The organism is Delftia sp. K82 (genome assembly GCF_002193035.1).
GTDB lineage: Bacteria > Pseudomonadota > Gammaproteobacteria > Burkholderiales > Burkholderiaceae_C > Comamonas > Comamonas acidovorans.
Genome location: NZ_MYFL01000001.1, coordinates 971,026 through 1,028,696, shown reverse-complemented (window position 1 = coordinate 1,028,696; position 57,671 = coordinate 971,026). Strand labels below are relative to the sequence as shown.

Sequence of the window (57,671 nt, the reverse complement as noted above, 5' to 3'; positions counted from 1 at the left end):
CCTTGATGCCGTCCAGGCCCAGGCGCCCCTTCAGATGGCTGGCCAGGCTGCGCGAGCCGCGCGGATGGCGCACTTCCACCAGCACGCGCTCGGGCGTCAACTGGGGCAGCAGGTCGAGATGGACGGTGGCCTGCCCGTCGCGCGCAATGGCTTCGCGCAGCGCCGCAGAGACGGCATAGATCAGGCTGCCTTCCACGCCCGTGGTCGTGGCAATGAATTCGCCCTTGCGCGAGAAAACATGGCCCTTGCCATCATCAAAGGACAGCGCCACCGACTTGAAGGGCTGGCCCGCAAAGCGCTCGGTGAAATAAGGACTCCAGCCGCGCGCAGGCTGGGGGCTGGCGCCCAGCAGCTCGGCCATGAACTCCCGGCGATCGATCTGTCCGCCCGAGGCCGCGCCATCCAGACCCACATCGAACCCGCAGTTGGAAGGCTTCAACGCAGCGACTTCAACACCGCGCTGCTCCAGCAAGGGCAGCCAGGCGCCATCCGAGCCCAGGCGCGCCCAGCTGCCACCGCCCAATGCCAGCACAACGGCCCTTGCCCGCACCTGCAGCCGCCCTTCGGGTGTATCAAAGCCCAGCGCATCGCCGTCTTGCCAGCCCACCCAGCGGTGGCGCGTGTGCAGCACCACGCCCTGGGTCTGCAGACGCACCAGCCAGGCACGCAGCAAGGGCGCAGCCTTCATGTCCTTGGGGAATACGCGGCCCGAGCTGCCCACAAAGGTTTCCACGCCCAGTTCACCGGCCCAGGCACGCAGTTGATCCGGCGACAGCAGCTCCAGCCAGCGCGACACCTCGGCACTGCGCTCGCCGTAGCGGGAGACAAAGGCGGGCAGGTTTTCGGAATGGGTCAGGTTGAGCCCGCCCTTGCCTGCCATGAGGAACTTGCGCCCAGCGGAGGACTTGGCCTCGAACACATGGACATCCAGCCCCTTGCCGGCCAGCCCTTCGGCCGCCATCAGGCCCGCAGGCCCCGCACCGATCACCGCCACATCGCAGTCCATCGTGCGCGCTGCCGCACCGGGTTCAAAAGCATCCATCACATCAGTTTCCATTCCATGCTCGCATTCAACTTGGCGCTGCCGGCCGGCACATATGCCTGCAGCGCGGGCGCGCAGAATACCCTGCCGCAGGCCGGTCTGCGCGCAGGCGCCACTAATTCCCGGAGTCCCGGCAACCCTGTCGCCACCCCATAAACAGCTATGACAGTCATAGCATTGAGCTACCGCCCATACGGTGCAGCAGGTGATAGGTTTCTGTCACAATCTTTTTGCGGTGCGGATTTTCCTGCGCCTTCCTCATTGCGAAAAATCAAGGACTCCACCCATGGCCAGCGAACTGATCAAACACATCTCCGACGCAAGCTTTGAAGCCGACGTCTTGCAGCCTGGCACCACGGTGCTGGTCGATTACTGGGCCGAATGGTGCGGCCCCTGCAAGATGATCGCCCCCATCCTCGACGAAGCAGCGCAGACCTACAAGGAAAAGCTGTCCATCGCCAAGATGAATGTGGACGAGAACCGCGAGATTCCTGCCAAGTTCGGCATCCGCGGCATTCCCACGCTGATGCTGTTCAAGGATGGCCAGCTTGCCGCCACCAAGGTGGGCGCCCTCAACAAGGCACAGCTGTCCGCTTTCCTGGAACAGCACCTGGCCTGATTCCCCCGACGGCCCCGCACACGGGGCCGTCACAGATGCGGGCCGGCGTTGGCCGCAGCACCGCATCGCACTGGCGCATAAACGAGGCGCCAGCGCAAATTTCCCTGTGACCTTCGGATTTTTTCCTGTCATAATGCCCTTCATCACCGGCCTTATGCATTGAAGGCCGCGCTGAGACCCTCAGGCAAGCCAGCCCACTTCCACAGTGTTTCGCTTGGCTCAACGCCTTCCCCTGGTTTCTTTCCACTCCGTTCTGGAGTCACTCCATGCACCTTAATGAACTCAAGGCACTGCACGTGTCTGAAGTCCTGAAGCAGGCCGAAGCGCTTGAGATCGAAAACGTCGGTCGCATGCGCAAGCAAGAGTTGATGTTCGCCATCATCAAAAAGCGAGCCAAGGCAGGCGAACAAGTGTTCGCCGACGGCGTGCTGGAAATCCTGCCGGACGGTTTCGGCTTTCTGCGCAGCCCCGACACCAGCTATACGGCCAGCACCGACGACATCTACATCTCGCCCAGCCAGGTCCGCCGCTTCAACCTGCACACCGGCGACATGATCGAAGGTGAAGTGCGCACGCCCAAGGATGGCGAGCGCTACTTCGCACTGACCAAGCTCGACTCCGTCAACGGCGGCTCGCCCGAGCAGAACAAGCACAAGGTGCTGTTCGAGAATCTGACCCCCCTGTTCCCCACCCAGCAGCTGCGCCTGGAGCGCGAGATCAAGGGTGAGGAGAACATCACCGGCCGCATCATCGACATCATCGCCCCCATCGGCCGCGGCCAGCGCGCGCTGATCGTCGCACCGCCCAAGAGCGGCAAGACCATGATGATGCAGAGCATCGCCCATTCCATCACGGCCAACCATCCCGACGTGCACCTGATGGTGCTGCTGGTCGATGAGCGCCCCGAAGAAGTGACCGAGATGCAGCGCTCGGTCAAGGGCGAAATCATCGCCTCCACCTTCGACGAGCCCGCCACGCGCCACGTGCACGTGGCCGAGATGGTGATCGAGCGCGCCAAGCGCCTGGTCGAGCTCAAGAAGGACGTGGTCATCCTGCTGGACTCCATCACCCGCCTGGCCCGCGCCTACAACAACGTCGTGCCCTCGTCGGGCAAGGTGCTGTCGGGCGGCGTGGACTCCAACGCCCTGCAGCGTCCCAAGCGCTTCTTCGGCGCGGCACGCAATGTGGAAGAAGGCGGCTCGCTGACCATCATCGCCACGGCCCTGGTCGATACCGGCAGCCGCATGGACGAAGTGATCTTCGAAGAGTTCAAGGGCACGGGCAACAGCGAACTGGCCCTGAACCGCCGCCTCTACGAGAAGCGCGTGTTCCCCGCCATCGAACTCAACAAGAGCGGCACACGCCGCGAAGAACTGCTGCTGGCTCCCGAGATCCTGCAAAAGACCCGCATCCTGCGCCAGTTCATGTACAACATGGACGAGATCGAGGCCATGGAGCTGATGATCAAGAACATGCGGGCCACGAAGACCAACGTGGACTTCTTCGACATGATGCGCCGCGGCGGCTGATCGCAGAGATCCAGCCCACGGCCCCCACAGACGCCTCGCTCACGCGGGGCGTTTTGCGTTCCAGCCGCCCGTCTCACCACGCTGCGGCAGACGTGCCCAGCGCACAGGCCGCGCGCTCCCAATGCATGGGCGCACCCGCCACCTCCACCGGCGTCCGCAGGCGCCGCGCCGCGCCCCAGGAGGTCGCCTCGATCGCCGCGCTGAAATCCTCGGCACCGTTCACCGGCGCCAGCGGGCAGGCATCCGGGTCGCCTACGCCATGTCCCGCCAGAAGATGGGCCGTGCGCGCCAACGAGGCGCGCACCGTGCTGCCGCCCTGCCCCTGCATGCGCCGTACCAGTGCCATCACCACAGCGGCAGCCATCAGATAGCCGGTGGCGTGGTCCAGCGCCTGCAGCGGCAGCGGCGTGGGCCGGTCACGGCCCAGCCGGTGCATGCCTGCATCGGCAATGCCGGCGCTCATCTGCACCAGGCTGTCGAATCCGCGCCGCTGCTGCCAGGGCCCGCTCCATCCATAGGCGTTGAGCGATACATCGATGAGCGAGGGATTCAGCCGACGGCGCCACGCGGCCCCGAATCCCAGCCCCTCCAGCGCACCGTCCCGGTAACCATGGACCAGCACGTCGGCGCCGGCCAGCAGTTGCTCGAACACGGCACGATCCTGGGGCGCCCGCAGGTCCAGCCGGGCACAGCGCTTGCCCAGCGTGACTTCAGGCACCGTACCCGGCTCCTCCCAACCGGGCGGATCGATGCGCAGCACCTCGGCACCATGGCCCGCCAGCCAGCGCGTGGCGGCGGGACCGGCCAGGATGCGCGTCAGATCCAGCACGCGCAGCCCCTGCAGCGGCCGCTGCGCCGATGGCTGCCACGCATCAGCACTGAAACTGAAGGCCCGGCCCGGCTGCGGATGCACCTGCCACGCCAGCAAAGGCTCCTGCTGCACGGCCTGCCCCTGCGGATGCGCAGCCCAGGCAGCCAGCCCACGCATGGCGGCGGCACAGCCACCCTGCGCGACAACGGCCGACTCCAATTCATGCGCCGTCCAGCGGCTGACCGCCGTCGCTACAGCCTCCCGATCAGCCGGCGTGTCGAGCACGGCCAGTGCTGCTGCGCGGTGGTGGGGCGCATTGGTATGCAGGCGGATCCAGCCATCGGCCGTCCGGTAGTCACCGGCCACGGCGTCCCACAGCGCGGGCATCTCCCAGCCCAGTGGATGCAGGCTGCTGCCAAACCACAGGGACGCGAGCCTGCGGTCCACCACCACCTGCGGCGCGGCAGCGCCGCATTCGGCCACCAGCTCGGAGATGGCAAGGCCTGCCACACCCAGGCTGGCCGCCGCCAGATCGGAGACCGGGAACACAGAGGCCAAGGCACCTTGCCCGCGCATCTCCAGACGGTGCAGCGCGCCTTGGGCACCTTCCAGTGCCGCCCAGATCTGGGCGGCGCAGTGATCAAAAGCGCAAGGGGACGGAAGACTGGACATGGAGCACTCCTGGCAACGGAAACAAGGGTTGGAACCCGCACCATAGATTTCCAGAAAATATTGTCAATATTGATTAAATAAATCAACATATCATCACATCCATGCCCGACTACCTGAACTCGACCGAAGCCACCGCACTGCTGGGCGTGAGCCGCGCCACGCTGTATGCCTATGTCAGCCGGGGTCTGCTCCATGCCCATGCGGCAGACACGCCGCGCGAAAGCCGCTACCTGCGCGAAGAGGTCGAGCAGCTCGCGCGCCAGCGCGGCCAGGGCCGCAAACCCCGCGAAGTCGCCCAGGCCGCGCTCAACTGGGGCCTGCCGGTGCTGGAGTCATCGATCACGCTGATAGAACAGGGCCGCCTTTACTACCGTGGCGAGGACGCCGTGGACTGGGCACGCTCGCACACGCTGGAAGAGACCGCCGCCCTGCTCTGGCAATACCCGGCCAATGCCGCCTTCGCCGCACACGCCGTGGAGGCCGCCCCTGTGTTGCCCGACCTGCAGCAGCGCATGGCCGGCCAGCCTTGCGAAAACACGCTGCTGCCGCTGTTCACCGTCGCCAGCGATGACGCGGCCACTGCCGCATGGCAGCAATCGCCAGAACGGCTGGCAGCAGGCTGCGGAGCGCTCCTGCGCCTGCTGGCAGCCTGCCTGCTGGGCACGGCGCCGGACAAGACCCCCATCCACCTGCAATGCGCCCAGGCCTGGGCGCTGGACGCACAAGGCGCCGACCTGGTGCGCATGGCCCTGGTGCTGTGCGCCGACCATGAACTCAACGCCTCCGGCTTCACGGCGCGCTGCGTGGCATCCACGGGCGCCAGCCTGCGGGCGGCCGTGGTGGGAGGCCTTGCCGCCCTGACGGGCGGGCGCCACGGCGGCACGACCGCGCGCGTCGAGGCGCTCTGGGACGAGCTGGGCGAGGCGCAGGCCCCGGCACGCCTGCGCCAGCGCCTGGCGCGCGGCGAGACCCTGCCCGGCTTCGGCCACCACCTCTACCCCGAAGGCGATGTGCGCGCCGCCCTGTTGCTGGAAATGCTGCCCAGGCAGGGACCGGCGGCGGCCTTGGCGGCCGAAGTGATGGCACTCACTGGCCTGGCCCCTTCGGTCGATTTCGCATTGGTGGCCCTGCGGCGGCACCTGCAGTTGCCGGCGGGCAGCGCCTTCGGGCTGTTCGCGCTGGGCCGCTGCGCAGGCTGGCTGGCACAGGCGCTGGAGCAGCGCGCCACACGGCAGATCATTCGGCCACGCGCTGCGTACACGGGGCCCAGGCCCGCCTAGCTTGGCACGCAACTGAGCACTATGCGATAATGCAGGGCTTTTTCTTGCGGAAAGTACGCTTGATTTGAACCGCTACAAAGGTTGCAGCGGGTCAGGCACGGCTACCGCACTTGCATCAGAAGGAAAGATCATGAAAGAAGGCATCCACCCCAACTACCGCGAAGTTCTGTTCGTGGACCTGTCCAACGGCTTCAAGTTCGTGACCCGCTCCTGCGTGAACACGAAGGAAACCGACACCTTCGAAGGCAAGGACTACCCCCTGTTCAAGCTGGACACCTCGTCCGAGTCGCACCCGTTCTACACCGGCACGCAAAAGTCGGTGGACAACATGGGCGGCCGTGTGGAGCGCTTCCGCAACCGTTTCGGCAAGAAGTAAATTCTGCTTCTCCGGCCAGAAGGGCAGCACGGGCAACCGCGCTGCCCTTTTGTTTTTCGCAGTCCGGCCAATCCCTGCCGGCCAGCCATGTTCCACGCTTTTCGAGGCCCTTGCTTCGCGTATTCTTGCGCCCTCCGTTGCAGAAAGTCCTGTGAGTGAACCAGCCCACCCCTGCCATCGTTGCCCAAAGCGCCGTGCGCCGCCTGCCCCGCTGGTCGCTGCTGCTGCTGTGTCTGGCCTATGTCGTGCCCGGATATGTGGGGCGCAGCCCCTGGCGCATGGCCGACATGGAGGCCTTCGGCTACATGCGGGAGCTGGCCCTGGGCCATACCTCGTGGCTGGCACCGCGCATGGCGGGCCTGCTGCCCGAATCCGAGGGCCTGCTGTCGTACTGGCTTGGCGCGCTGGCCATGCAGGGAGCGCCTTCCTGGCTGAATCTGGAGATGGCGGCACGCCTGCCCTTCATCGCCATGCTGGTGCTCACGCTGACGGCCACCTGGTGGGGCGTGTACTACCTGGCGCGCACGCCGGGCGCGCGCCCCGTGGCCTTTGCCTTTGGCGGCGAGGCACAGCCCACCGACTATGCGCGCGCCATGGCCGATGGCGGCCTGCTGGCCCTGGTGGCCTGCCTGGGCCTGGCCCAGCTTTCCCATGAAACCACCAGCTACATGACCCAGCTCGGCTGCGCGGCCCTGCTGTTCTTTGCCGCCGCAGCCATGCCCTACCACGGCCGCACCGCCATGCTGGCGCTGCTGCTGGGCCTGCCAGGCTTGGCGCTGAGCGGCGCGCCCACCGTGGCCACGCTGTTCGGCCTGGGCGGTGCGACCATGGCGTTTTTCTCGCGCACCTGGGGTGACGAGCCCTCGCCCGCGCCGCGCGAGGCGCGCATCTGGACCGCGCTGTGGCTGGGCGTCACGCTGCTGGCGGCTGCACTGTCCTGGTGGCTGGACCAATGGGCCTGGCGCCTGGTGGACAGCGGCACCGCCAAGGAATGGCAAAGCCTGGTCAGGCTGCTGCTGTGGTTCAGCTGGCCGGCCTGGCCGCTGGCCATGTGGACCTTGTGGGTCTGGCGCCGCCAGATCGCCGCGCCTCGCCGCTATCCCCATCTGGCGCTGCCGCTGTGGTTCGCCATCATTCCGGTGATCGCTTCGCTGAGCACGCTGCCTGCGGACCGTGCCCTGCTGCTGGGCCTGCCCGCCATCGCCACGCTGGCAGCCTTTGCCCTGCCGACGCTGCGCCGCAGCATCAGCGCCTTGATCGACTGGTTCACCCTGCTGTTCTTCAGCGCCGCCGCCATTGCCATCTGGGTGATTTGGCTCTCGCTGCAGACCGGCATTCCCGCCAAGCCGGCCGCCAATGTGGCCAGGCTGGCTCCGCAGTTCACGCCGGAATTCTCGGTGTTCTCCTTCGCCGTGGCGGTTGCCGCCACCTTGGCCTGGTGCGTGCTCGTCGCCTGGCGCACATCGCGCAACCGCGCCGCCATCTGGAAGAGCCTGGTGCTGCCGGCCAGCGGCGCCACGCTGGGCTGGCTGCTGCTGATGACGCTGTGGCTGCCGCTGCTGGACCACGCGCGCAGCTTCGAGCCGCAGATGCGCCAGGTGCTGGCCGAACTGCCCAAGGACGGCAGCTGCGTGCAAACCTATGGCCTGCCCCGCGCGCACATTGCGGCGCTGCGCTTTTACGGCGACATCGACACCCAACGCCTGAGCATGGCCGGCGCCGCACGCTGCGACTGGATGGTGGCCGAGGAAGAAACCTGGCTGGACCCGCACAGCGCGCGCCTGCAGGGCACCTGGGAAACCGTGGCCCGCGTGGTGCGCCCCACCGATCGCAAGGACTTCCTGCTGGTCTTGAAGCGCAGGCCCGAGGCGAGCCGCGCCCAGGCCAGGCCATGAGCCAGCCCGCGCGCGCGCCACTGGGCACCGAACGGCGCACCATCGCCCAGCACGCGCTGACCGTGCTGGCCGGGCAACTGGCGGTGATGGCCTTCGGCGTGACCGACACCATCGTGGCGGGCCGCTACGCTGAAGAAGCGCTGGCAGCGCTGTCCGTGGGCTCGGCCATCTTCGTGAGTGTCTATGTCTCGCTGATGGGCATCTTCCAGGCCCTGCTGCCGCTGTGGGCCGAGCATCGCGGCGCCGGACAGCCCGAGGCCATAGGCCGCACGCTGCGCCAGGCCATGTACATGCTGCTGGCCGCCTGCGCCCTGGGCATGGGCGTGCTGCTGTTTCCCGATGCGCTGCTGCGCTGGGCCGATGTGCCGCCACCGCTGCAGGTGGAGGTGCGGGCCTATCTTTCGGTGCTGGCCTGGAGCCTTCCGGCCGCGCTGCTGTTTCGCCTCTACAGCACACTGAACCAGGCGCTGGGCCACCCCCTGCTGGTGACCTGGCTGCAGCTGCTGTCGCTGCTGCTGAAAATTCCCCTGTCGATCTGGCTGGCCTTTGGCGGCGCCGGCCTGCCTGCGCTGGGCGCCGAGGGCTGTGCCTGGGCCACGCTGGTGGTGAACTACGCCATGGTTGCCCTCGCATTCGTGCTGATGCGCAGCCAGCGCCTGTATGCGCCCCTGGCGCTGTGGCAGCGCATGGAGCCCCCGGACTGGCCGCAACTGGCACAGTTCGCTCGGCTGGGCGTTCCTGCAGGGCTGGCAATTTTGGTGGAGGTGACCTCGTTCACGCTGATGGCCTTGTTCGTGGCGCGCCAGGGCACGCTGTCCTCGGCCAGCCACCAGATTGCTGCCAATCTTGCGGCGCTGTGCTACATGGTGCCCCTGTCGCTGGCGATTGCCACCAGCGCGCGGATCAGCTACTGGCGCGGCGCGGGGGACGAGGCCATGGCGCGCCGCCTTGTCACCATGGGATGGCGGCTTGCGGCAACGGGTGGACTGGTGCTGGCCTCGGCACTGTTCCTGTCCCGCGAGGGGCTGGCCCGCATCTACAGCAGCAACCCCGAGGTGGTGGCCACTACCGCCAGCCTGCTGGCCTGGGTGGCTGCCTACCATGTGGCCGACGCCGTGCAGACCTTCTGCCTCTTCGTGCTGCGCTGCTACCGCATCACCGTGGCGCCGCTGGTCATCTACTGCCTGCTGCTGTGGGGTGGCGGACTGGCCGGCGGATACTGGCTGGCCTACGGCACGGACAGCGCCCTGCCCGCCTGGCTGCACCATGGCACACCCGCCCCGTTCTGGGCCAGCAGTGCCTGTGCGCTGCTGGTGACGGCCCTGGTGTTCAGCGCCATCGTGCGCAAAGCCACAAGCCGCTGAACGGCAACGGCCGTTCACACGGGGCCACGCCTATGCGGCGCGGCTTTCGCGGGCCTCGCCGACTTCGCGTGTGCCGGGGGCCGCGATGCGGACACGGCTGGCCGGAAAGGTCACGGAAAACTCCGACCCCTGGCCCGGCGCGCTGGTGATGCCCAGCTTGGCGCCATGGCGCTGCAGCACGTGCTTGACGATGGCCAGGCCCAGGCCCGTGCCGCCGGTGTCGCGTGAACGGCTGCGGTCCACACGGTAAAAGCGTTCTGTCAGACGCGCCAGATGCTTGGGTTCGATGCCTGGCCCGGAGTCCTGCACAGCAAAGCGTGCCGATCCATCAGGCAGGCTCTCCCAGGTCACCTCGATGCGCCCGCCTGCCGGCGTGTAGCGCATGGCGTTGGCCAGCAGGTTGGAGAAAGCGCTTTGCAGCTCGGCGCTGGCGCCGGCCACCTCACCGGCCTGCGCCAGCATCTCGGCCGACGGAAAGCTCAGCGCATGCGGCAGGGATTGCTTGCGCGTGAGCATGGAAGACAGGCCGCGCGCCTCGTTCTCGCAGCGCTGCATCAGCTGGGCCACGGGCACCCATTCGTTGCTGCTGGGCAAGGGGCTGCCCTCCAGGCGCGACAGCGCCAGCAGGTCTTCCACCAGATGCTGCATGCGCTCGGCCTGCTGGGCCATCAGTCCCAGGTAGCGGTTGCGCTCCTCGGGCTCCAGCGGCAGGTTCTGCAGCGTCTCCACAAAGCCCACGAGCACGGTCAGCGGCGTGCGGATTTCATGCGAGACATTGGCCACGAAGTCGCGGCGCATGGCCTCTGCCTGCTCCACCGCGGTGACATCGCGCGCCAGCAGCAGCTTGCGCCCTTCGCCATAGCCATACAGCTGAACCGACAGTTTGACGGGCCGCGAGGCCGTGCTTTCGCGGCCCTGCATGACCAGGTCGCGTGAGAAATCCTGGGTGGCGAAATAGGCGCTGAACTCGGGGTCGCGCACCAGGTTGCCAATGCTTTGCAGCAGGTCGCGTTCGGCATCGAAGCCGAACTGCCGCGCCGCGATCTGGTTGCACCATTCGATGCGCCCATCGGCGTCCAGCAGGACCACGCCATTGGGGCTGGCCTGCAGGGCGGAAAGAATGTCGTTGAGGCGCTGATCGCCCTGCTGCACCTGCTGCACGCTCTGGCGCAGCCACCGGCGCATGCGCACGCTGGCCTCACCCCAGATGCCGCTGAGCTCGGGCGCCTCCCGCAGCTCCGACTGGCACAGCCAGGACAGCAGGCGCATGGCGTTCCAGCTGTCCACCAGCCACCAGATCCAGCCCGCGCACAGCGCCCCCGTCAGGGCCGCCACGGCCTGGGCGGCCATGCCGGGGCTGGAGGCGGACATGACGCCCCAGAGCCACCAGCCCAGCAATGCGCCCGCGATCTGGGACACCAACAAGCGGAAACCTCGCCAACCCATACTTGCGCCTTCTTTGCGTTGTATTCGCTGCCCGGGGCAGCGGCGCCCTGGCATGACCCGTGAAGGCCATGCGTGGATTCATGCGGAAAAAACGGCCTCAGGCCAGCGCCTGCGCGCTGAGCCGGTAGCCGGCGCCGCGTACCGTCTCGATCAATGCACCAGCCATGCCCAGCGCCTCGCGCAGCCGCTTGACGTGCACGTCCACCGTGCGCTCCTCGATGAAGACGTGATCGCCCCAGACCTTGTCCAGCAACTGGGCACGGCTGTGCACGCGCTCGGGGTGCTTCATCAGGTAGTGCAGCAGCTTGAACTCGGTGGGGCCCACCTTGATCATGTCGCCCTGCCAGCTCACGCGGTGCGCGGCGGCATCAAGCACCAGCTCGCCGATATTGACCTTGTCCTGAATCTGCTCGGGTGCACGGCGCCGCAGCACGGCACGGATGCGCGCGAGCAGCTCCTGGGTCGAGAAGGGCTTGGTGATGTAGTCATCGGCGCCCGCATCGAGCCCCGCCACCTTGTCGGGTTCATCGCCGCGCGCCGTGAGCATCAGAATGGGCACGGCCTTGGTGCGGCTGTCCGCGCGCCATTTGCGCGCCAGGGACAGGCCGCTGGCGCCGGGCAGCATCCAGTCAAGCAGGATCACGTCGGGCAGCACGGCATCCAGCTCGCGCTGAGCCGTCACGCCATCCTCGGCCCAGACCGGCTGGAAGCCGTTGTGCCGCAGGTTGACAGCGATCAGCTCCGCGATGGCGGGCTCGTCCTCGACGATGAGGACCATGGGCATCTTCTTCATCCGTTGTTCGCCTCCGGCACTTACAGCACTGCCGACTCAATGGCATCCATGGTCTGGTGACGGACATCCTTGCCTTCCACCAGATAGATGATCAGCTCGGCCACATTCTTGGAATGGTCGCCGATGCGCTCGATGGCCTTGGCCAGGAACAGCAGGTCCAGGCTGGCCGAGATGGTGCGCGGGTCTTCCATCATGTAGGTGATGAGCTTGCGCACGAAGCCGTCGAACTCCTGGTCGATCAGATCATCTTCCTTGAGGATGGCCACGGCAGCCTTGGTATCCAGGCGTGCAAAGGCGTCCAGCGTCTTGCGCAGCAGGCCCGAGGCCATCTCGGCCGCCGTGCGCAGGTCGCCCGTGGGCAGGGAGCGCGCAGCACCGCTTTCGATGATGGACTTGACCATGCGCGCCATCTTGTGCGCTTCATCACCCATGCGCTCCAGATTGGCCGTGGCCTTGGAGAAGGCGATCAGCAGGCGCAGGTCGCGCGCCGTGGGCTGGCGCCGGGCGATGATGGACGAGAGCTCGTGGTCGATCTCCACTTCCATGGCGTTGACGCGCTTTTCCGCGGCATCGACCTGCTCCACGGCCTCGATGCTGAAGCGCGACAGCGCATAGACCGCCTGGCGGATCTGGGACTCGACCAGGCCGCCGAGCTCCATGACGCGCGCAGAGACGCGGTTGAGTTCGCTGTCGAACTGGCTGGAAAGGTGTTTTTCGTTCATCGATTGCTCCTGCTCAGCCGAAGCGGCCTGTGATGTAGTCTTCCGTTTCCTTGCGCTGGGGCTTGAAGAACATCTGCTCGGTGTCTCCGAATTCCACCAGATCGCCCAGGTACATGTAGGCCGTGTAGTCGCTGCAGCGCGCTGCCTGCTGCATGTTGTGCGTCACGATGACGACGGTGTAGTCGTTCTTCAGCTCGGCAATCAGCTCCTCGATCTTGGCCGTGGAGATCGGGTCCAGGGCCGAGCAGGGCTCGTCGAGCAGCAGCACTTCGGGCTTGATGGCAATGCCGCGCGCGATGCACAGGCGCTGCTGCTGGCCGCCGGACAGGCCCGAGCCGCTTTGCTGCAGCTTGTCCTTGACCTCGCCCCACAGGGCCGCCTTGCGCAGTGCCCATTCCACACGGTCGTCCATGTCGGAGGAGCTGAGGTTTTCAAATAGCTTCACGCCGAAGGCGATGTTGTCGTAGATGGACATGGGAAACGGCGTGGGCTTCTGGAAGACCATGCCCACCTTGGCGCGGATCAGCGCCACGTCCTGCTTGCTGGTCAGCAGGTTCTCGCCGTCCAGCATGATCTGGCCTTCGGCGCGCTGCTCGGGGTACAGCTCGAACATGCGGTTGAAGGTGCGCAGCAGCGTGGACTTGCCGCAGCCCGACGGGCCGATGAAGGCCGTGACCTTCTTTTCGGGGATGTCCAGGTTGATGCCCTTGAGGGCGTGGAACTTGCCGTAGTAGAAGTTCAGGTCGCGAACCGTCAGCTTGGAGGAGTTCAGCGCGGTGGAAGAGGTCGCAGTCATTGCGTGATCCTTGTCCTTGTTGATTGCTTATTGCTGCATTACTTCTGGCGGGTCAGGAACCGCGCCAGGATATTGAGACCGAGCACCGCCACGGTGATCAGGAACACGCCGGCCCAGGCCAGTTGCTGCCAATTCTCGTAGGGGCTCATCGCGAACTTGAAGATCGTCACCGGCAGGCTGGCCATGGGCTTGGACAGGTCGGCATTCCAGAACTGGTTGTTCAGCGCCGTGAACAGCAGCGGAGCGGTTTCCCCGGCAATGCGGGCCACCGCCAGCAACACGCCGGTGATCACGCCGGCACGCGCTGCACGCAGCGTCACCATGATGATGACCTTCCACTTGGGCGTGCCCAGTGCATAGGCCGCTTCGCGCAGACTGGCAGGCACCAGCACCAGCATGTTCTCGGTGGTGCGGATGACCACGGGAATCACGATCAGCGCCAGCGCCACCACGCCCGCATAGCCGGAAAAGCTCTTGAAGCGCGCCACGACCACGGTGTAGACGAACAGGCCGATCACGATGGAAGGTGCCGACAGCAGGATGTCGTTGACGAAGCGCGTGGTATTGGCCAGCCAGCCGCGCGCATCGTATTCGGCCAGGTAGACACCGGCCATCACGCCGATGGGCGTGCCGACGAAGGTGGCCAGCGCCACCATGATCAGCGAGCCGAAGATGGCGTTGGCAATGCCGCCCGCCTCATTGGGCGGAGGCGTCATTTCGCTGAACAGCGCCAGGCTCAGGCCGCCGATACCCAGCGTGATGGTTTCCCACAGGATCCAGACCAGCCAGAACACGCCGAAGGCCATGGCAGCCAGCGACAGGGTCAGCGCCACCTGGTTCACGCGCTTGCGCTTGGCGTACTTGGCCTGGCGCACGCGCGTCAGTTCGGCGGCATTGATCATCTTGGTGGAGGTGCTGCTCACGAGCGGGCTCCTTCATTCTTCTGCAGACGGTTGAGCAGCACCTTGGAGCAGGCCAGCACCACGAAGGTGATGAAGAACAGCACCAGGCCCAGATAGATCAGCGAAGCCTGGTGCAGGCCTTCGCCCGCTTCGGCAAACTCGTTGGCCAGTGCCGAGGTGATGCTGTTGGCAGCCTCGAAGACAGACAGCGAGTTGAGCTGGTTCATGTTGCCGATCACGAAGGTGACGGCCATGGTCTCGCCCAGCGCACGGCCCAGACCCAGCATCACGCCACCGAGCACGCCGGTCTTGGTGTAGGGCAGCACGACCTTCCAGACCACTTCCCAGGTCGTGGAGCCCAGGCCGTAGGCCGACTCCTTGAGCAGGGCCGGCGTGACTTCGAACACATCGCGCATCACCGAGGCGATGAAGGGGATGATCATGATGGCCAGGATGATGCCGGCCGACAGGATGCCGATGCCCACGGGCGGGCCGGACACGAAGGCCTCCAGATAAGGAACGCCCTGAAACAGCTTTTGCAGCGGCTGCTGCACATAGGTGGAGAGCACGGGGCCGAAGACCATCAGGCCCCACATGCCGTAGACGATGGAGGGTACGGCAGCCAGCAGCTCGACGGCGGTGCCCAGCGGGCGCTTGAGCCAGGCGGGCGACAGCTCGGTGAGGAACAGGGCGATGCCAAAGCTCACGGGCACCGCAATCAGCAACGCGATGGCCGAAGTGGCCAGCGTGCCGTAAATCATGACCAGGCCGCCATATTCGTTGCGAACGGGGTCCCAGACGCTGCGACCCAGAAAGCTCAGGCCGTATTCATAGATGGCGGGCCAGGCGCCTACCAGCAGCGAAGCCAGGATGGCCAGCAGCAGGCCCAGCGTCAGCAGCGCGGCCAGACGCGCGAGAGCGCCAAACAAGCGATCCGCCACGCGCCCCGACAGCATCGGGGGGCGTAGCGGAGAAGGTGTGCGTCGCTGGGAAGCCTGTGCAGAGGCGGCCAGCGAGTTCGAGGGCGACGTTGTGGACACGTGAGGCGCCTTTATTCGCGGTTTGTGGGGAGATCAGGGGGGCCATGATGCACCTGCCGGCGGTGCGCCACGGCCCCTTTTCAGGGTTTACTTCAGGGAAATCGCGGTACCCGAGGCGTCCTTGACTTGACCCCAGGATTGGAAGATCACGTTCTTGACGGCGTCAGGCATGGGCACGTAGTCCAGGTCGGTGGCGGTCTTGTCGCCGGACTTGTAGGCCCACTCGAAGAACTTCAGCGAGGCAGCGGCCTGTGCGGGCTTGTCCTGGGCCTTGTGCATGATGATGAACGTGGCCGAGGTGATGGGCCATGCATCCTTGCCGGGCTGGTTGGTCAGGATCTGGTAGAAGCTCTTGGCCCAGTCGGCACCGGCGGCAGCGGCCTTGAAGGTGGCGTCGTCGGGCGACACGAAGGCGCCGCCAGCGGTCTGCAGCTGCGTGTAGGTCAGCTTGTTTTGCTTGACATAGGCGTACTCGACGTAGCCGATGGAGTTGGGCAGGCGGCCCACGAAGGCGGCCACGCCTTCATTGCCCTTGCCGCCGGCACCCGTGGGCCAGTTCACGGCCTTGCCTTCGCCAACCTTTTCCTTCCACTCGGCATTGACCTTGGACAGGTAGTTCGTGAAGCCGAAGGTGGTGCCCGAGCCGTCAGCACGGCGCACGGGAGCGATGGTGGCGTCAGGCAGGGTCACGCCGGGGTTCAGGGCCTTGATGGCCTCGTCGTTCCACTTGGTGATCTTGCCCAGGTAGATGTCGCCCAGCACCTGGCCGGTCAGCTTGAGCTGGCCGGGCTGGATGCCCTTGATATTGACCACGGGCACGATGCCGCCGATCACGGTGGGGAATTGCACCAGGCCCTTCTTGGCCAGTTCGTCGTCCTTGAGCGGCTCGTCCGAAGCACCGAAGTCCACGGTCTTGGCTTCGATCTGCTTGATGCCGGCGCTGGAGCCCACGGACTGGTAGTTGATCTTCACGCCGGTGGCCTTGTGGTAATCGGCGGCCCACTTCGAGTACAGCGGCGCAGGGAAGCTGGCGCCGGCGCCGGTGGCTTCCTGCTGCGCCAGGGCCTGGCCCATACCGCCCGCAGACAGAGCACCAGCCACCAGAATGTGAATCACAGACAACTTCATGTACAGACCTCTTAGGGGTTGAAAGATGCGATGGCTGGACTGTAAGAAGGCTTTGTGACATTGATATGACACGGAGAAAAGGCGTCACAAATGCTGGGCCATAGTCTGTAAGACCCAGGTCATCGCGGTGTCACAATTCCGTCTTAGTCTTGTGCCTCGCACGAGCTGGCACCAGACAAGCGCAGCCCTGCCACCCGGCACCGCTGTGCACTCCTGCTCGACGAATCTTGATTGGCGTTTCTTTCATGGCACCAGAATCCCTGCTCGCCGCCGTTGACCTCGGATCCAACAGCTTTCGCCTGGAAATAGGCCGCGTCGGCAGCCACCAGCGCATAGAGCGCGTGGAATATCTCAAGGAGACCGTGCGCCAGGGCAATGGGCTCAACGAGCACCATGAGCTGACCGACGAGGCCATGCAACGCGGCTGGGACTGCCTGGCACGCTTTGGCGAGCGCCTGGCCGGCTTTCCTGCCGACCAGGTCCGCGCCGTGGCCACACAAACCCTGCGGGAGGCCCGCAACCGCGATGTCTTCATCGCACGCGGCAGCGCCCTGCTGGGCTTTCCCATCGAGGTCATCTCGGGCGAGGAAGAGGCCCGGCTGATCTATCGCGGCGTCTCCAGCCTGTTGCCACCCTCGCAGCAGCGGCGCCTGGTGGTGGACATTGGCGGCCGCTCGACCGAAGTCATCATCGGCCAGCATGGCGAGGCGCGCCAGGTGGCCTCCTACCCCATAGGCAGCGTCGCCTGGAGCACGCAGTTCTTTGGCGAAGGCACGCTGTCGCGCGCACATTTCTCGGCCGCCATCAAGGCCGCGCAGGCGGCCCTCACCCAGACCGTCTCGGCCTACCCGGCCACTGCATGGGACTGCGCCTATGCCTCGTCAGGCACGGCCAACGCCGTGGGCGACATCCTGGCTGCCAACGGATATTCCGGCGGGCTGATCACGCCCGACAGCCTGCGCTGGCTGCATGAGCAGTTGATGGAGGCCGGCCATGTGGACCGCATCCGGCTGGCCGGACTCAAGGAAGACCGCCGCGCCGTCATCGCCGGAGGCCTGAGCATCCTGATTGCGGCCCTGGGCATGCTGGGCATCAATGAACTGGAAGTCGCCCAGGGCGCGCTGCGCCAGGGCGTTTTGCACGACCTGCTGGAGCACGAGCCCCCCGCCGACCGCGAGGCAGCCGAAATTGCCGCGCTGCAGCAGGACTTCGGCATTGACGCCCCGCATGCGCTGCGCGTGCGCAAGGTCGCACGCTGGGCCTGGCAATCGCTGCACGCGCAACAACCGCCCGATGCCCTGTCCACGCATGCACTGGACACGGCCGCCAGCCTGCACGAGATCGGCATGCGCATCTCCCTGAGCGCCTACCACCGGCACGGCGCCTACATCACCGAGCACTGCGGTGCCGCGACATGGCCCGTGGAGCTGCGCGCGCGCATCACCCAGCTCGTGCTCGGCCACCAGGGCAAGCTGCGCAAGCTGGAAGCCGCCATCGAGGACCAGGCCGTGGCCTGGCCCCTGCTCGCACTGCGGCTGGCCGTGCAGCTGTGCCATGCCCGGCGTGACCCCGATCTGCAGGGCATACGCCTGCATCGCTCGGACAGCATCTTTCACCTGACCGTGCCGGAAGGCTGGGCCAAAAGCTATCCCCAGTCCGCCCAGTTGCTGCGCACCGAGGCCGTGGCCTGGCAGAAGACGCCCTGGACCTTGCAGCTGCATCTGCACTGAGCACGGCCACCCGCTTCGGCTTGCGCCGGGATGGCGCGGGGCGGCCGGCCCGCCGGCCGTGACGCAGCTCAGACCTGGGGCCCGTAGCGCTCCATCAAGGCGCGCTGCGCACCCAGGCCCGTGGTCGGATAGGGTGCACGCTGGTAGGCACCATTGGCCTCCAGGGTCCAGGCATCGCGGTTGTCATACAGGCCAGCGACCAGGCATTCGTCTATCACCTGCTGGCGCAGCACGGGGTCGCGCACGGGCCAGGCCAGTTCCACCCGGCGCATCATGTTGCGGTTCATCCAGTCGGCGCTGGACAGCAGCAGTTCCTGCTGCTTGCCCCAGGCAAAGTAGAAGACGCGCGAGTGCTCCAGGAAACGGCCGATGATGGAGCGCACGCGGATGTTGTCGGTCCAGCCCTTGCGCTGCGGCGGCAGCATGCAGGCACTGCGCACGATGAGATCGATGCGCGCGCCCTGCTGGCCGGCACGCACCAGGGCCTGCATGAGCAGCTCGTCGGTCAGCGCATTCATCTTGAGCACGATGCGCGCTTCTTCGCCGCGCTGCGCCGCCTCGCCCACCTGGTTGATCAGCGCCAGCATGCGGTCGTGCAGCTGGAACGGCGCAATCACCAGCTGGTGCAGCTTGGGCAGGCGGTTGTGGCTGGACAGGTGGCTGAACACGGCATCCATGTCGGCCGTGATCTGCGCATCGCAGGTCAGCTGGCTGATGTCCGTGTACAGGCGCGCCGTGCGCACGTTGTAATTGCCGGTGGACAGGTGTCCATAGCGCTTGAGCTGCCCGCTGCGCTTTTCGCGGCGCGTGATCAGCAGCATCTTGGCGTGCGTCTTCAGGCCCAGCACGCCGTAGACCACCTGGGCGCCCAGGGCCTCCAGCTTCTCGGCGGAGTTGATGTTGGCCTCTTCGTCAAAGCGGGCCTTGAGCTCCAGCACGGCCAGCACCTCCTTGCCGCGGCGCACGGCCTCGGCCAGCAACTGCATGATTTCGGAGTCGGACCCGGTTCGGTAGATGGTCTGCTTGATGGCCAGCACCTCGGGGTCGTTGACGGCCTCGCGCAGCAGCTCCAGCACGCCGTCGAAGCTCTCGAAAGGCTGGTGGATCAGCACATCACGCTTGCGGATCTGGGCCATCACCGAGCGGCCCGGCTGCAGCTGGCGCGGCCATGCCGGCCGCCACGGCGGGAACAGCAGCGCGGGGTCATCGACCAGATCCACCAGCTGCGACTGGCGCACCAGGTTCACGGGCCCCTTGACGCGGAACAGTGCCTCGGTCGGCAGGCCGAACTGGCCCAGCAGCAGGTCTGACAACATGGGCGAGCAGGCAAAGGACACCTCCAGCCGCACGGCCTGGCCGTAGTGGCGGTGGTGCAGACCCTGGCGCAGCGCCATGCGCAGGTCGCTGACATCGTCCTCATCCACCGCCAGGTCCGAATGGCGGGTGACACGGAATTGCGCGAACTCCGCCACCTCACGCCCCGGGAACAGCTCGACCAGATGGGCGCGCACGATGCTGGAGATGCTCACGAACAGGCGCTGCTTGCCCGCGATCTTCTCCGGCAGGCGCACCAGGCGAGGCAAGGCACGCGGGACCTTGACGATGGCCACCTCGTTGGCGCGGCCAAAGGCATCGACACCCTTGAGGCGCACGATGAAGTTCAGCGCCTTGTTGGCCACCTGGGGAAATGGATGGGATGGGTCCAGGCCCACCGGCATGAGCAGGGGCTGGACTTCGCGCAGAAAGTATTCGCGCACCCATTTGCGCTGGGCGCTGCTGCGCTCGCCATGGGAGACCACGCGTATGCCCTGCCCCGCAAAGGCAGGAATCAGCGATTGGTTGTACAGCGTGTACTGGCGCAATACCAGCTCATGCGCCTTGTCCATCAGCGAGCGAAAGCTCTGCAGCGTATACAGGCCCTTGGCGTCGCCGGCCTTGGCCGCCGTCACATGGGGGGCGCAGCGCACCTCGAACCATTCGTCGAGATTGGAAGAGACGATGCACAGGTAGCGCAGCCGCTCCAGCAGCGGCACATCCTCGCGCACAGCCCAGTCCAGCACGCGTTCGTTGAACGCCAGGATGCAATGGTCGCGGTCCAGAAACTGTTGTTGCTGCTGCTGTTGCTGTTGCACTTCACCGCTTTCGGCTGTGGCGTACAGGCCAGTGTATGCCGCGGCGACCAGCCCCGCAGCAGAGACCGGGGCAGACGCTGGCATCGCCTGGCCCTGCAATTCCAGCAGGGCGGTGGAAAGGCTTTTGGCCAGGGGCATCATCGGGACATTCAAGGGTGCAGAGACGGGTATGGGCGCTGTCTCGCGGGCCATGCCCAGCGAGGCCGGCCCTGCGGGCATGGTGCGCAGCCCCTGTTCATGTTCTGGTTCGGCAGGCGCGGAGGCGCTGGCGGGAATCGGCGTGAATGTCTGGGGCATGGATGCAGGGGCCCGGCCTGTGCAGGACCCGGTAGTCACCCCGTGGACCGGGGATTCGGGCAGTCTGCCCCGGGTTTGTGACATGTTCATGACATAAATCCCGCCCACGCATGACACCTGTCATACAAGCGACTTCCGGCAATGAAGGGCTGCGCTGTCGCTGTCATGCAAAGGTCATGACCAGGTCACGCAGCCACGAGGGCCACGCTGTATCGCCAGGGTGCTAAGCTCACTGCCATCCCCCTGGATGGCGTTGGCTGCTGCAAACCTGCCGCAGCCGTGTCGTCGTCCGCCTTTCGCGCATGCCCTCTTCCAATCCCCCCGAAAGCCGCCTGGCCGCCATCGACATTGGCTCCAACAGCTGCCTGCTGGCCATGGCCCGCAGCGACGGCGCAAAGGTACAGCTGTTCAGCCACCGCAAGGAAGCCATACGCCTGGGCAGCGCCCTGGACGAACAGGGAGCCCTGAGCCTGGAGGCCATGCAGCGTGGCTGGGCCTGCCTGGAGCGCTATGCGCAGGTGCTGGGCGACCTGCCCCGCCACCGCGTTCGTGCCGTGGCCACGCAGACGCTGAGAGAGGCATCGAACCGCCAGGTCTTCCTGGACGAGGGCCAGCGCATCCTGGGCTGCGCCATCGAAGTCATCGACGGCGAGGAAGAAGCACGCCTGATCTATCGCGGCGTCGCCCAGTTGCTGCCGCCCGGTCCCCAGCGGCGGCTGGTGGTGGACATCGGTGGCCGATCGACCGAGCTGTGCCTTGGCCAGCAGCGGCAGGTGCTGCAGGCACGCTCCTTCGCCTTCGGCAGCGTGACCTGGGCATTGCGCCACTTTCCCGATGGAGAGCTGTCGGCCCAGGCACTGTCCCAGGCCGAAGCGGCGGTGGCCGACATCATTGCGCCCGAAGCCGCGCGGTTTGCCGCCGGGCAGTGGAGCCATGCCTATGGGTCCTCGGGCACGGCCGGTGCCATCGTCAAGGTGCTGGCCCATGCACCCGATGGCACGGCCGGCTGGATCACGCGGCAGGGACTGGACTGGCTGCAGGCGCAGTTGCTGCGTGCAGGGCATGTCAGCCGCGTGAACATGGACGGGCTCAAGGAAGAACTGCGCCCCATGATCGGCGGCGGCATGAGCGTGATGCGGGCGATCTTCTCCAGCCTGGGCATCGAGCGCATGCGCGTGACGCATGGCGCCCTGCGGCATGGCGTGCTGTATGAGCTGGCCGACCGGCTGGATGCCGAAGCCTCCGGAAAACACAGGCGCAGGCAAGTTGCACCCGGCCCGTGACGGCCCATGATGGCCCAGGCCCTGCTTGCGTCAGGGAAGGCCGATAGAGTGTTTTTCGCACAAGTGCTACACTTTGTAAGCTTCCCACCCTCCCTCCATTACCGCCCCACCGCTTCGCCATGTCCGCGCCGACGATTGCGTACGACCCTGTACTCGAACGTCCGTCTTCGATGATGGCGGCGTCCCTGCAACGCAGCCTGCGCGAGCAGCAGGCCCTGCTCGACAATGCCGGCGTCGGCATCGTCTTCATTCGCCAACGCGTCATCGTCCGCTGCAACCAGTGCTACGCAGACATCTTCGGCTACGCGGGCGAGCATGCGCTGGTGGGCATCAACAGCGAACATCTGCATCCCAGCCGTGATGAGCTGCGCAGCCTGGGACGCGAGGCCTACCGCACGCTGAGCGCCGGCCTGTCCTTTCGCACGCAGCGCCGCCTGCGCCGCAAGGACGGCAGCCTGTTCTGGGGAGAGCTCACGGGGCGGCTCATCAATCCGGGCGATGCGCGCGAGGGATCGATCTGGATCGTGAGCGATATCGACGACCGCCTGCGCGCCCAGCAGGCCCTGAGCCAGGCCCACGAGCTGCTGGAGCAACAGGTGCGCGACCGCACACGCGAACTCAGCGCCACGGTGGAGAACCTGCACCGGGAGATTGCCGACCGCAAGCTGGACCAGGAACGCATCTACTGGATGGCGCACTACGACGCGCTCACCGGCCTGCCCAACCGCACGCTGCTGGCCGAGCGCAGTGCCCGCGCCATCGAGCTGGCCAAGGCCAACGACACGCCGCTGGCCGTGATGTTCCTGGACCTGGACCACTTCAAGCATGTCAATGATTCACTGGGCCATCGCGTGGGCGATGCCCTGCTGGTGGAGATTGCCCGCCGCCTGCGTGCCGTCGTGCGCGACCGCGATACGGTGGCCCGCATCGGCGGCGACGAATTCGTGCTGCTGCTGCCCGGCGCCAATGCCCAGGGCGCGGCCCGCGTGGCCGGCAAGCTGCAGGAGGCGTCGCGCCAGGCCTACCAGATCGACCGCCATGAGCTGACCATTGCGCCGTCCATGGGCATTGCGCTGTACCCGCGCGACGGCCACGACATCGACTCGCTGACCCAGGCCGCCGACGCGGCCATGTACCACGCCAAGCAGGCCGGTCGCAACACCTACCGCTTCTTCACGCCGCAGATGCAGGCCCAGTCCCTGCGCGCCCTGCAACTGGAGAACGCGCTGCGCCGGGCGCTGGAGCGCAATCAGCTGTATCTGCACTATCAGCCGCAGATCACGCTGAGCACGGGCCGCGTGCGCAGCGTGGAGGCGCTGCTGCGCTGGGAGCACCCGGAACTGGGCTCGGTCTCACCGGCCGAGTTCATTCCCGTGGCCGAGGACAGCGGCCAGATCCTGCAGATCGGCGAATGGGTGCTGCGCAGCGCCATGCAGCAGTTGCAGGTCTGGCGCAATGCAGGCCTGTGCGACCTGAAGGTGGCCGTGAATCTTTCGGCCATCCAGTTCCATCAGCAGCAACTGCCCGAGATCATCAACCGCATCCTGCTCGACAGCGACCTGCCGGCCGATTCTCTGGAGCTGGAGCTGACCGAGGGCGTGGCCATCCATGATCCGCGCCAGGCGACGGCCACCATGGACCGGCTGCGCGAGCACGGCGTGCGCCTGGCCATGGATGACTTCGGCACCGGCTATTCATCCCTGAGCCAGCTCAAGCGCTTTCAGATCTACAAGCTCAAGATCGACCAGTCCTTCATCCAGGACCTGGACCACGACAGCAACGACCGCGCCATTGTCAGCGCCATCATCCGCATGGCCCAGGCCCTGGGCATGCAGACCACGGCCGAGGGCGTGGAGACCGAGGCACAGCTGGAGTTCCTGCGCGAGCAGGGCTGCGATGAGGCCCAGGGCTACCATTTCAGCCGCCCGCTGGCACCAGAGGCGCTGGAGTCCTTCTTGCGCAGCCAGGGCTGACCGGGCCGCATCACCGCGCGCATCGCATCACCTCGCGCACCGGAATCCAGACGAAAAAAAGCCGAGGAATGAAGCCTCGGCCTTCCATGCACAGGAGCGCGCAACCGCTCAGGCAACCGGCGAATTCTTGGCCACGCTGGCCAGGCGCTCGGCACAGCGGCTGGCCTGATCGCCATCGCGCGCCTCCACCATCACGCGCAGCAAAGGCTCGGTGCCGCTGGCGCGGATGAGCACACGCCCGGTATCGCCCAGCTCGGCCTTGACGGCCTCGGTGGCCTCTTCCAATTGGGTGTTGCGCTTCCAGTCCTGGCCCGGCTGCAGCCGCACGTTGAGCAGCACTTGGGGAAACAGCTGCACGGACGACAACCACTGCGACAGGCTCTTGCCCGAGCGCACGCAGGCCTGCAGCACCTGCAGCGCGCTGACCAGACCGTCGCCCGTGGTGTGCTTGTCCAGCGCCAGCAAATGGCCCGAGCCCTCACCGCCCAGGGTCCAGCCCTGGCGGTGCAGCTCCTCCAGCACATAGCGGTCGCCCACCTTGGCACGCACAAAGCCCACGCCCTGGGACTTCAGCGCCACCTCCACGGCCATATTGGTCATCAGCGTGCCCACGGCGCCCGGCACGGCCTCGCCGCGCGCCAGCCGGTCGGCCGCCATCAGATACAGCAGCTCGTCGCCGTTGTAGAGCCGCCCTGCCGCATCGACCAGCAGCAGCCGGTCGGCATCGCCATCCAGCGCCACGCCGAAATCGGCCTTGTTGGCGCGCACGGCCAGCACCAGAGCCTCGGGGTGCGTGGCACCCACGTCTTCGTTGATGTTCAGTCCATCGGGCGCACAGCCTATGGCCACCACATCGGCCCCCAGTTCATGGAAGACCTTGGGTGCGATCTGATAGGCCGCGCCATGGGCCGCATCGACAACGATCTTCACGCCCTTGAGCGTGAGCGCATGGTCAAAGGTGCTCTTGCAGAACTCGATGTAGCGCCCTGCCGCGTCTTCAAGGCGCCGGGCCTTTCCCAGAGCGGCAGAGTCGGCCCACACGGGATCTTCGGTCAAGGCCTGCTCGACCTCTTCCTCCCAGGCATCGGGCAGCTTGGTGCCCTGGGCGCTGAAGAACTTGATGCCGTTGTCGTAGTAAGGGTTGTGGCTGGCGCTGATGACCACGCCCAGGCTGGCGCGCTGGGCGCGCGTCAGGTAGGCCACGCCCGGGGTGGGCAGGGGACCGAGCAGCATCACGTCCACGCCGGCCGAGTTGAAGCCGGACTCCAGGGCACTTTCCAGCATGTAGCCCGAGATCCGGGTGTCCTTGCCGATCAGCACCATCGGGCGGGCTTCCTTGCGCCGCAGCACACGGCCCACGGCGTGCGCCAGGCGCAGCGCGAAATCGGGGGTGATGGGCGAGCGGCCCACCAGGCCGCGAATTCCATCGGTACCAAAATATGTGCGTGCCATAGTGCTCCTTTGTTGTTCAGTTGTTGTCGTGCATGGTCTGCCAGACCGTCAATGCCGCCACCGTATCGGCCACGTCGTGCACGCGCACCACGCGCGCACCCCGCTCCACTGCCAGCAGCGCCGCCGCCACACTGGGCACCATGCGCTGGCCCTGTGCAAGGCCACTGACCTGCCCGAGCGAGCCCTTGCGCGACCAGCCCGCCAGCAGCGGAAAGTCTAGGCCCAGCAATTCCTGCTGGCGCGCAAGCAGCGAAAAATTCTGTGCCACGCTTTTGCCGAAGCCGATGCCGTAGTCCCAGACAATGCGCTCGCGCGCCACGCCCCGGGCCAGCAGGGCATCGCTGTGCAACTGCAGGAAATCGAGCACGGCGGGCACGGCATCGCCTTGCATGGGCGTGGTCTGCATGTCCTGCGGCGTGCCATGCATGTGCATGAGACAGATGCCGCAGCGCGGGTGCGCGGCCACCACCTGCTGCGCGCCCGGCTGGCGCAGCGCCCAGATGTCGTTGACGATGTCGGCCCCCAGATCCAGCACGGCCTGCATGACCTCGGGCTTGTAGGTATCGACGGAGACAGGCACGCCCAGTTCCACCGCGCCCTGCACCACGGGCAGCACGCGCCGCAATTCCTCGTCCAGCGGAACAGCCGGTGAGCCGGGCCTGGTGGACTCGCCACCGATATCGAGGATGTGCGCGCCCTCACTGACCAGCTGCTCTGCATGTCGCAAGGCCTGCTCCACCGTGTTGTGCCGCCCGCCGTCGGAAAACGAGTCGGGCGTCACATTGACGATGCCCATGACCAGTGGACGCTGAAGGTCTAGAACAAAGCGCGAAGTCTGCCATTGATGCGGCATGGGATTTCCTGAAGGTAGGCGCTTGCCGGACCGGGCCCCTCGCTCGGCCACCGCTGCGGGCGATTGAGCACATCCTGCAAGCAAAGCAAAAGGGCCCCTCAGGGCCCTTTGCATGGGATTGGCAGATTCTGCGGCAAGCAGATCAGGCCGTGGTGGGCGCAGGGTCGGCATCCACTGCCGGCGTGCCGCCGGACGAGTTGCCACCGTCGGAAGACGGCGGGTTGCGCGGCACCCAGTCCTTGGGAGGACGCGGATCGCGGCCGGCCATGATGTCATCGAGTTGCTCGGCGTCGATGGTTTCCCAGTCGAGCATGGCCTTGGCCATGGCATGCATCTTGTCGGAGTTGTCCTCGATCAGCTTGCGCGCCAGTCCGTACTGCTCGTCGATGATGCGGCGAACCTCCTGGTCCACCTTCTGCATCGTCTGCTCGCTCATGCTGTTGGTCTTGCTCATCGAGCGGCCCAGGAAAGGCTCGCCTTCCTGCTCCGCATAGACCATGGGACCCAGCGCGTCGGTCATGCCGTAGCGCGTGACCATGTCGCGTGCGATCTGCGTGGCCCGCTCGAAGTCGTTGCTCGCGCCCGTGGTCATCTGGTTCATGAACACTTCTTCGGCAATGCGTCCACCGAACAGCATGGCGATCTGGTTGAGCATGAACTCCTTGTCGTAGGAGTAGCGGTCCTTCTCGGGCAGGCTCATGGTCACGCCCAGCGCACGGCCGCGCGGGATGATGGTGACCTTGTGCACGGGATCGCACTTGGGCAGCAGCTTGCCGATCAGCGCGTGGCCCGCCTCGTGGTAGGCCGTGTTGCGGCGCTCTTCCTCGGGCATGACCATGCTCTTGCGCTCGGGGCCCATGATGATCTTGTCCTTGGCCTTCTCGAAATCCTGCATCTCGACGGTACGCGCATTGCGGCGCGCGGCCATCAGGGCTGCTTCGTTGCAGAGGTTGGCCAGATCGGCGCCCGACATGCCGGGCGTGCCGCGGGCGATCACGCCCGGATTCACGTCCTGGCCGACAGGGATCTTGCGCATGTGCACATTGAGGATCTGCTCGCGGCCGCGGATATCGGGCAGCGTCACATACACCTGGCGGTCGAAACGGCCGGGACGCAGCAGGGCGGCATCCAGGATGTCGGGACGGTTGGTCGCAGCCACGACGATCACGCCGAGGTTGGTCTCGAAGCCGTCCATCTCGACCAGCATCTGGTTCAGGGTCTGTTCACGCTCATCGTTGCCACCGCCCAGGCCTGCGCCGCGCTGGCGGCCCACGGCGTCGATTTCATCGATGAAGATGATGCAGGGTGCATTCTTCTTGGCGTTCTCGAACATGTCGCGCACACGGGCAGCGCCCACGCCGACGAACATTTCCACGAAGTCGGAGCCCGAGATGCTGAAGAACGGAACCTTGGCCTCGCCCGCAATGGACTTGGCCAGCAGCGTCTTGCCGGTACCCGGAGGCCCGACCAGCAGCAGGCCACGCGGAATGCGGCCGCCGAGCTTCTGGAACTTGTTGGGGTCCTTCAGGAAGTCCACGACTTCCTTGACCTCTTCCTTGGCTTCGTCGCAGCCTGCAACGTCGGCAAAGGTCACGGTGTTGTTGTTCTCGTCCAGCATGCGCGCCTTGCTCTTGCCGAAGCTGAAAGCACCGCCCTTGCCGCCGCCCTGCATCTGGCGCATGAAGTACACCCACACGCCGATCAACAGCAGCATGGGACCCCAGCTGACGAGCAGGGTCATGAGGACCGAGCCTTCTTCGCGGGGCTTGACGTCGAACTTGACGTTGTTGTTGATCAGGTCACCCACGAGCCCGCGATCCAGGTAGGTGGCTGTGGTGCGCACCTTGCGGTCATCGTTGGTCGTGGCCACGATCTCGGTGCCGCCGGGGCTTTCCTGGATGGTGGCGCTCTTGATGCGGTTGCTTCGCACCTCTTCCAGGAACTCGGAGTAACCGACATGGGACGCGCCGGCGCCGCCACGGGTGTCAAATTGTTTGAACACCGTAAACAGCACCATGGCGATGACCAGCCAGACGGCAATTTTTGAAAACCACTGATTGTTCAAGCGGGGCTCCAATGGGGATACAGATAAAACGACTTCCAGCGTGCTCGAAGCGTATTTGCGGTCCATTTTAGGTGTTTCAAGCTGGCTGGTCGCCTATATCCCTCTATAGCAGCCATAGCTTGAATGCGGTCTTGACCCGCGTCAGGGCCGCGCCGGGCGGCTGTGCAGGGCTACTTGAGCCCCATGCCCACCAGAAACGTCTCCGAAGACTTGTCGCGCGAGGACTTGGGCTTGATCGGCTTGACCACCTTGAAGGTCTGCCGGAACAGCGCCACCAGGTCGTCGTAGGCCCCGCCGTGGAAGAGCTTCACAACCAAGGCCCCTTCAGGTTTCATATGGTGGATGGAGAAATCAACCGCCAGCTCCACCAGCAGCGCAATGCGCGCCGCATCCGTCGTACCGTTGCCCGACAGGTTGGGAGCCATGTCGGAGACCACCACATCGGCCTTGCCTCCGCCCAGAGCCTCCTGAAGCTGCGCCAGCACCGGCTCCTCGCGAAAATCGCCCAGAATGAACTGCACGCCCTCGATGGGCTCCATGGGCAGCAGATCCAGCGAGATGATCCGGCCATTGAGCGCGCCCACCGCCGCGCCTTCTGGCGACAGGCAGCGGCGCACATACTGGCTCCACGCCCCTGGCGTAGAGCCCAGATCCACCACCGTGGCACCCGGCCGGATGAGCTTGAGCTGCTCGTCGATCTCCTTGAGTTTGTAGGCCGCGCGAGCGCGGTAGCCGTCCTTCTGGGCGGCTTTGACGTAAGGATCGTTGACGTGGCTGTTGAGCCAAGCCTTGTTGACCTTCTTGCTTTTTGTGTTGACTTTCATGCTGGATTCTTTCAGCCTCGATAATACGGCCATGCCCCAAATTCAATTGACTCCCGCCGAGCGCCGGGAACACCGCGCCAACGCACACCACCTGGACCCCGTGGTCCTCATCGGAGGTGACGGCCTGACGGCTGCCGTGCAAAAGGAGGTCAACGCCGGCCTTAACGCACATGGCCTGATCAAGGTCCGTGTCTTCAACGACGACCGCGCCGCACGCGAGCAGATGTATCTGCAGCTGTGCGACGAACTTGGCGCCGCACCCATTCAACACATCGGCAAGCTGCTGGTGCTCTGGCGCCCCATGCCGGAAAAGGAAAAAGCCATCGACGAGAACCGCATGCCCGGTCCTCGCGATGTCAAGCTGCTCAAGTTCAGCAAGCGCTCCGGCCAAAAGCCCGAGGTCAAGCAGATCCGCGTGCTGGGCAACCAGCGCCTGACGGCAGGTGGCCAGGTCAAGCGCGCCAAGCCCAAGCAGAAGTCGGTCAAGAAGCGCCAGGCAGACTGAGTCCGCCGCATCCATGACCGTAGCATCCCATGCCGCCAGCGTGGCCCAGGCCGCGCAACCGCCCTCCGCCTCCCCCTCTGCGCAGCAGCGCTTCGTGATCTGCATGAAGTGGGGCAAGAAGTACGGTCCGGAGTATGTCAACAGGCTCTACGCCATGGTGCGTCGGCATCTGAAGGGCGATTTTCGCCTTGTCTGCCTGACCGATGACGGCGTGGGGATTCGTGACGAAGTCGAATGCCTGCCCATTCCGCCGCTGAACCTGCCCGCCGGCATTCCCGAGCGCGGCTGGAACAAGCTGGCCACCTTCAGTGCCGACCTGCATGGCCTGCGCGGCACGGCGCTGTTTCTTGACGTGGACGTGGTCATCACCGGGCCGCTGGACGATTTTTTCACCGAGCCCGGCGAATTCCTGATCATCCACGACTACAAGCGTCCCTGGCGCATCACGGGCAATTCCTCGGTGTACCGCTTCGAGCTGGGTGCCCACCCCGAGGTACTGGACTACTTCCGCACGCATTTCGAAGAGATCCGCAGCAGCTTCCGCAACGAACAGGCCTACCTGTCCGACATGCTGCACAAGCAGGGCAAGCTCAAGTACTGGCCACAGGCCTGGTGCCCCAGCTTCAAGTACCACTGCATTCCCGCATGGCCGACGAACTACTGGAAGCCACCCTTCGTGCCGGATGGTGCACGCGTGGTGATCTTCCACGGAGAATGCAATCCGCCCGACGCGTTGGCCGGCCGGCGCAATCGGCGCTTTCGCTATATCCGGCCTGCTACCTGGGTGGCCGAGCACTGGCACGAGTGAGCAGCTCGGCCCACAAAAAAACGCCCGCGCTTGCGGGCGTTTTCGTTTGGCATGGCACCGAACCGGCAGGACCGGGATCAGGCCGTGGCCTCGGCTTTCGCTTGAGACGGAGGACTGCCTATGCGCCACAGCACGACGAGCGCGCATAGCCACTGCAGCGCATACATCACCGTGCCCACGCTGTGCCACAGCTTGAGGTTGTCGCGTGCAACGATGCGCGGCGACACGCCGTACTGGACGACAAACGCCAGCAGCATGCCTGCGATCACAAAGCCCAGACAGGCCTTGGCCCAGGGCTGCAGGACCGGCTCCTTGTTGCGCCGGGACAGGACCAGCAGCAGGGCCGCGCAGGCGATGGACACCCAGGTCTGCGCGGCAAACAGCTTGGCTGCCATGAAGCCCGCGACAGCCGGCGTGGGCAATTGGGCGAACAGCATGGGCACGGCCATGAAGCCGATGGCCGACAGGCTGCCCCACCACAGGGCAGCAGCCAGCAGGGGAATGCGTTCGTACAGGTTGCTCATGGGCTTAGGCCTTCCTCAATGATCGAGGCACAGGCGCTGACGCATCAGAGGTAGCGCACCGACACCACTTCATAGCGGCGCTCGCCGCCCGGTGCCTGCACGACGGCGGTATCGCCCTCTTCCTTGCCGATCAGCGCGCGCGCGATGGGGCTGGAGACGTTGATCAGGCCCAGCTTGAGGTCGGCCTCGTCCTCGCCGACGATCTGGTACTTGACCGTGTCGCCGCTGTCTTCATCCTCGAGCTCCACCGTTGCACCGAAGACCACGCGGCCACCGGCATCCACGGAAGAGGGATCGATGATCTGGGCAGCCGACAGCTTGCTCTCGACCTCGGCAATGCGGCCTTCGATGAAGCCTTGACGGTCCTTGGCAGCTTCGTATTCGGCGTTTTCGCTCAGGTCGCCCTGGGCACGTGCCTCGGCGATGGCCTGGATGATGGAGGGACGCTCCACGGTTTTCAGGCGGTGCAGTTCGTCCTTGAGCTTCTCGGCTCCGCGCTTGGTGATGGGAATGGTGGCCATTGAAAAGTCTCCATGTTCAGCGAACGCCGCGCGCTGCGCGGTTTCTTTGGTACAGGCGGGCCGGCGACTTTGCGGCTGGACCTGCACCCCAAAAGCAAACCGCCGCACGTTGCCGCGCGGCGGTTTCATCGAATGATTCGTTCCATTATGCCGTGTTTACCCACCCGAAATGGTGGGATAACCCGGCGGCACTGTCGGACAGTGCCGCTCGCTGCGCGCCATCAAAAAAACAGGCGCAGCGGCAATGGAAGGATCTCAGGCAGCCTGCAGTTGGGCGTGCAATTCCTGGACCGAGTGCACGTCCATGTTGCCCATGGACTTCATGCCTTCGACGGCAGCTTCTGCACCGAAGATGGTCGTGAAGGTGGTCACTCGCGCCAGCAGGGCGCTGGTACGGATGGCACGCGAGTCGGCGATGGCATTGCGGCGCTCCTCCACCGTGTTGATGACCATGGCGATCTCGCCGTTCTTGATCATGTCCACGATGTGGGGGCGGCCTTCGGTCACCTTGTTGACGAGCTGCACCTCGATGCCGGCCTCGGAGATGGCCGCTGCCGTACCGCGCGTGGCGCACAGCACGAAGCCCATCGCAGCCAGTTCCTTGGCCACGGCCACGGCACGCGGCTTGTCGGCGTTCTTCACGGTCAGGAAGACCTTGCCCTGGGTCGGCAGCGTGACGCCGGCGCCCAGCTGGCTCTTGACGAAGGCTTCGCCAAAGGTCTTGCCCACGCCCATGACTTCGCCGGTGGACTTCATCTCGGGGCCGAGGATGGTGTCCACGCCAGGGAACTTCACGAACGGGAAGACAGCTTCCTTGACGCTGAAGTACGGCGGCGTGACTTCCTTGGTGATGCCCTGCTGGGCCAGCGTGTCGCCGGCCATGCAGCGCGCAGCCACCTTGGCCAGCTGGATGCCGGTGGCCTTGGAGACGAAGGGCACGGTGCGCGAGGCGCGCGGGTTGACTTCCAGCACGTAGATCACGTCGCCTTCGGCCGTTTCCTTGATGGCGAACTGCACGTTCATCAGGCCGACCACGCTCAGCGCGTTGGCCATGGCGGCAGTCTGGCGCTTGATCTCGGCCACGGTCTCGGGCTTGAGGTAGTAAGGCGGAAGCGAGCAGGCGGAATCGCCCGAATGCACGCCAGCCTGCTCGATGTGCTCCATCACGCCGCCGATGAAGACGGCGCCTTCGCGGTCGCGCACGCAGTCCACATCGCACTCGATGGCGTTGGACAGGAAGTGGTCCAGCAGCACGGGCGAGTCGTTGCTGACCTTGACGGCTTCGCGCATGTAGCGCTCCAGGTCGCGCTGCTCGTGCACGATTTCCATGGCACGGCCACCCAGCACATAGCTGGGACGCACGACCAGGGGGTAGCCCAGGCCGGCCGCCTTTTCCAGCGCTTCGGGCTCGGTACGGGCCGTGGCATTGGGCGGCTGGCGCAGGCCCAGCTCATGCAGCAGCTTCTGGAAGCGCTCGCGGTCTTCGGCCGCGTCGATCATGTCGGGCGTGGTGCCGATGATGGGCACGCCTTCCTTTTCAAGACCCAGCGCAAGCTTCAGGGGCGTCTGGCCGCCGTACTGCACGATGACGCCAACAGGCTTCTCGACAGCCACGACTTCGAGCACGTCTTCCAGCGTCAGCGGCTCGAAGTACAGGCGGTCCGACGTGTCGTAGTCGGTGGACACGGTCTCGGGGTTGCAGTTGACCATGATGGTTTCATAGCCGTCCTCGCGCATGGCGAGCGCAGCATGCACGCAGCAGTAGTCGAACTCGATGCCCTGGCCGATGCGGTTCGGGCCACCGCCCAGCACCATGATCTTTTTCTTGTTCGTCGGCTCGGCTTCGCACTCCTCGTCATAGGTGGAGTACATGTAGGCCGTGTCGGTGGCGAACTCGGCAGCGCAGGTGTCCACGCGCTTGAATACGGGGCGCACGCCCAGTGCCTTGCGTGCCTCGCGCACGGCCTTTTCATTGCTGTGCAGCAGCTTGGCCAGGCGGCGGTCGGAGAAGCCCTTTTGCTTGAGCGTGCGCAGCGTGGTGGCATCCAGTGCGGCCAGCGCGGCATCACCCTTTTCTTCGTAGACCTGGTCCAGTTCGAGTTCGATCTTCACGATCTCTTCGATCTGCACGAGGAACCACTTGTCGATCTTGGTGATGTTGTGCACCTCGTCCAGCGTCCAGCCGGCAGCGAAGGCATCGCCCACATACCAGATGCGGTCCGGACCTGGCTCGCCGAGTTCCTTTTCGAGGATTTCGCGGTCCTGGGTCTTTTCGTTCATGCCGTCCACGCCGACTTCCAGGCCGCGCAGCGCCTTCTGGAAGGACTCCTGGAAGGTACGGCCAATGGCCATGACCTCGCCCACGGACTTCATCTGCGTGGTCAGGCGGTTGTCGGCAGCGGGGAACTTCTCGAACGCGAAACGCGGGATCTTGGTGACCACGTAGTCGATCGAGGGCTCGAACGAGGCGGGCGTCTTGCCGCCCGTGATGTCGTTCTTGAGTTCGTCCAGCGTGTAGCCCACGGCCAGCTTGGCAGCGACCTTGGCGATGGGGAAGCCCGTGGCCTTGGAGGCCAGCGCCGAGGAACGCGACACGCGCGGGTTCATCTCGATGACGATCATGCGGCCGTCCTTCGGATTCACCGAGAACTGCACGTTGGAGCCGCCCGTGTCCACACCGATCTCGCGCAGCACCGCCAGCGAGGCGTTGCGCATGATCTGGTATTCCTTGTCGGTCAGCGTCTGCGCGGGTGCCGCGGTGATCGAGTCGCCGGTGTGCACGCCCATGGGGTCCAGGTTCTCGATGGAGCAGATGATGATGCAGTTGTCCGCCTTGTCGCGGACGACTTCCATCTCGTACTCCTTCCAGCCGAGCAGCGATTCCTCGATCAGCAGCTCATTGGTCGGCGACGCTTCCAGCCCGCGCTTGCAGATGGTCTCGAACTCTTCGGGGTTGTAGGCAATGCCGCCGCCCGTGCCGCCCAGCGTGAAGCTGGGGCGGATGACGGTGGGAAAGCCCATTTCCTTTTGCACGGCCCAGGCTTCGTCCATCGAATGGGCGATGCCCGAGCGTGCCGAACCCAGGCCGATGCGCGTCATCGCATCCTTGAACTTGAGGCGGTCCTCGGCCTTGTCGATGGCCTCGGGCGTGGCGCCGATCAGCTCGACCTTGTACTTGTGCAGCACTCCGTTGCGCCACAGGTCCAGCGCGCAGTTCAGCGCGGTCTGGCCGCCCATGGTCGGCAGGATGGCGTCGGGACGCTCCTTGGCGATGATCTTCTCGACCGTCTGCCAGGTGATGGGCTCGATGTAGGTGACGTCGGCAGTGGCCGGGTCGGTCATGATCGTGGCAGGGTTGCTGTTGATCAGGATGACCTTGTAGCCCTCTTCGCGCAACGCCTTGCAGGCCTGCACGCCGGAGTAGTCAAACTCGCAGGCCTGGCCGATGACGATGGGACCGGCGCCAATGATCAGAATGCTTTTGAGGTCGGTGCGCTTAGGCATTTTTGTGTTTCTCCATCAGCGCCGTGAAGCGGTCAAACAGGTAGGCGATATCGTGCGGGCCGGGCGAAGCCTCGGGGTGGCCCTGGAAGCAGAACGCAGGCTTGTCCTTGTGCTCAAGGCCTTGCAGCGTGCCGTCGAACAGGCTGATGTGCGTGGCGCGCAGCGTGTCGGGCAGGGACTCCATCTCCACGGCAAAACCGTGGTTCTGGCTGGTGATGCTGACCCGGCCGTTGTCCAGGTCCTTGACGGGATGGTTGGCGCCGTGGTGGCTGTTGGCCATCTTGAAGGTCTTGGCGCCGGCGGCCAGGGCCATGATCTGGTGACCCAGGCAGATGCCGAAGACGGGCTTGCCGGACTCCACCAGCTCCTTGGTGGCGGCAATGGCGTAGTCGCAGGGCTCCGGATCGCCAGGGCCGTTGGACAGGAAAACGCCGTCGGGGTTGAGTGCCAGCACATCCTTGGCGGGCGTCTTGGCCGGCACCACGGTCAGCTTGCAGCCGCGCTCTGCCAGCATGCGCAGGATGTTGAACTTCACGCCGAAGTCATAGGCCACCACATGGAAACGCGGGGCCTGCTGCTGGCCGTAGCCTTCGCCCAGCTTCCACTCGGTTTCCGTCCATTCATACTGCTGGGCTGCGCTCACCACCTGGGCCAGATCCAGGCCCTTCATGCTGGGGGCCGCCTTGGCCGCAGCCAGTGCCTCGTCGATGCGCGCCTGGGTCACTTCTTCGCCAGCGGCCAAACCGACGATGGCGCCGTTTTGTGCGCCCTTGTCGCGCAGCAGCCGTGTGAGCTTGCGCGTGTCGATGTTGGCAATCGCCACCGTGCCGCTGCGCGTGAGGTAGTCGGGCAGGGTCTCGGACTTGCGGAAGTTGCTGGCCAGCAGCGGAAGGTTCTTGATGATCAGGCCCGCCGCATGGACCTTGCCAGCCTCGACATCCTCTGCGTTGACGCCGTAGTTGCCGATGTGCGGATACGTGAGCGTCACGATCTGCTGGCAGTAGCTGGGGTCGGTGAGGATTTCCTGGTAGCCGGTGATTGCCGTGTTGAAAACGACTTCACCAACCGTGGTGCCTTGCGCACCGATCGAGTTGCCAACAAAGACCGTGCCGTCTGCGAGCGCCAGGATGGCGGATGGGAATGCTCCCTTGAGAGACAAAAGCACTGGGTTCTCCGGTTCTAATTACGGTTACGCCCAGCGTGCCGCACGGACGGATCCGGGCGGGTTATAGCTTGTCTGCAGGGGGTGGCGAGGAAGCGTCGCTAGGCGTAGTGTGGAATGCTTGAAAGCCGCCCATTATAGGCTGGTCGTGCTTCAGCCTCCTGACAGGAGGCGGGATTACCCTTGACGTGAGCCGGCACTCACGCTGCTTGCGTGCAGGCATATCGCCGCTGCAGCAGCCACGTTCAGCGACTCCTCACCACCCGGCTGGCCGATGCGCACATGCTGCGCTGCCCGCTGCATCAGCGCCTCGCCAACGCCCTGCCCTTCATGGCCCATGGCCCAGGCACAAGGCCAGGGCAGCGCGGCATTGTGGATCAGTTCGCCCTGGTGGGAACTGGTCACGATCAGAGGCAAGCCAAGCACATCCAGGTCTTCGGGCGAGGCCGACTCGACCAGTTGCAGACCGAAATGCGCCCCCATGCCGGCGCGCAGCACCTTCTGGCTCCACAGCGCAGCCGTGCCCTTCAGGGCCACGACCTGGCTGAAACCGAAGGCAGCGGCACTGCGCAGGATGGAGCCCACATTGCCTGCGTCCTGCACGCGGTCCAACACCACCGTGGCCACGCCTGCACGGATGACCGCCGATGCCTGCCAGTCCATCAGAAAACCGATGCGCGCCGGGGACTCCAGGCCGCTGACTTCGGCAAACAGGGCATCTGCCAGCACCACGCACTTGCCCGCACCCTGCACCCATTCCAGCGGCACCAGCGGCCAGAAGGATTCGGCCACCACGGCCACGGAGGGCTGCATGCCACGCGCCAGCGCGGCACGGCACAGATGGTCCCCCTCCAGCCAGACGCGCCCTTGCTTGCGGTAGGCCCCACTGTCCTGGACAAGCCTGCGCAAATCCTTGACCAGGACGTTGTCACGGGACTGGATCAATGTGGCGGCGGGTTGTCGGCTCATGGTGAGGCTTTCGGGCAAAGGGAACAGCGCGCCACGGGCGCAGAAAGAAACGGCAAAGGCAATCAGGCCGACAGCAGCAAGGCTTGCGCGCCCTGCGCCGCAGCTGCCACGCGGGCAGCGGCCAGGGGCTCGGCCATGCGAGCAATGCTCACGACATGAGCCACCGGCGCGAAGGTTCGCCGGTGCTCCTCGCAGGCACCGTGCAGGCGCAGCGCCGCAAGGTGGGCCGCCGTTCCGTAGCCCTTGTGGCCGTCGAAGCCGTATTCCGGATATTGCTCATGCAGCCGTTCGCACCAGCGGTCGCGCGTGACCTTGGCCAAAATGGAGGCGGCCGAGATGGCCTGCACCAGGGAGTCCCCCTTGACGATGGCCTCGGCCTGCACGTCCAGCACGGGCAGCTGGTTGCCATCCACCAGCACGAGCACCGGCTTCAGGCGCAGGCCCAGCACCGCGCGGCGCATGGCCAGCAGCGTGGCCTGCAGGATGTTCAGGCGATCAATCTCTTCGACCGAGGCCTCGGCAATGCTGCAGCACAGCGCCTTGGCTCGGATCTCGTCATAGAGTGCCTCGCGGCGCGCAGCCGTGAGCTTCTTGGAATCGTTCAGGCCCTCGATGGGATTGAGATCGTCAAGAATGACAGCAGCGGCCACGACAGGGCCGGCCAACGGGCCGCGGCCCGCTTCGTCCACGCCCGCAACCAACCCCGGCGGATGCCAGGGCAGGCACGCCTGTTCAGGCGGCAGTGGGGGCAATGATTTTCTCGATCGCATGGGCGGCCAGTTCGGCAGTATCGCGCCGCAATTCATGGTGCAGCGCTGTGAAGCGCTGTACCAGCGCCTCGACGGTTGAAGGGGAATGTTCGCACGCCTGCAGCCATTGCAGCACAGCCGCGCTCAGCGCCTGGGGCGTTGCCGCATCCTGGATCAGCTCGGGCACGACGAAATCGCCGCACAGGATGTTGGGCAGGCCCACCCAGGGCTGCAGCTGCTTGCCACGCATCAGGCGCCAGCTCCAGGGGTGCATGTTGTAGCCGATCACCATGGGACGCTTGTACAACGCGGCTTCCAGCGTAGCCGTGCCGCTGGCGATCAACGTCACGTCGCAGGCTGCCAATGCATCATGGGACTGGCCGCGCACGATGTGCAGCGACGAGGCCATGCCGGACTCCTGGGCAATGCGCCGCAACTCGTCCAGTTGCGAAGGCACGGCAGGCACTACTATTTTAATAGCTGGCAGCGCCTTCCGGACCAAAGCTGCAGCCTGAAAGAAACGGGCTGCAAGATAGCGGATTTCGGAGCGTCGGCTGCCGGGCAGCACGGCCAGCACCAGACCATCTTCCGGCAGACCCAGCCGACGGCGCGCGGCGGCACGGTCGGGCTGCAGCGGAATCACGCTGGCCAGGGGATGGCCCACGTAGGTGGCGTCTATGCCGTGACGGGCCAGCAACTCGGGCTCGAAGGGAAAGATGCACAGCACATGGTCGGCCGCACGCCGGATTTTCTCGACGCGATCGGCACGCCAGGCCCAGATCGAAGGGCAGACGAAATGCACGGTCTTGATGCCCGCAGCCCGCAGATCGGTCTCCAGGCCCAGATTGAAGTCGGGCGCATCGATGCCGACAAAAACGGCTGGCGGCTGCTTGAGCAGGCGCTGGCGCAACTGCCGGCGGATGTTCAGAATCTCGGCCAGCCGGCGAAACACTTCCCAGCTGTAGCCATGCACGGCCAGCCGCTCGCAGGACCACCATGCCTCAAAGCCGCGCTGCTGCATTTGGGGCCCGCCGATGCCAAAGGCCGAAGCCTCGGGCCAGCGGGCCTGCAGCCCACCCAGGAGCAAGGACGCCAGCAGGTCGCCTGAGGTTTCCCCGGCGACCATGGCAATCGATGGACTCAGGCGCGCCAATGGCGCCGCGTTCTCTGTCATGCCGTCCTTTCGCGCGCCGGATCAGCGCGCAATGCCCCGGGTCGAAGCGGCCAGAAAATCCAGCATCAGCGATACATCGGCAGCGGCCTCTGGCTGCTCGCCAGCCAGCGCTCCAATGGCATCGCGCGCGGCCTCCAGGGTCAGCCCCTGGCGATACAGCAGACGGTGCATCTGCTTGATGGCCTGGATACGCTGCGGCCCGAATCCGCGCCGGCGCAGGCCTTCGATATTGAAGCCACGCACGGCCAGGGGATTGCCATCCACCATCATGAAAGGCGGCACATCCTGCGAGATATGGCTGGCAAAGCCCGCCATGGCATGGGCGCCCACCTTGGTGAACTGGTGCACGCCCGTCAGGCCGCCCAGGATCACATGGTCGCCCACATGCACGTGGCCGGCCAGGGTGGCGTTGTTGGCCAGGATGGTGTGGCTGCCCACGACGCAGTCGTGGGCCACATGCACATAGGCCATGATCCAGTTGTCGTCGCCGATGGTCGTGACACCCTGGTCCTGCACGGTGCCCGCATTGAAGGTGCAGAACTCGCGCACCGTGTTGCGGTCACCGATGACAAGCCGCGTGGGCTCGCCTGCATACTTCTTGTCCTGGGGCTGCGCGCCCAGGGACGCGAACTGGAAAATCCGGTTGTCGCAACCAATGCGGGTATGGCCTTCGACAACGCAATGCGCGCCAATCGTGGTGCCGGCGCCGATTTCCACATGCGGCCCGATGACGGCATAGGGGCCGACCGACACCGATGAATCCAGCTGTGCAGCGGAATCTATCAGTGCCGTGGGATGGATGCGTTCAATGCCAGCCATGCGCCCGTCAGCCCACATTGCGCATGGTGCACATCAGCTCGGCTTCGCAGGCCACTTCGTCCTCGACGCGGGCCACGCCCTTGAACTTCCAGATGCCGCCGCGAACGCGATCGATGGTGATCTCCAGCACCAGCTGGTCGCCCGGCTCCACGGGGCGCTTGAAGCGCGCACCGTCGATGCCCACGAAGTAGTAGATGTTGTTTTCGTCGGGAACCTGGCCCATGGCATCGAAGGCCAGCAGGCCGGCAGCCTGCGCCAGCGCCTCCAGGATGAGCACGCCCGGCATGACGGGACGGCCTGGGAAATGGCCCATGAAATAGGGCTCGTTGAACGTGACGTTCTTGATCGCCTTGATGCGTGTATTGCGCTCAAGCTCCGTGACCTTGTCCACCAGCAGGAAGGGGTAGCGGTGGGGCAGTTGCTTGAGAATTGCGTGAATATCCATCATTGCGTTCCGTTATGGCCTTGATCCGCCGATTGCTGCAGTTGCCGCTCCAGGGCCTTGATGCGATCGCGCATGGAGTGCAGCTGCTTCAGCGTCGCAGCATTTTTTTCCCATTTGGCGTTTTCATCCACGGGAAACATGCCCGTGTAAACACCTGATTGTGTCAGCGAACGGGTCACTACCGTCGCTGCCGAAATATGCACCCTGTCGGCCAGCTGCAGATGGCCCAGCACGATGGCGCCGCCTCCCACGGTGCAATGCGCGCCAATGCGCGCGCTGCCGGCCACCCCCACGCAACCGGCCATGGCCGTATGCTTGCCGACGTGCACGTTGTGACCGATCTGGATCAGGTTGTCGAGCTTGACCCCGTCCTCGATCACCGTGTCGTCCAGCGCTCCGCGGTCTATGCAGGTATTGGCGCCGATTTCCACATCGTCGCCGATCCGCACGCCACCGAGCTGCTCGATCTTCACCCATGCTCCGTTCTCGGGCGCAAACCCGAAGCCGTCCGCTCCCAGCACCACGCCGGAATGCAGAAGACAGCGCGCCCCCACATGGCAGTTCTCGCCAATGGTGACGCGCGACTTGAGCACGGTGTGGGCACCGATGGTGGCACCCTCTTCAACCACGCAGAGCGGGCCGATCGTGGCAGAGGCATCAACGATGGCACTCTCGTGCACCACCGCGCTTGGATGGATACCGGCCGGCGCCACAGACCTGCAGTTCCGCTTCCACCACTGCGTGGCCCTGGCGAAGTAGGCATACGGGTCAAGGACCACGATGCAGGCACCCCGCTGCTGCGCCAGCTCACGCATGGCGGGCGCCACAATAACGCAGGCCGCCTCGGAGGCGGCCAGTTGCTGGCGGTAGCGGGGGTTGCTCAGAAAACTGAGATCCCCGGCCCCGGCGGAATCCAGCGGCGCGATGCGGGAGATGGGCATCTCCCTTTCGCCACCGACCAGTTCGCCACCGAGTGCATCGAGGATCTGACCCAACAATACGCTCACGGCATGCAGCCCTGGACGCTGGCTTACTTGCCGCCGCCGTTCAGCGCCTTGATCACTTTGTCAGTGATGTCGTACTTGGGGTTGATGTAGACGGCTTCCTGGAGGATGACGTCGTACTTCTCGGATTCGGCCACTTGCTTGACCACCTTGTTGGCGCGCTCCAGCACCTGGGCCAGTTCCTCGTTCTTGCGGGAGTTCAGGTCTTCCTGGAACTCACGGCGCTTGCGCTGGAACTCGCGGTCCTGGTCCACCAGCTGACGCTGACGGGAGACGCGCTGGCTTTCGGCCATGGTGGGCGCTTCACGCTCGAACTTCTCCGAAGCGCTCTTGAGCGTATTGCCCTGGTCGACCAGTTCCTTCTCACGCTTGGAGAATTCCTGCTCCAGCTTGGACTGCGCAGCCTTGGCCGTCGACGCTTCACGGAAGATGCGGTCCGTGTTCACAAAGCCGGCCTTGAACTCTTGAGCGTGCGCAGAAACAGCCATGGCGCCAAGCAGCACAGCCAGGGAAAAATGGCTAGATAGAGATTTCATTAGAAAGAGGTTCCGATTTGGAATTGCAGTCGCTGGATTTTATCCCCGGTCTGCTTGCGGATGGGTTGAGCAAAGGCGAGACGCAGGGGGCCCAGCGGGGAAATCCAGCTGATGCCCAGGCCCGTGGAAGCCCGCAGCTCCCCGAGATCGAAGTTCTCGTTGGCCCCGTAGACATTGCCCACATCGAGGAATGTAAAAAGACGCAAAGTCCTGTCATTGCCGGCACCGGGGAAGGGAATCATGAACTCTGCGTTCAAGGTCACCTTCTTGGAGCCGCCAAGCGCCAGGTTTTCCTTGGTGTCGCGCGGACCCAGCGAGCCCTGCTCGAAGCCACGCACCGAACCCAGGCCACCCGAGAAGAAGTTCTTGAACAGCGGGAACGGACGGCCATTGAGGCCCTTGCCGTAGCCCAGTTCACCGTTCAGTGCCAGCGTGTACTTCTTGCTCAGCGGGATGTACTGCTGGATCTGGTAGTTGGCGCGCACATAGCGGGCCTCGCCACCCACCGACCACTCGGTGTTCAGGCGCTGGTAGAGACCCGAGTTGGGCGCCAGCGCGCTGTCACGGCTGTCGCGTGACCAGCCCAGGGTCAGCGGTATGCCCGTGTTGGAGTAGCCGTACTTGTCGGCATAGTCCTTGTACGCCTGGGGCAGGTAGGTGCCGGGCTTGATTTCCGAGCGCTCCACGCCACCGCCGAAATAAACGGTGTCAATCTCGCTGAACGGCACGCCAAAGCGAACGCTGCCGCCCGAGGTGACGATCTTGTAGGCCGCATCGTCGTAGTAGGGACGGTCGGTGCGGTAGTACAGATCGTAGGTGCGCGAAATGCCGGTGTCCGTGAAGTACGGGTCCGTGGTGGACAACACCATGGTGCGGCGGTACTTGCTGGTATTCACGTCCACGCCCAGGTAGTTGCCCGAGCCGAACACGTTTTCCTGCTTGATGCCGAACGAGAGCGAAACCTTTTCGGCACTGGAGAAGCCCGCACCCAGTTGCAGCGAACCCGTGGGCTTTTCAGCCACCGAGATGACCAGATCCACCTGGTCGGGCGAGCCCGCCACTTCCTGAGTTTCGACGTTGACCTCGGTGAAGAAGCCCAGACGGTCCACACGGTCGCGCGACAGGCGGATCTTGTCGCCGTCGTACCAGGAGGCCTCGTACTGGCGAAATTCGCGGCGGATCACTTCGTCGCGCGTACGGTTGTTGCCACTGAGATTGATGCGTCGCACATAGGCGCGGCGAGAAGGCTCGGCGTGCAGCACCAGGGCCACCCGGTTGGTCGCACGGTCGATGTCCGGCACGGCCTCGACGCGTGCAAAGGCAAAGCCGAAGTTGCCGAAGTGCTCGGTGAAGGCCTTGGTCGTCGCCGTGACCTGGTCGGCGTTGTAGGGCTCGCCGGGCTTGATCTTGACCAGGGACTTGAATTCGTCGTCGCGGTCGAGGTAGTTGCCTTCCAGCTTGACGCCGGAGACCACGAAACGCTCGCCTTCATGGATGTTCAGGGTCAGCGAGATGGTCTGCTTGTCGGGCGAGATGGCCACCTGGGTGGAGTCCACGCGGAACTCCAGGTAGCCACGCTGCAGGTAGTACGAGCGCAGCGTTTCCAGGTCGGCGTTGAGCTTGTTGCGCGCATAGCGGTCCGACTTGGTGTACCAGCTCATCCAGTTGCCGGTGTCCTGATCGAACAGATCCTTGAGCGTGGATTCGCTGAAGGCCTTGTTGCCGACGATGTGGATCTCGTTGATGCGGGCCGGATCGCCCTCGGTCACCGTGAAGGTCAGGTTGACGCGGTTGCGCTCGATGGGCGTGACCGTGGTGACGACTTCCGCGCCATAAAGGCTACGGTTGATGTACTGGCGCTTGAGCTCCTGCTCGGCACGGTCGGCCAGGGCCTTGTCGAAGGGACGACCTTCTGCCAGGCCCACATCGCGCATGGCCTTTTGCAGGGTTTCCTTGTCGAACTCCTTGGTGCCGGCGAAGTTCACCTCGGCGATGGTCGGGCGTTCTTCGACGACGACAACGAGCACGTTGCCATTGGCTTCGAGGCGGATGTCCTTGAATAATCCCAGCGCGAACAGCGAGCGAATCGCAGCTGCGCCCTTGTCATCGTCATACTGGTCGCCCACGCGCAGCGGGATGGATGCGAAGACCGTGCCCGGCTCCACGCGCTGCAGGCCTTCGATGCGGATGTCCTGTACCCGGAAGGGCTCCAGCGCCCAGGCTGCATTGGCAGCCAAAACCATGGCAGCCAGGGTCGATGCAGCGCGCACGCCCAGGCGATTGATACGTTTAGTCATGAATGGATTTGCCGCCGCTGCGGCTTGCCGAAAACGGCTGAAAAGTTAGCCCCAAAGCCGGTTGATATCGTTGAAAAAGGCGACGGACATCATCATCATCAAAACCGCCACGCCTGCACGCTGCAAGCGCCCGGCCCAGACTTCCGACACGCTTCGGCCAGTCACGCCCTCCCAAAGATAATACATCAGGTGCCCGCCATCGAGCACCGGCAGGGGGAGCAAGTTGAGAACCCCCAGGCTGATGCTTATCAGCGCCAGGAACGAGAGATATTGGACCAGACCCATGCTGGCCGAACGCCCCGCATAGTCGGCAATGGTCAAGGGACCGCTGATGTTCTTGAGCGATGCCTCGCCTATCACCATGCGGCCCATCATGCGCAGCGTCAGCGACGACAGCTCCCAGGTGCGCTGCACGCCAGCCCACAGGCCTTCCAGCGGACCGCGCTGCACCAGAGCCATCTCGGGAGCGCTGCCGATGTAGGCACTGATGCGGGCAATGCTCTCCTTGCCATCTTCCGAGCGACCCAGATCGGGCAGCACGGGGATCTGCAGTTGCCTGCCATCGCGCTCCACCAGCCAGACCTGCTGCTGGACCTGACCCGATGCACCCATCTTGCGGATGAGATTGCGCAGCTGGGTGCCATCATCCACCGGGGTGCTACCCACGCGCAGCACCAGATCACCCTGGCGCAAGCCGGCCTTTTCGGCGGCACCACCGGCAATGACCTTGTCCAGCACGGGCTGCGTCCAGGGCCCCAGCAGGCCCAGGCGCTCGAAGAAGGCGGCATCGGGCTCGCCCTGCACCTGCCCGGCCAGCGCCAGCCGCAGTTCGGACGGAGCGGTGCGCCGGCCCTGGAGCACTTCCATGCGCACCGACTCGTCATCGAGCGCGGCGCGCGTCAGTGTCCAGCGCAGATCATTGATGGAGCGGACCTCTTCCCACTCCTGGTCGCCCAAGGCGATGCGCAGCACGCGATCGCCGCCCTGCACGCCCGCCATCTGCAGCACCGTGCCCGCAGGCGGCGTGGCCAATCGCGCCACGGGCTCCTGCATGCCCATCCAATTGACGATGGCCAGCAGCGCAATGGCCAGGACGAGATTAGCTACCGGGCCTGCCGCCACGATGGCCGCACGTGCACGCAGCGGCTGGGTGTTGAATGCCAGATGGCGCTGGTCGGCAGGGACTTCGCCCTCACGCTCGTCGAGCATGCGCACATAGCCGCCAAGCGGCAGTGCACCGATGACGAATTCCGTGTCCGAACCTTTGCGCTTCCAGCGCAGGATGGGGCGACCGAAGCCGACGGAAAACCGAAGCACCTTCACGCCGCAGGCCACAGCGACGCGGTAGTGGCCCCACTCGTGGACGGCAATCAGCACGCCCAGCGCGACCACGAATGCAACTACGGTCAGCAACAATTGATACTCCTTTGAATCCAATGCGCACCTGGACACCGCCGCAGGCCCACCGAGAAACCCGGTCTGGCCCGCGAAGCCGGCATTACAGCTGCCACTGCCGCGCCACGGTGTGCGCGATTTCGCGGGCCTGGGCGTCCAGGGCCAGCAGGTCGTCCAGGCTGCCCAGTGTAGGCGGCAGCAAGGTTTCGAGAGTGCACAAATTCACAGCGTGGATACGGTCAAATGCCAGGCGTCGCTCCAGGAAGGCGGCAACGGCGACTTCGTTGGAAGCATTGAGAACCGCCGTAGTTCCCTCGCTGGCGAGCAGCGCCTGCCAGGAAAGATGCAGGCCCGGAAAACGCACGGCATCCGCCTCTTCAAAGGTCAGGGCCGACAGCTTCGCGAAATCCAGGGGCGCCGCGCCGCTGGCGATGCGCCGTGGCCAGGCCAGGCCGCAGGCGATGGGCACGCGCATGTCGGGCGTGCCAAGTTGTGCCAGCACCGAGGCATCCTTGAACTGCACCATGGAGTGCACGATCTGCTGCGGGTGGATGACGACCTTGATCTTGTCGGGAGCCATGTCGAACAGCCAGCGTGCCTCGATGACCTCCAGCGCCTTGTTCATCATGGTCGCCGAGTCCACGGAGATCTTGCGCCCCATGGAGAAGTTCGGGTGCGCGCAGGCCTGCTCCGGCGTGATCTCGGACAAGGTGGCCGGATCGCGCAGGCGAAAGGGTCCGCCCGACGCCGTGAGCAGCAGACTGTCCACGCGATCGGGCCAGCTGGCTCGGTCTTCCGGCAGGCACTGGAAAATGGCCGAGTGCTCGCTGTCTATGGGCAGCAGGGTCGCGCCGTGGCGCTTGACCGTGTCCATGAACAGTGCGCCGCCAACGACCAGAGCCTCCTTGTTGGCCAGCAGCAGGCGCTTGCCCGCGCGCGCGGCCGCCAGACAAGGCGCAAGGCCCGCCGCACCGACGATGGCAGCCATGACGGCATCGACCTCGGGATGCGAGGCGATCTGCTCCAGCGCGTCTGGCGACTGCAGCACTTCGGTCGCCAGCCCATTGCTGCGCAGCTGTTCAGCCAGCAGCTTCGCGTGTGGCGCGCTGGCCATGACGGCATAGGCGGGCTTGAATTCGGCGCACTGGCGCAGCATCAGGTCCACTTGCGTGGCCGCGCTGAGCGCAAAGACTTCGTAGTGCTCGCGGTGGCGCGCCACCACGTCCAGCGTATTGGTACCGATGGAGCCTGTGGAGCCCAGGACGGTGATTTTCTGCTTCATGAATGCGCGAAAGAGGAAAGCATCATGGCCAGCGGCAGGGTCGGCAGCAGGGCATCGACGCGATCAAGCACGCCGCCATGGCCGGGCAGCAGACCACTGCTGTCCTTGACGCCCACGCTGCGCTTGACCAGGGATTCGACCAGGTCGCCGACCACGCTCATCGCGGCCATGAACACAACCGCCAGCAGCAGGAACCAGGCCCCGCGCGCCAACAGCAACGAATAGAAACTGGGCACGGCCACCGCGTAGTGGCGGTCCGCCCAGACCCAGGCCAAGGCCAGCACCAGCACGCCAGCCATGCCGCCCCACACGCCTTCCCAGCTCTTGCCGGGACTGATTGAGGGCGCGAGCTTGGACTTGGTGAATTTCAGGCCCAGGGTCCGGCCTGCGAAATATGCAAAGACATCGGCCACCCAGACCAGCACCAGCACCGACAACAGGAAGTTGATGCCCATCATGCGCGCCTGCACCACGGCCACCCAGGCCAGCCACAGGGCCAGCACTCCGCCAACCAGTCGCACAGGCCCCGCAATGCGCGGCCAGCCGGCCACGCCTGCGCGCAGCAGTGCCGCGCCGCCCAGCACCCAGGCGGAGCCAGCAACCACCCAGACCGCAGTCAGAGGACGCTCCAGCCAGCCCGCGGCCCAGGTCCCCACGCACATCGCCGTGCAGATGGCACCTATGCCGATGGAACCAGCGGAGCCAAAGCCGTTGAGACGGCCCCATTCCCAGGCACCCGCCGCCATGAGCACGAGCACCACCACGGCGAACGGAACGCCCGTCGGATAGAACAGCGCAGGCAGCAAGATGGCCAGCAGGATCAGGGCGGTGATGACTCGCTGCTTGAGCATGGCTCCCCCTTGTTCAGGTCGTCTGTTGATGGGACGACTTCGATTGTGATTGGTGTACTTGCGCGGAGGTCTGGCCGAAGCGCCGCTCGCGCGAAGTGAAGGCGGCAATGGCCTCGTCCAGGCAGGCCTCGTCGAAATCAGGCCACAGGCTGGCACTGAAGAAGAGCTCTGAATACGCGGCCTGCCACAACAGGAAGTTGCTGATGCGCATCTCCCCGCCAGTGCGGATCAGCAGGTCCGGGTCGGGCACATGGGCCAGCGCGAGTGCGCGGTCCAGGCTCTGCGGGGTGATGGGCTCGCCCTGCTCTGCCAGCCGGGCTGCGGCCTGGGCAATGTCCCAGCGCCCGCCGTAGTTGAAGCAGACATTGAGCACCAGGCGGTTGTTGTGTGCCGTGACCTGCTCGGCCTGGGCCAGGCCTGCGCACACTTTCTCGCTCAGGCCACTGCGGTCGCCGATGAAGTGCAGGCGCACGCCATCGCGGCTCAGCTGCTGCACTTCCTTGGCAAGGGCATTGGCCAGCAGGCCCATGAGACCGGAAACCTCCTCTTCGGGGCGGTTCCAGTTCTCGGAAGAGAAAGCGAAGACGGTCAGGACCTGCACGCCGCGCTGGACGCAGGCGCGGGCACAGCGGCGCAGCGATTCCACGCCCTGCTTGTGGCCGGCCAGTCGCGGCAGAAAGCGGCGATTGGCCCAGCGTCCATTGCCATCCATGATGACGGCAATATGGCGCGGCACCGCGCCGGAGTCTTGGTTTGTCAAAGGTACAGGCCCTGAGGCAAGCGAGGCAGAACGCCTCAGACCGCCATGATGTCTTGTTCCTTGGCAGCCACCAGCACGTCGATCTCGGTGATGTGCTTGTCGGTCATCTTCTGGACATCGGCTTCGCAACGCTTTTGATCGTCTTCCGAGGCTTCCTTGTCCTTGACCAGCTTCTTGACGGCTTCGTTGGCGTCGCGGCGCAGGTTGCGCACGGCGATCTTGGAAGCTTCGCCTTCGTTGCGGGCCAGCTTGGTCATTTCCTTGCGGCGTTCCTCGCTCATGGGAGGCATGGGCACGCGGATCAGATCGCCCAGCGAGGCAGGGTTCAGGCCCAGATCGCTTTCGCGAATGGCCTTCTCCACCTTGGCGGACATGCTCTTTTCCCAGGGCTGCACGCTGATGGTGCGCGCATCGAGCAGGTTCACGTTGGCCACCTGGGACAGCGGCACCATGGAGCCGTAGTAATCCACATGGATGGAGTCCAGCAGCGAGGGGTTGGCACGGCCGGTACGCACACGCGCAAGATTGTTCTTGAGCGCTTCGATGGACTGGCCCATCTTGGACTCGGTGGTCTTCTTGATGTCTGCAATCGTCATGTTCTTGTTCCTTGAAGAGCTGTGAAACGCGGGATCAAAACGCTCAAGCGTACACCAGCGTACCCTCATCCTCGCCCATGACCACGCGCTTGAGCGCGCCGGGCTTGATGATGGAGAACACCCGGATCGGCAGCTTCTGATCGCGGCACAGCGCAAAGGCAGTGGCGTCCATGATGCCCAAGTTGCGCGAAATGGCCTCGTCGAAAGCCAGCTTGTGATAGCGGGTCGCGTTGGGATTCTTCATCGGGTCGTCGGTGTAGACACCATCGACCTTAGTGGCCTTGAGCACCACTTCGGCACCGATCTCCGCGCCGCGCAGTGCCGCGGCCGTGTCGGTCGTGAAGAACGGGTTGCCGGTGCCAGCGGCGAACACCACCACCTTGCCCTCTTCGAGATACTGCAGGGCCTTGGGGCGCACATAGGGCTCCACGACCTGCTCGATGGCAATGGCCGACATGACACGGGCGATGAGGCCCTGCTTGTCCATGGCATCGGCCAGGGCCAGGGCATTCATCACGGTGGCCAGCATGCCCATGTAGTCGGCAGTGGCGCGGTCCATTCCGACCGAACCACCAGCCACGCCACGGAAAATATTCCCTCCACCGATCACCACGGCCACCTGGACACCCACGCGGGTGACTTCGGCGATTTCGGAGACCATGCGCTCGATGGTGGCACGGTTGATGCCGAACGAGTCGTCGCCCATGAGCGCCTCACCGGACAGCTTGAGCAGGATGCGCTTGTGGGCCGGTGCGGCGTTGGACATGGTGTTTCTCCGAAAGGTGGATGGTGGTGGATGGTGAAGGGAACGGTTCAGGCGCTCAGACGAATCAGGCGCCGGCCTTGGCAGCGGCCACTTGGGCAGCCACTTCGGCAGCGAAGTCGTCAACCTTCTTTTCGATGCCTTCGCCGACCACGTACAGGGTGAAGCCCTTGACGTTGGTGTTGGCGGCCTTGAGCATCTGGGCCACGGTCTGCTTGCCGTCGGCAGCCTTCACGAAGACCTGGTCGGCCAGCGAGACTTCCTTCAGGTACTTCTGAACCGAGCCTTCGACCATCTTGGCGACGATCTCGGCAGGCTTGCCGGATTCGGCAGCCTTGGCGGCAGCAACGGTGCGTTCCTTTTCGATCAGCTCGGCAGGCACGTCAGCGCTGGTCACGGACACAGGCTTCATGGCGGCCACGTGCATGGCGACGTCCTTGGCAGCGGTTGCATCGCCTTCGAACTCGACGATCACGCCGATGCGCGAACCGTGCAGGTACGAAGCCAGGCTGGTGCCGTCGAAACGCTTGAAGCGGCGGAAGGACATGTTCTCGCCGATCTTGCCGATCAGGCCCTTGCGCACATCTTCCAGGGTGGGGCCGAAACCGTCCTGCTCATAGGCCAGGGCGCTCAGCGCGGCTACGTCAGCGGGGTTTTGCTCGGCGACCAGCTTGGCGGCGGCATTGGCCATCGCGATGAAGCTGTCGTTCTTGGACACGAAGTCGGTTTCGCTGTTGACTTCGATCATGGCACCCTTGTTGCCATCGATGAAGGCGGTGATCACGCCTTCAGCGGTCACGCGCGAGGCAGCCTTGCCAGCCTTGGTGCCCAGCTTGACGCGCAGCAGCTCTTCGGCCTTGACCAGATCGCCCTCAGCTTCGGTCAGGGCCTTCTTGCATTCCATCATGGGCGCGTCAGTCTTTGCGCGCAGTTCAGCCACCATGCTTGCGGTAATTGCAGCCATCGTATTTCTCCAATGTCAGTTCGATTCGTTACAGGATTTCGGCTAAAAAAACGGGGCTACCCTGAGCCCCGCTTCTTATTCAGCGACGAGGTCGCTCAGCCGGACAAGCTCAATCAGGCAGCGGATTCTTCCACTTCCACGAACTCGTCACCGCTCTCGCCGGATGCAGCCTTGACCACGTCGGTCAGTGCAGCAGCGCGGCCTTCCAGGATCGCGTCGGCGATGCCTTGGGCGTACAGTTGCACAGCCTTGGCAGAGTCGTCGTTACCGGGGATGACATAGTCGATGCCTTCGGGGTTGTGGTTGGAGTCAACCACGCCAACCAGGGGAATGCCCAGCTTCTTGGCTTCGGCCACGGCGATCTTGTGGAAGCCCACGTCGATCACGAAGATGGCGTCGGGCAGGCTGTTCATGTCCTGGATGCCGCCAATGTCCTTTTCCAGCTTTTCCAGTTCGCGAACGAACATCAGCTGTTCCTTCTTGCTCATGGCTTCCAGGCCGGCTTCTTGCTGAGCCTTCATTTCCTTCAGACGCTTGATGGACGTCTTGACGGTCTTGAAGTTGGTCAGCATGCCGCCCAGCCAACGCTGGTCAACGAAGGGCACGCCAGCGCGCTGGGCTTCAGCAGCCACCATCTCGCGGGCTTGGCGCTTGGTGCCGACCATCAGGATCGTGCCGCCGTTGGACGCCAGTTGCTTGACGAACTTCTGGGCGTCCTGGAACATCGGCAGCGACTTTTCCAGGTTGATGATGTGGATCTTGTTGCGGTGACCGAAGATGAAGGGGGCCATCTTGGGGTTCCAGAAACGGGTCTGGTGACCGAAGTGGACGCCTGCTTCCAGCATCTCGCGCATAGTGACGGACATATGAATACCTCAAAGGTTAGGTCTAAAATCCAGCCCGACAATTGCCCCCTGAAACACAGGGCGCAACACCTTGAAGGGACTGGTTTGCGATTGACTTTGCGCAGAATCCCCAAGCATGGGCAGGCGTTCTTGACGAACACCCCGCACCCAAAAGCTTTCGCCTGACCCCCGGCAATCGCGGAGAAAATCAGGGGGAACCCCTAGCAAAGCCGCAAGATTCTAGCACACGCCACCCTTCAACCGAGGCTTCGCTCTCAAAGCGCGCTCACCACCCCTCACGGCCGCGGCAGTTGCACAAGATGCACACACTCCTGTAGTGATAGCTGCATCCGCTTGATAATCCGGGCACTTAAGCAGATTCCACCCAAAAATGAACATCGCGATTGTGGGCGCCGGCAGCATTGGCGTTGCGACAGCCCACGCACTGGCACAGGCCGACCACGAGGTCACCGTCTACGAGCGTCACGGCACCGCCGCCGAAGAAGCCAGCTTCGGACATGCCGGCTGGCTGGGCCCCAGCCTGCTCCAGCCCTGGAGCGTACCCGGCCTTTCGACCGCCGAACGCTCCCCCACCCTCCCCGGCCGGCAGGCCCTGCCGCGCCTGGGCTCCGGAAACCTCGCAGCCCAGCTGCGCTGGCTATGGCAATGGCGCCAGGCCGGACGGCAACTGCGCAAAGGCAACGTGCCCACAGCCGCCATGGCGGCGCTGGAGGCGCTCACGCAGCGCAGCCAGCAGTTCCAGCAATCGCTGTGGAGGCAATGGGAGTTTGACCCGGAATATGTCGCCGGAAGCCTGGTGCTGCTGGGCAGCGAGGCCGAGCACGAACAACTCAAGCCTGCGCTGGACGCACTGGCCGAGGCCGGCACACGCTGCGAGGCACTGGATGCCACCCAGACCCGGCTGCGCGAACCCGCCCTGGGCGAGGAAACCACGCTCGCAGGCGCACTGTATTTTCCACAGGCAGGCGCAGCCAATGGCCGCCTTGCCACGCTGATGCAACGCCAGGCAGCGCAGTCGGCAGGAGCACGATTCGAGACGCAGCGCCTGGTGCAGAAATTGCAGCCCGGCGGCGCCGGGCGCACCGCACGCCTGCAGTTGCTGGGCGAAGACACCCCCCGTTCGCACGACGCCATCGTCGTCTGCGCCGGCGCCGAGGCCGCGAACCTGCTCACGCCGCTGGGCCTGCGCCCACCCATGATCGCCCTGCACGGCTATGGCGTCAGCGCCCCTTTGCGCGAACAAGGTTATGCACCCCGCCACGCCATCGTGGACTGGAGTGAGCAGATGACCCTGGTCCGCCTGGGCCAGCGCATGCGCATCGTGGCCGGCGCGGAGCTGGGCCGCCGCAGCCCCATGCATGAGGCCACGCTGCAGCGCATGTATCACCGCCTCAACATGGTTTTTCCCGGCAGCGCGGTGCTGGCCTCGGGCGTACAGATCTGGCATGGCACGCGCATGTGCACGGCCGATGGGCTGCCGCTGGTGGGCGCCAGCGGACTGCCCGGCATCTGGCTCAACCTGGGACACGGCAGCTGCGGCGCCGCCATCGCGCAGGGGTGCGCAAGCATGCTGAGCGACCTGATGGACAACCGCGCCAGCTTCCTGGACAGCGCACTGCTCGACCCGCGCCGCTTCGGCTGATCGCCACCCTTCCGCCACCCGGCGGCGGACCGCTATGCTCGGTCCATGCTGCGCATTCCCACATCCACCGCCTTGCCGCTGTTTGATACGGCGGCCACTCGCACCCTGGAACAGCAGGCGGCAGCCAGACTGCCCGCGCACAGCCTCATGCAACGCGCTGGTGCGGGCCTGGCACGCCTGGCACGCGCCATCGCTCCCCATGCACGCTGCATCTGGATAGCCTGTGGCCCCGGCAACAACGGCGGCGATGGTTTGCAGGCAGCCGCCTGGCTGCAACAAAGCCTGAATGCGGCGCCAGAAACAGCCCGCAGTTGCCGCATTCTGGTCAGCTGCGTGCGCGAACGCGCCCACATGCCCACCGATGCACGCGCCGCCTGGGACGACGCCCACGAAGCCGGCGTGCAATGGACCGAGCACATGCCCGCCGACATGGGACCACAGGACTTGTGCATTGACGCATTGCTGGGCATCGGCCTGCGCCAGCCAGACGCCGCAAGCCCACACACCAGCACGAATGAGCGCCTGCTCACTCTGCTGCGCAGCCTGCAATCCAGCACCAGCCCGGTCCTTTGCGCGGACATAGCCTCCGGACTGGATGCCGACACCGGGCAGTACCTGCCTGGATTCGCACCCCCGAACGCCCCAGCCAGCGCACGGCATACGCTGGCGCTGCTGACGCTGCAGCCCGGACTGTTCACAGGAAGTGGCCGCGATGCCTGCGGCCAGATATGGTGGGATGACCTGGACACGGGACTGGCGAAAGGCGGGCCAATCCTCACTCCCCTACCCTGCGCACAACTGTTTTCACCAGGCACCAGCGCCCCGCGCCCGCATGCCAGCCACAAGGGAAGCTTTGGCGACGTGGCCATCCTTGGCGGAGAGGGGCTGGGACAGCGCGGCCTTTCCATGACCGGCGCCGCCTGGCTGGCTGCCCTGGCCGCGCTGCATGGTGGCGCGGGGCGCGTGATGCTCGCCCTGCTCGATGCCTCGGCCGGGTCAGGCCAGGCCACCGCGCCCTGGCCCGAAATCATGCTGCGCAGCCCTGAAGCGCAGGACTGGTGCAGCACCACCGTGGCGTGCGGATGCGGGGGCGGCGTGGCGGTGCGCGCATGGCTGCCCCAGATATTGGAACAAGCCCCCAGGCTGGTGCTGGACGCAGACGCACTGAATGCCGTTGCCGAAGATGAATCGCTGGCCTCGCTCTTGAAAGAGCGCCGCCAGCGCGACCTGCACACGGTGCTGACGCCCCACCCGCTGGAGGCCGCCCGCCTGCTGAAGACGAACACCGCACAGGTCCAGGCACAGCGGCTGCACGCCGCCAGGCAGCTGGCGCAACGCTTCGACTGCACCGCGCTGCTCAAAGGCTCCGGCACCGTGATCGCCGGACCCCAGGAAGAGAGTGATGCACTGCCTTGCTGGATCAATCCCACGGGAAACGCCCGCCTGTCGACCGGAGGAACCGGCGATGTGCTCGCCGGGCTGATTGCCGCGCTGTGGGCCCAGGGCCTGGAGCCCACGCAGGCAGCAGCCCTGGCGGCCTGGCGCCATGGATTTGCAGCAGACCATTGGCCTGCGCACATCCCGTTCAGCGCCAGCGCACTGGCCCAGCAGCTCGGAGCATAAAACCCTCAGGACTTGCGCCGGGGCTTGGATGTGTTGCCTGTCACCTTGGACTTGACGGCGCCCAAGGCCTTCTTGCCCAAGGCGCGCAGTGCCTGCACCGGCGACGGTGGAGGCAGCTGCGGCAGGCCGTGGGCAGCAGCATCCGTGGCCGCAGGCTTGCGTGCCTCGGACTTGCGCGCCTCGGACGCCCGGCCTCTGCGGGGTCGCGCAGCGGAGCCAGCGGATGATGGCTCCGCAACCGCCTCGCCCATATCGCTCTGCCGCGCCGAGGTAGCCGGGCGCGGCTGGGCATTCGCATATTCAGCTTCCAGCGCGGCCAGGTTCACACCCTTGACCATGGCCTTTTTAGACGCCTTGCGTCCCTGCTTGCCGGCCGACGCCGCTGCATCAGACTCAGGCCTTGCACCGCCGGAGCCTCCCGAGTTGCGCTGCGCCCGTTTTTCCTTGGCATCGCGCCGGCCCCATTTTTCGCCCTGATGGGTTTCCGTGCGCGCCGGCGTCCTGCCGGGCCGGCCCGAGGCCGGCTGCTCTTCGCCATCGCGCACCAGGCGGAAATCGATGCGCCGGCCATCCAGGTCCACGCGGCTGACCTGCACGCGCAGCCGCGTGCCGATGCCATAGCGAATGCCCGAGCGCTCGCCGCGCAGTTCCTGGCGCGCCTCGTCAAAGCGGAAATAGTCGCCGCCCAGCTCGGTGATGTGGACCAGCCCCTCCACATACATGGCGTCGAGCGTGACGAAGATGCCGAAGGTGGTCACTGCAGAGACCATGCCGCCGAACTCCTCGCCCAGATGTTCGCGCATGTACTTGCACTTGAGCCAGGCTTCGACATCGCGGCTGGCCTCGTCGGCCCGGCGCTCGTTGGCACTGCAGTGCAGGCCGGCGGCTTCCCAGGCCTGGACCTCGGCAGCGGGCGCGCGCTTGCGCGGCTTCTGGCCGGGTGGGCTGACGCGTGATGCCAGACGCTTGGCCAGCTTGGCCTCGGCTTCTCCGGGGGTGGGCAGCTCGGGCAGGCGATAGTGCGTGCCTTCGAGCTCGGCCTTGATCACGCGGTGCACCAGCAAATCGGGATAGCGGCGGATCGGGCTGGTGAAGTGCGTATAGGCATCGAATGCCAGGCCGAAGTGGCCCGAATTCTCGGGCGTGTAGAAGGCCTGCATCATCGAGCGCAGCAGCATGGTGTGGATCTGCTGGGCGTCGGGACGGTCCTTGGTGGCGTTGGCAATGGCCTGGAACTCGGACGTGGCCGGGTTCTCGCTCAGCGCCACACCAACCCCCATGGCCTTCAGATAGTTGCGCAGAATGTCCTGCTTTTCCAGCGAGGGCTTGTCGTGCACGCGGAACAGGCCGACGCGACCGCTTTGCTCGATGAAGTCCGCACTGCAGACATTGGCGGCCAGCATGGCCTCCTCGATCAGCTTGTGCGCCTCGTTGCGCGTGCGCGGCACGATCTTCTCGATGCGGCCGTTCTCGTCACAGACGATCTGCGTCTCCGTGGTCTCGAAGTCCACGGCGCCGCGCGCTTCGCGCGACTTGAGCAGCGCTTGGTAGACACCATGAAGATTGAGCAAGTCACCCACGCGCTCCGAGCGCCGCGCAGCCTCCGGGCCGCGCGTATTGGCCAGGATGGCCGCCACCTCGGTATAGGTGAAGCGCGCATGGCTGTGCATCACCGCCGGATAGAACTGATAGGCATGGATCTCGCCCTTGGCAGTGATCAGCATGTCGCAGACCATGCACAGGCGGTCCACATCGGGGTTGAGCGAGCACAGGCCATTGCTCAGCTTCTCGGGCAGCATGGGGATCACGCGGCGCGGGAAATAGACGCTGGTGGCGCGGTCATAGGCATCGATGTCGATGGCGCTGCCCGTGGTCACGTAGTGGCTCACATCGGCAATCGCCACCAGCAGGCGCCAGCCCTTGCTGCGCCCGACCTTGGTGGGCTCGCAGTAGACGGCATCGTCGAAATCGCGCGCGTCCTCGCCATCGATGGTCACCAGGGGCACATCGGTCAGGTCGATGCGCTTCTTGCAGTCGGCAGGCCGCACCCTGTCCGGCAGCGCCTTGGCCTGCGCCAGGCAGGCATCGGAAAACACATGCGGGACGCCGTACTTGCGCACCGCGATCTCGATCTCCATGCCGGGATCATCGACTTCACCGAGCACTTCGATGATGCGTCCCACGGGCTGGCCGAACAGCGCAGGCGCCTCGGTCAGCTCCACCACCACCACTTGGCCGATCTTGGCCGATCCTGTGGCATTGGCGGGGATCAGGATGTCCTGGCCGTAGCGCTTGTCCTCGGGCGCCACCAGCCACACACCGCTTTCCTGCAAGAAGCGGCCAATGATGTTGTGCGCAGGGCGCTCGATGATCTCGACCACACGGCCTTCAGGCCGGCCGCGGCGGTCCTGGCGCACGATGCGGACCTTCACGCGGTCCTTGTGCAGCACGGCACGCATTTCATTGGGGGGAAGGAAGATGTCGCCTTCGCCGTCATCGCGGATGACGAAGCCATGTCCGTCGCGGTGCCCCTGCACACTGCCCTCGATTTCGTCGTTCACATCGGCGCTTTTGGCGTGAGGGTTCATTTTCTTGGTATACAATCTAAATCTTTCCTGAGATGCCCAGGTGGCGGAATTGGTAGACGCACTAGTTTCAGGTACTAGCGGGTAACTCCGTGGAGGTTCGAGTCCTCTCCTGGGCACCAAGTTTAACGACAACCTGCAGAGGTTGCGGTGAACTAAGGAACTATCTTCAGCAGAAGGCAGTTCCCTGGCTTCATGACTTGGCAGATGACAGTCTCAAGAAAAAAATCGAAGATCGGGATGCTTCTGCAAAAAATGCAGTAGAATTTCAGCTTCAGCAAGCCCAGGTGGCGGAATTGGTAG

General features: G+C 65.1%; 48 protein-coding genes and 1 tRNA gene (1 of these 49 running past the window's edge). 14 read left to right on the top strand and 35 right to left on the bottom strand.

From position 1 onward, the window contains the following. Positions 1-1,057, bottom strand: the 5' portion of a protein-coding gene (locus KDK82_RS04470) for a TIGR03862 family flavoprotein (protein ID WP_088164117.1). 320 nt of this gene lie to the left of the window's left edge; the window shows 1,057 of its 1,377 coding nt (coding positions 1-1,057); it begins with the start codon at positions 1,055-1,057; the stop codon falls past the left edge of the window. A 271-nt stretch (positions 1,058-1,328) separates the two neighbouring features. Between KDK82_RS04470 and trxA the strand changes: the two genes are divergently transcribed. Continuing rightward, positions 1,329-1,661, top strand: coding sequence for a thioredoxin TrxA (gene trxA, locus KDK82_RS04465; protein WP_012206704.1), 333 nt, complete (start codon positions 1,329-1,331; stop codon positions 1,659-1,661). Positions 1,662-1,927: 266 nt separating this feature from the next. After that, positions 1,928-3,190, top strand: a complete 1,263-nt coding sequence (gene rho, locus KDK82_RS04460) for a transcription termination factor Rho (RefSeq protein ID WP_012206705.1) — start codon at positions 1,928-1,930, stop codon at positions 3,188-3,190. 73 nt (positions 3,191-3,263) lie between these two features. Here the strand turns inward: rho and KDK82_RS04455 are convergent, their stop codons facing one another. Beyond that, positions 3,264-4,673, bottom strand: a complete 1,410-nt coding sequence (locus tag KDK82_RS04455) for a CoA transferase (protein WP_088164116.1) — start codon at positions 4,671-4,673, stop codon at positions 3,264-3,266. Positions 4,674-4,774: 101 nt separating this feature from the next. On the opposite strand from KDK82_RS04455, the gene KDK82_RS04450 reads away from it, so the two are divergent. The 4 genes from KDK82_RS04450 (at position 4,775) to KDK82_RS04435 (ending at position 9,588) form a co-directional block, all read left to right on the top strand. Next, entirely contained in the window at positions 4,775-5,953 is a 1,179-nt protein-coding gene (locus KDK82_RS04450) for a citrate synthase family protein (protein ID WP_088164115.1), read from the top strand. Between the two features lie 130 nt (positions 5,954-6,083). After that, complete coding sequence (locus KDK82_RS04445; protein WP_013801474.1) at positions 6,084-6,329, top strand: type B 50S ribosomal protein L31; 246 nt, start codon at positions 6,084-6,086, stop codon at positions 6,327-6,329. A gap of 155 nt (positions 6,330-6,484) precedes the next feature. Then, a complete protein-coding gene (locus KDK82_RS04440) occupies positions 6,485-8,224 on the top strand; it encodes a hypothetical protein (protein ID WP_088164114.1) in 1,740 nt (579 codons plus the stop codon). Then, a complete protein-coding gene (locus KDK82_RS04435; protein ID WP_088164113.1) occupies positions 8,221-9,588 on the top strand; it encodes an MATE family efflux transporter in 1,368 nt (455 codons plus the stop codon). Before KDK82_RS04440 ends, KDK82_RS04435 begins: the two co-directional genes overlap by 4 nt. Before the next feature lie 30 nt (positions 9,589-9,618). Here the strand turns inward: KDK82_RS04435 and phoR are convergent, their stop codons facing one another. The 7 genes from phoR to pstS form a co-directional block, all read right to left on the bottom strand. Further along, positions 9,619-11,013 carry a phosphate regulon sensor histidine kinase PhoR gene (gene phoR / locus KDK82_RS04430; RefSeq protein WP_088164112.1) on the bottom strand — a complete coding sequence of 465 codons (1,395 nt, stop codon included), beginning with the start codon at positions 11,011-11,013 and terminating at the stop codon, positions 9,619-9,621. Between the two features lie 118 nt (positions 11,014-11,131). Further along, entirely contained in the window at positions 11,132-11,827 is a 696-nt protein-coding gene (phoB, locus tag KDK82_RS04425; protein WP_012206712.1) for a phosphate regulon transcriptional regulator PhoB, read from the bottom strand. Positions 11,828-11,847: 20 nt separating this feature from the next. Next, positions 11,848-12,549: a phosphate signaling complex protein PhoU gene (gene phoU / locus KDK82_RS04420; RefSeq protein WP_012206713.1), complete on the bottom strand. Its 702-nt coding sequence runs from the start codon at positions 12,547-12,549 to the stop codon at positions 11,848-11,850. A gap of 13 nt (positions 12,550-12,562) precedes the next feature. Further along, a complete protein-coding gene (pstB, locus tag KDK82_RS04415) occupies positions 12,563-13,345 on the bottom strand; it encodes a phosphate ABC transporter ATP-binding protein PstB (protein ID WP_012206714.1) in 783 nt (260 codons plus the stop codon). Between the two features lie 38 nt (positions 13,346-13,383). Continuing rightward, a complete protein-coding gene (gene pstA, locus KDK82_RS04410; protein WP_034398840.1) occupies positions 13,384-14,247 on the bottom strand; it encodes a phosphate ABC transporter permease PstA in 864 nt (287 codons plus the stop codon). Between the two features lie 17 nt (positions 14,248-14,264). Then, entirely contained in the window at positions 14,265-15,203 is a 939-nt protein-coding gene (gene pstC / locus KDK82_RS04405; RefSeq protein ID WP_012206716.1) for a phosphate ABC transporter permease subunit PstC, read from the bottom strand. Between the two features lie 171 nt (positions 15,204-15,374). Then, entirely contained in the window at positions 15,375-16,415 is a 1,041-nt protein-coding gene (pstS, locus tag KDK82_RS04400; protein ID WP_012206717.1) for a phosphate ABC transporter substrate-binding protein PstS, read from the bottom strand. Positions 16,416-16,660: 245 nt separating this feature from the next. Between pstS and KDK82_RS04395 the strand changes: the two genes are divergently transcribed. Next, complete coding sequence (locus KDK82_RS04395) at positions 16,661-18,145, top strand: Ppx/GppA phosphatase family protein (protein WP_088164111.1); 1,485 nt, start codon at positions 16,661-16,663, stop codon at positions 18,143-18,145. Between the two features lie 68 nt (positions 18,146-18,213). On the opposite strand, the gene ppk1 is transcribed toward KDK82_RS04395, so the two are convergent. Continuing rightward, the gene (gene ppk1 / locus KDK82_RS04390; protein ID WP_088164110.1) at positions 18,214-20,664 is read right to left on the bottom strand and encodes a polyphosphate kinase 1; all 2,451 of its coding nucleotides are present in this window, start codon (positions 20,662-20,664) and stop codon (positions 18,214-18,216) included. Between the two features lie 212 nt (positions 20,665-20,876). Here ppk1 and KDK82_RS04385 point away from each other — a divergent pair, with 212 nt between their 5' ends. Continuing rightward, the gene (locus tag KDK82_RS04385) at positions 20,877-21,857 is read left to right on the top strand and encodes a Ppx/GppA family phosphatase (protein ID WP_088164109.1); all 981 of its coding nucleotides are present in this window, start codon (positions 20,877-20,879) and stop codon (positions 21,855-21,857) included. Positions 21,858-21,976: 119 nt separating this feature from the next. Beyond that, entirely contained in the window at positions 21,977-23,830 is a 1,854-nt protein-coding gene (locus KDK82_RS04380; RefSeq protein ID WP_034396146.1) for an EAL domain-containing protein, read from the top strand. A gap of 108 nt (positions 23,831-23,938) precedes the next feature. On the opposite strand, the gene glmM is transcribed toward KDK82_RS04380, so the two are convergent. The 4 genes from glmM to KDK82_RS04360 form a co-directional block, all read right to left on the bottom strand. Further along, a complete protein-coding gene (gene glmM, locus KDK82_RS04375; protein ID WP_034396150.1) occupies positions 23,939-25,282 on the bottom strand; it encodes a phosphoglucosamine mutase in 1,344 nt (447 codons plus the stop codon). A 16-nt stretch (positions 25,283-25,298) separates the two neighbouring features. Further along, a complete protein-coding gene (folP, locus tag KDK82_RS04370) occupies positions 25,299-26,135 on the bottom strand; it encodes a dihydropteroate synthase (RefSeq protein WP_088164108.1) in 837 nt (278 codons plus the stop codon). Between the two features lie 142 nt (positions 26,136-26,277). Then, on the bottom strand, positions 26,278-28,200 hold the full coding sequence (gene ftsH / locus KDK82_RS04365; RefSeq protein ID WP_088164107.1) for an ATP-dependent zinc metalloprotease FtsH: 1,923 nt from the start codon (positions 28,198-28,200) through the stop codon (positions 26,278-26,280). A 170-nt stretch (positions 28,201-28,370) separates the two neighbouring features. Then, on the bottom strand, positions 28,371-29,024 hold the full coding sequence (locus tag KDK82_RS04360) for an RlmE family RNA methyltransferase (RefSeq protein ID WP_012206725.1): 654 nt from the start codon (positions 29,022-29,024) through the stop codon (positions 28,371-28,373). A 31-nt stretch (positions 29,025-29,055) separates the two neighbouring features. Here KDK82_RS04360 and KDK82_RS04355 point away from each other — a divergent pair, with 31 nt between their 5' ends. Both KDK82_RS04355 and KDK82_RS04350 read left to right on the top strand, forming a co-directional pair. Beyond that, the gene (locus KDK82_RS04355) at positions 29,056-29,529 is read left to right on the top strand and encodes a YhbY family RNA-binding protein (protein ID WP_012206726.1); all 474 of its coding nucleotides are present in this window, start codon (positions 29,056-29,058) and stop codon (positions 29,527-29,529) included. 13 nt (positions 29,530-29,542) lie between these two features. Beyond that, on the top strand, positions 29,543-30,337 hold the full coding sequence (locus KDK82_RS04350) for a hypothetical protein (protein ID WP_013801461.1): 795 nt from the start codon (positions 29,543-29,545) through the stop codon (positions 30,335-30,337). A gap of 77 nt (positions 30,338-30,414) precedes the next feature. Here KDK82_RS04350 and KDK82_RS04345 read toward each other — a convergent pair whose 3' ends face one another. From KDK82_RS04345 to rpsB, 20 genes are all read right to left on the bottom strand, one after another. Then, on the bottom strand, positions 30,415-30,861 hold the full coding sequence (locus KDK82_RS04345; RefSeq protein ID WP_088164106.1) for a DUF4149 domain-containing protein: 447 nt from the start codon (positions 30,859-30,861) through the stop codon (positions 30,415-30,417). Positions 30,862-30,905: 44 nt separating this feature from the next. Beyond that, on the bottom strand, positions 30,906-31,382 hold the full coding sequence (gene greA, locus KDK82_RS04340) for a transcription elongation factor GreA (protein WP_012206729.1): 477 nt from the start codon (positions 31,380-31,382) through the stop codon (positions 30,906-30,908). A 255-nt stretch (positions 31,383-31,637) separates the two neighbouring features. Then, a complete protein-coding gene (gene carB, locus KDK82_RS04335; protein ID WP_088164105.1) occupies positions 31,638-34,886 on the bottom strand; it encodes a carbamoyl-phosphate synthase large subunit in 3,249 nt (1,082 codons plus the stop codon). Continuing rightward, positions 34,879-36,051, bottom strand: coding sequence for a glutamine-hydrolyzing carbamoyl-phosphate synthase small subunit (gene carA / locus KDK82_RS04330; protein ID WP_016447475.1), 1,173 nt, complete (start codon positions 36,049-36,051; stop codon positions 34,879-34,881). The genes carB and carA overlap by 8 nt, the downstream gene beginning before the upstream one ends. A gap of 174 nt (positions 36,052-36,225) precedes the next feature. Then, entirely contained in the window at positions 36,226-37,017 is a 792-nt protein-coding gene (locus tag KDK82_RS04325) for an RNA methyltransferase (protein WP_088165429.1), read from the bottom strand. Between the two features lie 62 nt (positions 37,018-37,079). Further along, the gene (gene rnhB, locus KDK82_RS04320; RefSeq protein WP_012206733.1) at positions 37,080-37,787 is read right to left on the bottom strand and encodes a ribonuclease HII; all 708 of its coding nucleotides are present in this window, start codon (positions 37,785-37,787) and stop codon (positions 37,080-37,082) included. Beyond that, positions 37,750-38,940: a lipid-A-disaccharide synthase gene (gene lpxB / locus KDK82_RS04315; RefSeq protein WP_034396164.1), complete on the bottom strand. Its 1,191-nt coding sequence runs from the start codon at positions 38,938-38,940 to the stop codon at positions 37,750-37,752. The genes rnhB and lpxB overlap by 38 nt, the downstream gene beginning before the upstream one ends. A gap of 21 nt (positions 38,941-38,961) precedes the next feature. Continuing rightward, positions 38,962-39,759, bottom strand: a complete 798-nt coding sequence (lpxA, locus tag KDK82_RS04310; RefSeq protein ID WP_063325295.1) for an acyl-ACP--UDP-N-acetylglucosamine O-acyltransferase — start codon at positions 39,757-39,759, stop codon at positions 38,962-38,964. Between the two features lie 7 nt (positions 39,760-39,766). Further along, complete coding sequence (gene fabZ, locus KDK82_RS04305; RefSeq protein WP_012206736.1) at positions 39,767-40,207, bottom strand: 3-hydroxyacyl-ACP dehydratase FabZ; 441 nt, start codon at positions 40,205-40,207, stop codon at positions 39,767-39,769. After that, the gene (gene lpxD, locus KDK82_RS04300) at positions 40,204-41,211 is read right to left on the bottom strand and encodes a UDP-3-O-(3-hydroxymyristoyl)glucosamine N-acyltransferase (protein ID WP_088164104.1); all 1,008 of its coding nucleotides are present in this window, start codon (positions 41,209-41,211) and stop codon (positions 40,204-40,206) included. Before lpxD ends, fabZ begins: the two co-directional genes overlap by 4 nt. 23 nt (positions 41,212-41,234) lie before the next feature. Continuing rightward, positions 41,235-41,744 (bottom strand): OmpH family outer membrane protein, encoded by a 510-nt coding sequence (locus KDK82_RS04295; protein WP_013801453.1) that lies wholly within the window; start codon positions 41,742-41,744, stop codon positions 41,235-41,237. Further along, positions 41,744-44,041: an outer membrane protein assembly factor BamA gene (bamA, locus tag KDK82_RS04290; RefSeq protein ID WP_013801452.1), complete on the bottom strand. Its 2,298-nt coding sequence runs from the start codon at positions 44,039-44,041 to the stop codon at positions 41,744-41,746. Before bamA ends, KDK82_RS04295 begins: the two co-directional genes overlap by 1 nt. A gap of 45 nt (positions 44,042-44,086) precedes the next feature. After that, positions 44,087-45,457 carry an RIP metalloprotease RseP gene (gene rseP, locus KDK82_RS04285; protein ID WP_034396168.1) on the bottom strand — a complete coding sequence of 457 codons (1,371 nt, stop codon included), beginning with the start codon at positions 45,455-45,457 and terminating at the stop codon, positions 44,087-44,089. 82 nt (positions 45,458-45,539) lie between these two features. Next, positions 45,540-46,718 carry a 1-deoxy-D-xylulose-5-phosphate reductoisomerase gene (gene ispC, locus KDK82_RS04280; RefSeq protein ID WP_088164103.1) on the bottom strand — a complete coding sequence of 393 codons (1,179 nt, stop codon included), beginning with the start codon at positions 46,716-46,718 and terminating at the stop codon, positions 45,540-45,542. Beyond that, positions 46,715-47,569, bottom strand: coding sequence for a phosphatidate cytidylyltransferase (locus KDK82_RS04275; protein ID WP_034396174.1), 855 nt, complete (start codon positions 47,567-47,569; stop codon positions 46,715-46,717). Before KDK82_RS04275 ends, ispC begins: the two co-directional genes overlap by 4 nt. A gap of 13 nt (positions 47,570-47,582) precedes the next feature. Further along, positions 47,583-48,329, bottom strand: a complete 747-nt coding sequence (gene uppS / locus KDK82_RS04270) for a polyprenyl diphosphate synthase (protein WP_034396177.1) — start codon at positions 48,327-48,329, stop codon at positions 47,583-47,585. A 35-nt stretch (positions 48,330-48,364) separates the two neighbouring features. After that, positions 48,365-48,925: a ribosome recycling factor gene (frr, locus tag KDK82_RS04265; protein WP_088164102.1), complete on the bottom strand. Its 561-nt coding sequence runs from the start codon at positions 48,923-48,925 to the stop codon at positions 48,365-48,367. A 43-nt stretch (positions 48,926-48,968) separates the two neighbouring features. Then, a complete protein-coding gene (pyrH, locus tag KDK82_RS04260) occupies positions 48,969-49,691 on the bottom strand; it encodes a UMP kinase (protein ID WP_012206745.1) in 723 nt (240 codons plus the stop codon). 64 nt (positions 49,692-49,755) lie between these two features. Continuing rightward, positions 49,756-50,652 carry a translation elongation factor Ts gene (gene tsf, locus KDK82_RS04255; protein ID WP_013801447.1) on the bottom strand — a complete coding sequence of 299 codons (897 nt, stop codon included), beginning with the start codon at positions 50,650-50,652 and terminating at the stop codon, positions 49,756-49,758. Between the two features lie 113 nt (positions 50,653-50,765). Further along, complete coding sequence (gene rpsB, locus KDK82_RS04250) at positions 50,766-51,518, bottom strand: 30S ribosomal protein S2 (RefSeq protein WP_012206747.1); 753 nt, start codon at positions 51,516-51,518, stop codon at positions 50,766-50,768. A 370-nt stretch (positions 51,519-51,888) separates the two neighbouring features. On the opposite strand from rpsB, the gene KDK82_RS04245 reads away from it, so the two are divergent. Continuing rightward, positions 51,889-53,160 (top strand): FAD-dependent oxidoreductase, encoded by a 1,272-nt coding sequence (locus tag KDK82_RS04245; protein ID WP_088164101.1) that lies wholly within the window; start codon positions 51,889-51,891, stop codon positions 53,158-53,160. A 45-nt stretch (positions 53,161-53,205) separates the two neighbouring features. Beyond that, a complete protein-coding gene (locus KDK82_RS04240) occupies positions 53,206-54,783 on the top strand; it encodes an NAD(P)H-hydrate dehydratase (RefSeq protein WP_088164100.1) in 1,578 nt (525 codons plus the stop codon). A 5-nt stretch (positions 54,784-54,788) separates the two neighbouring features. Here KDK82_RS04240 and rnr read toward each other — a convergent pair whose 3' ends face one another. Continuing rightward, positions 54,789-57,371: a ribonuclease R gene (rnr, locus tag KDK82_RS04235; protein WP_088164099.1), complete on the bottom strand. Its 2,583-nt coding sequence runs from the start codon at positions 57,369-57,371 to the stop codon at positions 54,789-54,791. Between the two features lie 34 nt (positions 57,372-57,405). On the opposite strand from rnr, the gene KDK82_RS04230 reads away from it, so the two are divergent. Next, a tRNA-Leu gene (locus KDK82_RS04230) sits at positions 57,406-57,490 on the top strand. The last annotated feature ends 181 nt before the right edge of the window (positions 57,491-57,671 follow it).

What these genes read in the sequence shown, in the direction of transcription:
- carB (WP_088164105.1), bottom strand. Translation starts at nt 34,886, where the DNA reads ATGCCTAAGCGCACCGACCTCAAAAGCATTCTGATCATTGGCGCCGGT.
- KDK82_RS04385 (WP_088164109.1), top strand. Translation starts at nt 20,877, where the DNA reads ATGCCCTCTTCCAATCCCCCCGAAAGCCGCCTGGCCGCCATCGACATT.
- folP (WP_088164108.1), bottom strand. Translation starts at nt 26,135, where the DNA reads ATGCCGCATCAATGGCAGACTTCGCGCTTTGTTCTAGACCTTCAGCGT.
- rnhB (WP_012206733.1), bottom strand. Translation starts at nt 37,787, where the DNA reads ATGCGATCGAGAAAATCATTGCCCCCACTGCCGCCTGAACAGGCGTGC.
- lpxB (WP_034396164.1), bottom strand. Translation starts at nt 38,940, where the DNA reads ATGACAGAGAACGCGGCGCCATTGGCGCGCCTGAGTCCATCGATTGCC.
- KDK82_RS04445 (WP_013801474.1), top strand. Translation starts at nt 6,084, where the DNA reads ATGAAAGAAGGCATCCACCCCAACTACCGCGAAGTTCTGTTCGTGGAC.
- KDK82_RS04275 (WP_034396174.1), bottom strand. Translation starts at nt 47,569, where the DNA reads ATGCTCAAGCAGCGAGTCATCACCGCCCTGATCCTGCTGGCCATCTTG.
- phoB (WP_012206712.1), bottom strand. Translation starts at nt 11,827, where the DNA reads ATGAAGAAGATGCCCATGGTCCTCATCGTCGAGGACGAGCCCGCCATC.
- KDK82_RS04345 (WP_088164106.1), bottom strand. Translation starts at nt 30,861, where the DNA reads ATGAGCAACCTGTACGAACGCATTCCCCTGCTGGCTGCTGCCCTGTGG.
- pstB (WP_012206714.1), bottom strand. Translation starts at nt 13,345, where the DNA reads ATGACTGCGACCTCTTCCACCGCGCTGAACTCCTCCAAGCTGACGGTT.
- KDK82_RS04380 (WP_034396146.1), top strand. Translation starts at nt 21,977, where the DNA reads ATGTCCGCGCCGACGATTGCGTACGACCCTGTACTCGAACGTCCGTCT.
- trxA (WP_012206704.1), top strand. Translation starts at nt 1,329, where the DNA reads ATGGCCAGCGAACTGATCAAACACATCTCCGACGCAAGCTTTGAAGCC.
- rnr (WP_088164099.1), bottom strand. Translation starts at nt 57,371, where the DNA reads ATGAACCCTCACGCCAAAAGCGCCGATGTGAACGACGAAATCGAGGGC.
- KDK82_RS04455 (WP_088164116.1), bottom strand. Translation starts at nt 4,673, where the DNA reads ATGTCCAGTCTTCCGTCCCCTTGCGCTTTTGATCACTGCGCCGCCCAG.
- ispC (WP_088164103.1), bottom strand. Translation starts at nt 46,718, where the DNA reads ATGAAGCAGAAAATCACCGTCCTGGGCTCCACAGGCTCCATCGGTACC.
- rho (WP_012206705.1), top strand. Translation starts at nt 1,928, where the DNA reads ATGCACCTTAATGAACTCAAGGCACTGCACGTGTCTGAAGTCCTGAAG.
- lpxA (WP_063325295.1), bottom strand. Translation starts at nt 39,759, where the DNA reads ATGGCTGGCATTGAACGCATCCATCCCACGGCACTGATAGATTCCGCT.
- tsf (WP_013801447.1), bottom strand. Translation starts at nt 50,652, where the DNA reads ATGGCTGCAATTACCGCAAGCATGGTGGCTGAACTGCGCGCAAAGACT.
- pstA (WP_034398840.1), bottom strand. Translation starts at nt 14,247, where the DNA reads ATGATCAATGCCGCCGAACTGACGCGCGTGCGCCAGGCCAAGTACGCC.
- KDK82_RS04395 (WP_088164111.1), top strand. Translation starts at nt 16,661, where the DNA reads ATGGCACCAGAATCCCTGCTCGCCGCCGTTGACCTCGGATCCAACAGC.
- KDK82_RS04350 (WP_013801461.1), top strand. Translation starts at nt 29,543, where the DNA reads ATGACCGTAGCATCCCATGCCGCCAGCGTGGCCCAGGCCGCGCAACCG.
- rpsB (WP_012206747.1), bottom strand. Translation starts at nt 51,518, where the DNA reads ATGTCCGTCACTATGCGCGAGATGCTGGAAGCAGGCGTCCACTTCGGT.
- KDK82_RS04360 (WP_012206725.1), bottom strand. Translation starts at nt 29,024, where the DNA reads ATGAAAGTCAACACAAAAAGCAAGAAGGTCAACAAGGCTTGGCTCAAC.
- pyrH (WP_012206745.1), bottom strand. Translation starts at nt 49,691, where the DNA reads ATGTCCAACGCCGCACCGGCCCACAAGCGCATCCTGCTCAAGCTGTCC.
- KDK82_RS04245 (WP_088164101.1), top strand. Translation starts at nt 51,889, where the DNA reads ATGAACATCGCGATTGTGGGCGCCGGCAGCATTGGCGTTGCGACAGCC.
- KDK82_RS04450 (WP_088164115.1), top strand. Translation starts at nt 4,775, where the DNA reads ATGCCCGACTACCTGAACTCGACCGAAGCCACCGCACTGCTGGGCGTG.
- fabZ (WP_012206736.1), bottom strand. Translation starts at nt 40,207, where the DNA reads ATGATGGATATTCACGCAATTCTCAAGCAACTGCCCCACCGCTACCCC.
- KDK82_RS04295 (WP_013801453.1), bottom strand. Translation starts at nt 41,744, where the DNA reads ATGAAATCTCTATCTAGCCATTTTTCCCTGGCTGTGCTGCTTGGCGCC.
- ppk1 (WP_088164110.1), bottom strand. Translation starts at nt 20,664, where the DNA reads ATGAACATGTCACAAACCCGGGGCAGACTGCCCGAATCCCCGGTCCAC.
- pstC (WP_012206716.1), bottom strand. Translation starts at nt 15,203, where the DNA reads ATGCTGTCGGGGCGCGTGGCGGATCGCTTGTTTGGCGCTCTCGCGCGT.
- frr (WP_088164102.1), bottom strand. Translation starts at nt 48,925, where the DNA reads ATGACGATTGCAGACATCAAGAAGACCACCGAGTCCAAGATGGGCCAG.
- glmM (WP_034396150.1), bottom strand. Translation starts at nt 25,282, where the DNA reads ATGGCACGCACATATTTTGGTACCGATGGAATTCGCGGCCTGGTGGGC.
- phoU (WP_012206713.1), bottom strand. Translation starts at nt 12,549, where the DNA reads ATGAACGAAAAACACCTTTCCAGCCAGTTCGACAGCGAACTCAACCGC.
- greA (WP_012206729.1), bottom strand. Translation starts at nt 31,382, where the DNA reads ATGGCCACCATTCCCATCACCAAGCGCGGAGCCGAGAAGCTCAAGGAC.
- KDK82_RS04240 (WP_088164100.1), top strand. Translation starts at nt 53,206, where the DNA reads ATGCTGCGCATTCCCACATCCACCGCCTTGCCGCTGTTTGATACGGCG.
- KDK82_RS04355 (WP_012206726.1), top strand. Translation starts at nt 29,056, where the DNA reads ATGCCCCAAATTCAATTGACTCCCGCCGAGCGCCGGGAACACCGCGCC.
- bamA (WP_013801452.1), bottom strand. Translation starts at nt 44,041, where the DNA reads ATGACTAAACGTATCAATCGCCTGGGCGTGCGCGCTGCATCGACCCTG.
- pstS (WP_012206717.1), bottom strand. Translation starts at nt 16,415, where the DNA reads ATGAAGTTGTCTGTGATTCACATTCTGGTGGCTGGTGCTCTGTCTGCG.
- KDK82_RS04435 (WP_088164113.1), top strand. Translation starts at nt 8,221, where the DNA reads ATGAGCCAGCCCGCGCGCGCGCCACTGGGCACCGAACGGCGCACCATC.
- KDK82_RS04325 (WP_088165429.1), bottom strand. Translation starts at nt 37,017, where the DNA reads ATGAGCCGACAACCCGCCGCCACATTGATCCAGTCCCGTGACAACGTC.